General features: G+C 56.6%; 52 protein-coding genes and 1 tRNA gene (1 of these 53 running past the window's edge). 29 read left to right on the forward strand and 24 right to left on the reverse strand.

The annotated features are described in order from the left end of the window. Window positions 1-389 carry the 3' portion of a universal stress protein gene (locus tag AC2FLP_RS03680; RefSeq protein WP_299893595.1) on the forward strand. The gene continues 43 nt to the left of window position 1, outside the view, so 389 of the gene's 432 nt are visible here — the last part of the coding sequence; its start codon lies beyond the left edge, outside the window; its stop codon occupies window positions 387-389. A gap of 94 nt (window positions 390-483) precedes the next feature. Here AC2FLP_RS03680 and AC2FLP_RS03685 read toward each other — a convergent pair whose 3' ends face one another. Genes AC2FLP_RS03685 through AC2FLP_RS03695 form a run of 3 tightly spaced genes read right to left on the reverse strand, consistent with a single transcriptional unit; the run spans window position 484 to window position 4572 of the window. Beyond that, on the reverse strand, window positions 484-1524 hold the full coding sequence (locus AC2FLP_RS03685; RefSeq protein ID WP_496680667.1) for a lipocalin-like domain-containing protein: 1041 nt from the start codon (window positions 1522-1524) through the stop codon (window positions 484-486). After that, a complete protein-coding gene (locus AC2FLP_RS03690) occupies window positions 1514-3928 on the reverse strand; it encodes an ABC transporter permease (RefSeq protein ID WP_496680665.1) in 2415 nt (804 codons plus the stop codon). The genes AC2FLP_RS03685 and AC2FLP_RS03690 overlap by 11 nt, the downstream gene beginning before the upstream one ends. Next, a complete protein-coding gene (locus tag AC2FLP_RS03695) occupies window positions 3925-4572 on the reverse strand; it encodes an ABC transporter ATP-binding protein (RefSeq protein ID WP_496680663.1) in 648 nt (215 codons plus the stop codon). The genes AC2FLP_RS03690 and AC2FLP_RS03695 overlap by 4 nt, the downstream gene beginning before the upstream one ends. A gap of 172 nt (window positions 4573-4744) precedes the next feature. Between AC2FLP_RS03695 and AC2FLP_RS03700 the strand changes: the two genes are divergently transcribed. After that, a complete protein-coding gene (locus tag AC2FLP_RS03700) occupies window positions 4745-5179 on the forward strand; it encodes an ion channel (RefSeq protein ID WP_117868877.1) in 435 nt (144 codons plus the stop codon). Here the strand turns inward: AC2FLP_RS03700 and cls are convergent. The 3 genes from cls to AC2FLP_RS03715 form a co-directional block, all read right to left on the reverse strand. Beyond that, window positions 5176-6588, reverse strand: coding sequence for a cardiolipin synthase (gene cls, locus AC2FLP_RS03705; protein ID WP_496680660.1), 1413 nt, complete (start codon window positions 6586-6588; stop codon window positions 5176-5178). The two genes, AC2FLP_RS03700 and cls, sit on opposite strands and share 4 nt — an antisense overlap. A 23-nt stretch (window positions 6589-6611) precedes the next feature. Next, the gene (locus tag AC2FLP_RS03710) at window positions 6612-7601 is read right to left on the reverse strand and encodes an HAD family hydrolase (protein WP_299893585.1); all 990 of its coding nucleotides are present in this window, start codon (window positions 7599-7601) and stop codon (window positions 6612-6614) included. 98 nt (window positions 7602-7699) lie between these two features. Further along, a complete protein-coding gene (locus tag AC2FLP_RS03715; RefSeq protein WP_496680658.1) occupies window positions 7700-9301 on the reverse strand; it encodes an arylsulfatase in 1602 nt (533 codons plus the stop codon). Between the two features lie 199 nt (window positions 9302-9500). Here AC2FLP_RS03715 and AC2FLP_RS03720 point away from each other — a divergent pair, with 199 nt between their 5' ends. Further along, a complete protein-coding gene (locus AC2FLP_RS03720) occupies window positions 9501-10181 on the forward strand; it encodes a Crp/Fnr family transcriptional regulator (RefSeq protein ID WP_496680657.1) in 681 nt (226 codons plus the stop codon). 3 nt (window positions 10182-10184) lie between these two features. Here the strand turns inward: AC2FLP_RS03720 and AC2FLP_RS03725 are convergent, their stop codons facing one another. The 8 genes from AC2FLP_RS03725 to AC2FLP_RS03760 form a co-directional block, all read right to left on the reverse strand. Continuing rightward, a complete protein-coding gene (locus AC2FLP_RS03725; RefSeq protein WP_496680655.1) occupies window positions 10185-11414 on the reverse strand; it encodes a hypothetical protein in 1230 nt (409 codons plus the stop codon). After that, on the reverse strand, window positions 11411-12907 hold the full coding sequence (locus AC2FLP_RS03730; RefSeq protein ID WP_299637738.1) for a VWA domain-containing protein: 1497 nt from the start codon (window positions 12905-12907) through the stop codon (window positions 11411-11413). Before AC2FLP_RS03730 ends, AC2FLP_RS03725 begins: the two co-directional genes overlap by 4 nt. A 2-nt stretch (window positions 12908-12909) precedes the next feature. Continuing rightward, window positions 12910-13893, reverse strand: coding sequence for a VWA domain-containing protein (locus AC2FLP_RS03735; protein ID WP_496680653.1), 984 nt, complete (start codon window positions 13891-13893; stop codon window positions 12910-12912). Continuing rightward, window positions 13893-14366 carry a DUF4381 domain-containing protein gene (locus tag AC2FLP_RS03740; RefSeq protein ID WP_496680651.1) on the reverse strand — a complete coding sequence of 158 codons (474 nt, stop codon included), beginning with the start codon at window positions 14364-14366 and terminating at the stop codon, window positions 13893-13895. Before AC2FLP_RS03740 ends, AC2FLP_RS03735 begins: the two co-directional genes overlap by 1 nt. After that, the gene (locus AC2FLP_RS03745; RefSeq protein ID WP_205511921.1) at window positions 14363-15310 is read right to left on the reverse strand and encodes a DUF58 domain-containing protein; all 948 of its coding nucleotides are present in this window, start codon (window positions 15308-15310) and stop codon (window positions 14363-14365) included. The genes AC2FLP_RS03740 and AC2FLP_RS03745 overlap by 4 nt, the downstream gene beginning before the upstream one ends. A 17-nt stretch (window positions 15311-15327) precedes the next feature. Next, window positions 15328-16305: an AAA family ATPase gene (locus AC2FLP_RS03750; protein ID WP_496680649.1), complete on the reverse strand. Its 978-nt coding sequence runs from the start codon at window positions 16303-16305 to the stop codon at window positions 15328-15330. Between the two features lie 116 nt (window positions 16306-16421). Beyond that, entirely contained in the window at window positions 16422-17534 is a 1113-nt protein-coding gene (locus AC2FLP_RS03755) for an acetoin utilization protein AcuC (RefSeq protein ID WP_496680647.1), read from the reverse strand. A gap of 3 nt (window positions 17535-17537) precedes the next feature. Next, window positions 17538-18623: an AI-2E family transporter gene (locus tag AC2FLP_RS03760; protein ID WP_496680645.1), complete on the reverse strand. Its 1086-nt coding sequence runs from the start codon at window positions 18621-18623 to the stop codon at window positions 17538-17540. Between the two features lie 170 nt (window positions 18624-18793). On the opposite strand from AC2FLP_RS03760, the gene AC2FLP_RS03765 reads away from it, so the two are divergent. From AC2FLP_RS03765 to AC2FLP_RS03775, 3 genes are all read left to right on the forward strand, one after another. Next, a complete protein-coding gene (locus tag AC2FLP_RS03765; protein ID WP_496680643.1) occupies window positions 18794-19660 on the forward strand; it encodes a YihY/virulence factor BrkB family protein in 867 nt (288 codons plus the stop codon). Then, complete coding sequence (locus AC2FLP_RS03770) at window positions 19657-21558, forward strand: cytochrome c3 family protein (RefSeq protein ID WP_496680640.1); 1902 nt, start codon at window positions 19657-19659, stop codon at window positions 21556-21558. The genes AC2FLP_RS03765 and AC2FLP_RS03770 overlap by 4 nt, the downstream gene beginning before the upstream one ends. Before the next feature lie 87 nt (window positions 21559-21645). Next, window positions 21646-21837 carry a hypothetical protein gene (locus tag AC2FLP_RS03775; RefSeq protein WP_162896771.1) on the forward strand — a complete coding sequence of 64 codons (192 nt, stop codon included), beginning with the start codon at window positions 21646-21648 and terminating at the stop codon, window positions 21835-21837. Here AC2FLP_RS03775 and AC2FLP_RS03780 read toward each other — a convergent pair. Both AC2FLP_RS03780 and AC2FLP_RS03785 read right to left on the reverse strand, forming a co-directional pair. Continuing rightward, complete coding sequence (locus tag AC2FLP_RS03780) at window positions 21834-22556, reverse strand: RlmE family RNA methyltransferase (RefSeq protein WP_496680638.1); 723 nt, start codon at window positions 22554-22556, stop codon at window positions 21834-21836. The genes AC2FLP_RS03775 and AC2FLP_RS03780 overlap by 4 nt on opposite strands. Beyond that, a complete protein-coding gene (locus AC2FLP_RS03785; RefSeq protein ID WP_496680636.1) occupies window positions 22556-23668 on the reverse strand; it encodes a Ppx/GppA phosphatase family protein in 1113 nt (370 codons plus the stop codon). Before AC2FLP_RS03785 ends, AC2FLP_RS03780 begins: the two co-directional genes overlap by 1 nt. A gap of 180 nt (window positions 23669-23848) precedes the next feature. Between AC2FLP_RS03785 and AC2FLP_RS03790 the strand changes: the two genes are divergently transcribed. From AC2FLP_RS03790 to AC2FLP_RS03815, 6 genes are all read left to right on the forward strand, one after another. Beyond that, window positions 23849-25735 (forward strand): PhoX family protein, encoded by a 1887-nt coding sequence (locus AC2FLP_RS03790; RefSeq protein WP_496680634.1) that lies wholly within the window; start codon window positions 23849-23851, stop codon window positions 25733-25735. Between the two features lie 248 nt (window positions 25736-25983). After that, window positions 25984-26280: a virulence factor gene (locus AC2FLP_RS03795; protein ID WP_117868895.1), complete on the forward strand. Its 297-nt coding sequence runs from the start codon at window positions 25984-25986 to the stop codon at window positions 26278-26280. A 25-nt stretch (window positions 26281-26305) separates the two neighbouring features. Then, window positions 26306-27232 carry a methylenetetrahydrofolate reductase gene (locus tag AC2FLP_RS03800; protein ID WP_496676027.1) on the forward strand — a complete coding sequence of 309 codons (927 nt, stop codon included), beginning with the start codon at window positions 26306-26308 and terminating at the stop codon, window positions 27230-27232. Between the two features lie 9 nt (window positions 27233-27241). Continuing rightward, window positions 27242-28303, forward strand: a complete 1062-nt coding sequence (locus AC2FLP_RS03805) for a methyltetrahydrofolate cobalamin methyltransferase (protein ID WP_496680630.1) — start codon at window positions 27242-27244, stop codon at window positions 28301-28303. Between the two features lie 126 nt (window positions 28304-28429). After that, window positions 28430-29257 (forward strand): polyphosphate kinase 2 family protein, encoded by an 828-nt coding sequence (locus AC2FLP_RS03810; RefSeq protein WP_496680627.1) that lies wholly within the window; start codon window positions 28430-28432, stop codon window positions 29255-29257. A 71-nt stretch (window positions 29258-29328) separates the two neighbouring features. Beyond that, a tRNA-Gly gene (locus AC2FLP_RS03815) sits at window positions 29329-29402 on the forward strand. Window positions 29403-29538: 136 nt separating this feature from the next. On the opposite strand, the gene AC2FLP_RS03820 is transcribed toward AC2FLP_RS03815, so the two are convergent. After that, window positions 29539-30561, reverse strand: coding sequence for a LacI family DNA-binding transcriptional regulator (locus tag AC2FLP_RS03820; protein WP_299893563.1), 1023 nt, complete (start codon window positions 30559-30561; stop codon window positions 29539-29541). 134 nt (window positions 30562-30695) lie between these two features. Here AC2FLP_RS03820 and AC2FLP_RS03825 point away from each other — a divergent pair, with 134 nt between their 5' ends. The 11 genes from AC2FLP_RS03825 (at window position 30696) to AC2FLP_RS03875 (ending at window position 39712) form a co-directional block, all read left to right on the forward strand. After that, window positions 30696-30881 carry a hypothetical protein gene (locus AC2FLP_RS03825; RefSeq protein ID WP_496680625.1) on the forward strand — a complete coding sequence of 62 codons (186 nt, stop codon included), beginning with the start codon at window positions 30696-30698 and terminating at the stop codon, window positions 30879-30881. Between the two features lie 23 nt (window positions 30882-30904). After that, window positions 30905-32050 (forward strand): TRAP transporter substrate-binding protein, encoded by a 1146-nt coding sequence (locus tag AC2FLP_RS03830; RefSeq protein ID WP_299893561.1) that lies wholly within the window; start codon window positions 30905-30907, stop codon window positions 32048-32050. A 111-nt stretch (window positions 32051-32161) separates the two neighbouring features. Further along, window positions 32162-32674, forward strand: a complete 513-nt coding sequence (locus tag AC2FLP_RS03835) for a TRAP transporter small permease (protein ID WP_117868902.1) — start codon at window positions 32162-32164, stop codon at window positions 32672-32674. 11 nt (window positions 32675-32685) lie between these two features. Continuing rightward, window positions 32686-34014, forward strand: coding sequence for a TRAP transporter large permease (locus AC2FLP_RS03840; RefSeq protein ID WP_299893559.1), 1329 nt, complete (start codon window positions 32686-32688; stop codon window positions 34012-34014). 12 nt (window positions 34015-34026) lie between these two features. Continuing rightward, complete coding sequence (gene hisD / locus AC2FLP_RS03845; protein ID WP_496680621.1) at window positions 34027-35334, forward strand: histidinol dehydrogenase; 1308 nt, start codon at window positions 34027-34029, stop codon at window positions 35332-35334. Continuing rightward, window positions 35327-36088, forward strand: a complete 762-nt coding sequence (locus AC2FLP_RS03850; RefSeq protein ID WP_299893555.1) for an SDR family NAD(P)-dependent oxidoreductase — start codon at window positions 35327-35329, stop codon at window positions 36086-36088. Before hisD ends, AC2FLP_RS03850 begins: the two co-directional genes overlap by 8 nt. Beyond that, window positions 36085-37065, forward strand: coding sequence for a zinc-dependent alcohol dehydrogenase (locus AC2FLP_RS03855; protein WP_299893553.1), 981 nt, complete (start codon window positions 36085-36087; stop codon window positions 37063-37065). The genes AC2FLP_RS03850 and AC2FLP_RS03855 overlap by 4 nt, the downstream gene beginning before the upstream one ends. 23 nt (window positions 37066-37088) lie before the next feature. Then, complete coding sequence (locus AC2FLP_RS03860) at window positions 37089-37499, forward strand: universal stress protein (protein ID WP_299893551.1); 411 nt, start codon at window positions 37089-37091, stop codon at window positions 37497-37499. Window positions 37500-37548: 49 nt separating this feature from the next. Continuing rightward, window positions 37549-38055, forward strand: a complete 507-nt coding sequence (gene comD, locus AC2FLP_RS03865) for a sulfopyruvate decarboxylase subunit alpha (RefSeq protein ID WP_299893549.1) — start codon at window positions 37549-37551, stop codon at window positions 38053-38055. Next, the gene (gene comE, locus AC2FLP_RS03870; RefSeq protein ID WP_496680616.1) at window positions 38052-38606 is read left to right on the forward strand and encodes a sulfopyruvate decarboxylase subunit beta; all 555 of its coding nucleotides are present in this window, start codon (window positions 38052-38054) and stop codon (window positions 38604-38606) included. The genes comD and comE overlap by 4 nt, the downstream gene beginning before the upstream one ends. Continuing rightward, window positions 38606-39712 carry an alpha-hydroxy acid oxidase gene (locus AC2FLP_RS03875; RefSeq protein WP_496680613.1) on the forward strand — a complete coding sequence of 369 codons (1107 nt, stop codon included), beginning with the start codon at window positions 38606-38608 and terminating at the stop codon, window positions 39710-39712. The genes comE and AC2FLP_RS03875 overlap by 1 nt, the downstream gene beginning before the upstream one ends. Before the next feature lie 53 nt (window positions 39713-39765). Here the strand turns inward: AC2FLP_RS03875 and AC2FLP_RS03880 are convergent, their stop codons facing one another. Beyond that, window positions 39766-41811: an ASKHA domain-containing protein gene (locus AC2FLP_RS03880; protein ID WP_496681579.1), complete on the reverse strand. Its 2046-nt coding sequence runs from the start codon at window positions 41809-41811 to the stop codon at window positions 39766-39768. 217 nt (window positions 41812-42028) lie between these two features. Here AC2FLP_RS03880 and guaB point away from each other — a divergent pair, with 217 nt between their 5' ends. The 3 genes from guaB to AC2FLP_RS03895 all read left to right on the forward strand — a co-directional run bounded on the left by guaB (window position 42029) and on the right by AC2FLP_RS03895 (window position 47129). Beyond that, complete coding sequence (gene guaB, locus AC2FLP_RS03885; RefSeq protein ID WP_117868911.1) at window positions 42029-43477, forward strand: IMP dehydrogenase; 1449 nt, start codon at window positions 42029-42031, stop codon at window positions 43475-43477. Window positions 43478-43570: 93 nt separating this feature from the next. Continuing rightward, a complete protein-coding gene (locus tag AC2FLP_RS03890; protein WP_496680611.1) occupies window positions 43571-44728 on the forward strand; it encodes an RsmB/NOP family class I SAM-dependent RNA methyltransferase in 1158 nt (385 codons plus the stop codon). Window positions 44729-44837: 109 nt separating this feature from the next. After that, window positions 44838-47129 carry an ATP-binding protein gene (locus tag AC2FLP_RS03895; protein ID WP_496680609.1) on the forward strand — a complete coding sequence of 764 codons (2292 nt, stop codon included), beginning with the start codon at window positions 44838-44840 and terminating at the stop codon, window positions 47127-47129. Window positions 47130-47134: 5 nt separating this feature from the next. On the opposite strand, the gene AC2FLP_RS03900 is transcribed toward AC2FLP_RS03895, so the two are convergent. Then, on the reverse strand, window positions 47135-47728 hold the full coding sequence (locus tag AC2FLP_RS03900) for a gamma-glutamyl kinase (protein ID WP_496680606.1): 594 nt from the start codon (window positions 47726-47728) through the stop codon (window positions 47135-47137). Window positions 47729-47920: 192 nt separating this feature from the next. Between AC2FLP_RS03900 and recA the strand changes: the two genes are divergently transcribed. Further along, window positions 47921-48988: a recombinase RecA gene (recA, locus tag AC2FLP_RS03905; RefSeq protein ID WP_117868914.1), complete on the forward strand. Its 1068-nt coding sequence runs from the start codon at window positions 47921-47923 to the stop codon at window positions 48986-48988. A gap of 250 nt (window positions 48989-49238) precedes the next feature. On the opposite strand, the gene AC2FLP_RS03910 is transcribed toward recA, so the two are convergent. From AC2FLP_RS03910 to AC2FLP_RS03930, 5 genes are all read right to left on the reverse strand, one after another. Next, the gene (locus tag AC2FLP_RS03910) at window positions 49239-50084 is read right to left on the reverse strand and encodes a hypothetical protein (RefSeq protein WP_299893536.1); all 846 of its coding nucleotides are present in this window, start codon (window positions 50082-50084) and stop codon (window positions 49239-49241) included. 76 nt (window positions 50085-50160) lie between these two features. Then, window positions 50161-51807 carry an arylsulfatase gene (locus AC2FLP_RS03915; protein WP_496680604.1) on the reverse strand — a complete coding sequence of 549 codons (1647 nt, stop codon included), beginning with the start codon at window positions 51805-51807 and terminating at the stop codon, window positions 50161-50163. Between the two features lie 548 nt (window positions 51808-52355). Beyond that, the gene (locus AC2FLP_RS03920; RefSeq protein ID WP_299893532.1) at window positions 52356-52757 is read right to left on the reverse strand and encodes a hypothetical protein; all 402 of its coding nucleotides are present in this window, start codon (window positions 52755-52757) and stop codon (window positions 52356-52358) included. Further along, entirely contained in the window at window positions 52757-53392 is a 636-nt protein-coding gene (locus tag AC2FLP_RS03925; protein WP_299893530.1) for a hypothetical protein, read from the reverse strand. The genes AC2FLP_RS03920 and AC2FLP_RS03925 overlap by 1 nt, the downstream gene beginning before the upstream one ends. Beyond that, entirely contained in the window at window positions 53316-53798 is a 483-nt protein-coding gene (locus AC2FLP_RS03930) for a transposase (protein WP_496680601.1), read from the reverse strand. The genes AC2FLP_RS03925 and AC2FLP_RS03930 overlap by 77 nt, the downstream gene beginning before the upstream one ends. A gap of 559 nt (window positions 53799-54357) precedes the next feature. Between AC2FLP_RS03930 and alaS the strand changes: the two genes are divergently transcribed. After that, a complete protein-coding gene (gene alaS / locus AC2FLP_RS03935; protein ID WP_496680598.1) occupies window positions 54358-57030 on the forward strand; it encodes an alanine--tRNA ligase in 2673 nt (890 codons plus the stop codon). Window position 57031: 1 nt separating this feature from the next. Then, window positions 57032-57319: a DUF1330 domain-containing protein gene (locus AC2FLP_RS03940; protein ID WP_117868918.1), complete on the forward strand. Its 288-nt coding sequence runs from the start codon at window positions 57032-57034 to the stop codon at window positions 57317-57319. Window positions 57320-57360 lie beyond the last annotated feature (41 nt).

The raw sequence follows: 57360 nt of genomic DNA on the forward strand, positions 1-57360 counted from the left end.
AGATTGATGCGCCGGTCCTGAATAAAGCAGCTGCGCTGGCGGATATGGAAGGGGCGCAACTTGACGTCGTGACCGTGTTGCCTGATTTCGGGGAAAGCTGGGTGTCGGGTTTTTTTGAATCCGGTTTTCACGACAAGGCATTGGAGGAAGCGCAAGCCAAGCTGACTGCGTTGTGCGTATCGACCCTGGGTGCTGAGCGAAACAAAAAAATCCGCCATGTCGTAGCGACGGGAACAGCCTATCAGGAGATCCTGAAAACGGCCGAAAGCGCCGGTTCCGACCTGATCGTGATCGGTGCTCACAAACCGGACTTCAAGGATTACCTGCTCGGTCCGAACGCCGCGCGCGTGGTGCGGCATTCCAACGTTTCCGTTTACGTGGTGCGCTGACCGCGAAATCAGATCCAGTACGCAACTGTGTTGAAACGCCGACGGCAGTCCGCTGCCGTCGGATAGTTCAGGAAGCATCTGTGCAGCAGCTATTTCAATAGCCTGTCATTTCCAGATAACCAACGCCTTCGTGGCTGCCTGTGACTGTAACCGGGCCTTCCCAGTATTCGAAACGCGTACCCATCCACGCGTCTGGCGTCAGGGCAGTTACCGCGACGTCTATGCCTCGACTTGAAAGCAGGACGCGCCACTGCGTCGGGACTTCGCGCCCGGCGACCTGTTCGGTCGCAAGCGGCTCAAGCCTGACGGATCCGGTGGGAATCGCCTCGGTACTGCCGTCTGAATTGATCCATGTGGCCGAAGTAAAATCGCCACGACCGCCGCGCAGGCGAAAGGCCATCAGTTTGTCTCCGTCCTCAAAGCTGAGAGAAAACCAATCCCAGCCGGTTTGATCCTCGGCCAGGGGTTGCGAAGACCATTCCCGGTCCAGCCAGCCCTGACCAGTGACGCCCATATCGCCGTCCGGCAGATGCAGAACGCCCTCAACTGAGTAGAAGGGCTGCGAATAATAATAGCTGGCCTGCCCGTCGGCTGATTTGACCGAATGGCCGGCGTTGCCGTGAAACACCAACGGGCCTTGTGCCGTCAGCGCAAGATCATACCCGAACTCTGTGCCGTTTGCTGTCAGGGTCAGGGTGTCAAGATCAGGTCCGGCCATGCGCCATTCGTCGATCCAGGCCTCGAACGGTTGCGCCGTAACCCCTGCCTGCCCGATCCCCCCACGCGACAGGCGTTCAGCAAAGTAATGGGCTTTGGGCGTGGTGGCCGCTGCATGGCCCATCCAGATTTGCGGGCTTTGCCAGCCATCAGCTTCAAACGGTTTCAGGGCGGACCGAAAAAGGGTCCATTGAATGCCATAGTCGCGCCCGTCTTCGCCTTTGAGGTTGGCCGTTAGATACCACCACTCGATCCTATAGGCGGGATGAGGTCCATGGTCTTTGGGAAAGTCGAATTCGAACCCCGCCTGTGGTATCTCGAATCCTTCGGCCGATCCTCCAAGACCAGCATAGCCCTGTGCCCAAAGCGGCGATGGGCAAAGAAGCGCAAGAATGACCAAAAGGGCTTTAACGTTCATTGGCGAACACTCTCAGCAGATCGGCAGGGGGCAGACGCAACATACGCAGCGCGGGCAGGGTGGCGGCAATCAGGGCGGCCAGCAGGGTCAGCAGGAACAGCCAGAGCCAATCCCACGGGAAGACGAACATCGGTAGCCGCCAGCCAAAGGCCTGTACATTGATCACTGCCAAAAGAACCCAGGCAAGGATCAGACCCAGCGGCAGTGCCAGACAAGTGGTCAGAGCGGCAAGCAACACGCTGCGCAGCAGCTCCAGCTGTGCCAATTGGGTCCGGTTCAGCCCCAGTGCCCAAACCGGGGCGATTTGCGGCAAACGTTGTGTCCACAAGGTCAGCAAGCTTGTAAGTATGGCAAAACCTGCAACGCCCAAAGTCAGGATATTCAACGCGGAAGTGACGACAAAGGTTTTCTCGAAGATTGCCAGCGATTGAGCCTTCATGGCGGCCTGCTGAACCACGCCCTGACGCGGCAGGGCGAAACGGTCCCGCAAGGTTTGCGCCATTTCACTCGCCTGCTCGGGGTTCAAACGGATGCCAAACCGTCGGGTCTCTGCCCCCGGCGCGATGCGGTCAAGCTGGGCCATCGAAACAATGGCTTGCCCGGTCGGGTTTCCATAATCCGAATACACCCCGGCTATGGTCAACGCGTGATCCGGGGATAGCGTCAGCGTATCTCCGGGCCAGAGGTTCGCGCGCCGTGCCAGTTGTTCGTTGATCAGAACCGCGTCTCCGGCCATGACGTCTTCCCAAACGGTCGCGGTTGCCGAAATCAAGGGCCAGTGCTGCCGATAGGTCGGATCATCTACGACCCCGTACAAGAACAATGGTCCTGTCTCGAGCGACAGTTCCACGTTGCGAATTGGCAGGATGGCGTCGACCTGTGGTCGCAGCCACTCGGTGATCTCGCGCCCTTGTTCTTCGTCACGGACGGTCAGGTAGAGCTCCGAAGTCAGGCGTTGGTCGAGCCAGCCGACAAAGGTCAGCCGGAAACTTGAAACCATTGTGCCCACACCGATATTTGCTGCAAGCGCAAGCAACAGGGCCATCAGAGCAAGCGACAGCCCGGGCAATTGTGCACGCATGTCGGCCCAGACCCACTGCGCCACGGCACCGCGTGCCCTGTGGGAAAAGACAGAAAGCGCGAAGGTCAGAAGCGATGGTAACAAAAGGGCAGCACCGGTCAGCAACCCGGCCAACAGAATGAAGCCGGCCACCAATCCACCGATGCCGAGATAGGCGATAGTACCTCCGGTGATCAGTGCCACGCCAAGTAAACCTGCCAGATGGCGTGCGCCCGCGTTGTCCTGCCAGGCTTGGACACCAGGCCCTGCCAGCAGAGGCATACGAGATAATCGCCACAGCGCATGGCCACTGGCGATCAGGGTGCCGAAGAGTGCCATGGCGATCCCGGCAAATACCCAATGCGGATGCATCGTCAATTCTCCGGTCACAGGGGCACCGTACAGGCCGCGCAGGGTCGCGGCGACATCGGGCAACAACGCTCCGGCCAGAAAGAAACCAAGCAGCAACCCCATGAATCCACCGATCAGGGCCAGAACCGTCAGCTCAGTCAGGATCAAAAAGACCAGCCGCCGCATGGAAACACCCAGCGCGCGCAATGTGCGGATCATGCCGCGGCGTTGGGCGAAGGCCAGCCCGACAGTACCGTTCACGATGAACAGGCCAACGGCAAAGGATAACAGACCAAAGGCAGACAGGTTCAGGTGAAAACTGTCCGTCAATCGTGCGGTATCGACTTGCGAGGAGGGGCCGGAGCGCTCCAGTTCAGGTGCGATCTCGGTCAGGGGGGGGCGATCACGCGGTTGATTGGGCAGGACAATGAGGCGCGAAATCAAACCGGGTTGGTTCAGCAAGGTTTCCGCTACGCCGATATCTGTCAGAATAACATCAGGGGGCAGCGCCGTGGTGAATGAAACTGGAGGAAGGTTGCTTTGGTCGCGGAACAGAGGCGCGAGTTCTTGCGCGATCAGGAGGCGCCCTGGAGCGGTCAGCATGTCAGCGGGCTCGGGCGGCGCGACGCTTTGCTCTGCCTCGGTCATAGCTGGCAAGGCGGGGTAGGCGACCATGTCCACGCCCATCAGACGCAAAGTGCGGCCTGCGATCCGATAGGGGCCTTCCAGAACGGCCGCTACCTGCCAGCCTGAGCGACGCAGATCAACGTAACGAGTGACCGGGATCAAACCAGATGGATCGTGCAGTTCGTCGAACTGCCCAAGGGCGAGTTGCGCGTTGGCCCGGGCATAGCTGGCACGTGCTTCGGCATTGATGGCCTGAACCGCGGACCAAAGACCCGTGGCCAACGCGATGCCTGTCAAAAGCGTCGCAAGTTGCAACCAGTGGACCCGCCAATGTGACATCAAAGCCTGAATGATGGCAGTTGTCATTGGATGCGACCACCGCATAGCTGGACGTTTCGATCCAAGCAGGCCGCTATCTGTTGGGAATGGGTGACCAACAGAAGTGCTGCGCCGGTATCGGCCACCAGTGCCAGCATCAGATCCAGTACTTTTGCGCTGGCGGTTTCATCCAGATTGCCCGTGGGCTCATCCGCCAGCAGCAGTTTCGGGCGCGCAGCCATCGCACGACCAATCGCCACCCGTTGCTGTTGCCCGCCGGACAGGTTTTCGGGATATCGGTCCAAAAGATCCGACAGGCCCAGACGTTCGATCAGCTGTGCGGTCCACCCAGCATCTTCGGAACCCGCAAGGCGGGCATGAAACGAGAGGTTTTGCGCAACGGTCAGGGATGGGATCAGGTTGAACTGCTGAAACACCAGCGAGACCTGCCTGCGCCTCAACTCGGCCCGACCGGCATCGTCCAAAGGGGACAGAGGCGTACCGTTCAGAGTGACTTCACCGCTGTCGAAACAGTCGAGTGCAGCGGCAAGGTTTAACAGAGTGCTTTTGCCACTGCCGCTTTCTCCGGTCAGGGCCAGAGTTTGCCCGTGATCTAGGGTCAGCGACACGTCACGCAGAACCGGACGCCCGCCGGGATAGGTTTTCTGAACACGGTCGATGGTCAACAGCATGATCTGGCCTTTTTCTTCCAAGGATGTGCAACGGAATTCCAAACTGTCCAGTGCGGACCCGCACCCGGTTCCATTCGCCGCAGGTTGTCATCACGAGCGCCGGGGTTGTGCCCTGCACCTCAAAGGGTCATTCTGCCCGGACGGTCCACTATCGTAAATCAGGATGAAAAACATGACGTTGCTGCATCAGATCGTTTTGGGCAGTACTTTTCTGGCGCTCTGCTTCGTGGTCGAGATTCTCTTGTTAACCTGGTGTACTGTCACGATCATTAAACGAGATGAGAAATGGTCCGCCAAAGGAGTGTTTTTCGCAACGGCAGCACCGATCGCAGTGTCTTTGGCGTTTATCGTTGCCACGCATACGATTCAGGTCTGGATCTGGGCCATCGTATGGGTGTTGCTTGAGGTTCTGCCGGATTGGAACTCGGCCATCTATTTCTCGTTGGTGACGTTTACCACTCTGGGATACGGCGATATCGTTTTGGGCGAAGGTTTGCGTATCTTCGGATCTTTTGCCTCGGTTGCAGGTCTTTTGGCTTTTGGTCTGTCGACCGCTTATCTGGTGGCGATGATGACGCGCGTCTTTCAGGAGAAATTCTTTTCCTAAAGGATTGGCGCAAACAACCGCGCCAAGGGGGCGGCAAACCGGATATACGGTGGTTGCTGGGTCAAACTGCGCGTCAATTCATAGCTTGCCTCGAAATCCGCACGCAGCATGTGATCAACAGCCAGCGCTGCGCGAGAATCGAAAAACAGGGCCATCGCCTCAAAGTTCAGCCGGAAGGACCGGTTGTCCAGATTTGTCGTGCCGACCGCGGCCAGCGTGTCGTCAACCACCAACACCTTCTGATGCATGAAGCCGTCCGTATAACGGAACACACGCACGCCGCAGTCGCGGATTTCGTCGAAATAGGCAAAAGCAGCCAGCCAGGGTAGCCGATGGTCAATCACATCCGGGACAAGGATACGAACGTCCACCCCGCGCATCGCTGCATGTTGCAGGGCGGTCATGACGTCGATGTCTGGCACAAAATAGGGCGATGCGATCCACAATCTTTCTTTCGCCTCGGCGATTGCCGAAAAGAACATCATGGCGCCGGTTTCGGTTTCGTCTCCGGGTCCGGTGGCCACCAATAGGGCATTCATGTCTTGCTCGGCCACGCTACCTGCCCAGTCGAGGTCATCAATCAAGTCTTCATCACGGGCCCAATGCCAGTCTTCGGTGAAGATGAGCTGCAATTGCCGGACGATGTGGCCGGTCATTTTGATATGCGTGTCGCGCCAATGGCCGAAATGCGGGTCTTCTCCCAGGTATTCAACGCCCACGTTGTGACCGCCGATAAAACCTGTTTCACCGTCGATAACGACGGTTTTGCGGTGATTTCGGTAATTCAGCTGAAACCGGAAATTCGGGCCGCGTTGACGGCGAGGGTCGGCCACGTCAATTCCCGCATCGCGCATCGTGTCCAGGTAGGTGCTTGGCAACCCATAGCTGCCGACAGCATCGATCATGAAACGGACATGCACCCCACGTTTCGCGGCCTCGATCAGCTTGGTCTGAAGCTTGCGGCCCAGCGCGTCGTCTCGGACGATGTAGAACTGGATCAGGATATAGTTCTTGGCCTCGTCTATCGCCTCGAAAATGGCGTCAAACGTTGCCTGACCATCGATCAGGAGCTGTGCTCCATTGCCACTGGATACCGGAAGGTGGGCCAGAAACTCGAATGGTCGTGGATTGATCGGCATCGTGGACGGATCAGGTCGGGAATAGTCGGCAAAGGTCTTGATCCCTTCGACGACCCGTTCGCTTTGCTGGCGCGAGATGCGATAGCCGCGAAACCTGTGGTGCCCCAGAAACAGGTACATCGGCACCGCAAAGACTGGCGCCGATACCAAAAAGACCACCCAGCCAACGGCTCCTTGTGGGGTGCGCGCGGTTTGTGCAGCGCGCACCGAAAACACAAATGCAGTTGCATATAGCGAAAAAACAAAGATGGATACAAGCAATGTCCACATGGGCGGTAAGTCTTTCGGGCCGTTCAGTTTCCTCCAGTGTAGACCCGCGACCAGTCTTTCGCCATATCGACAATGACCCAGCCTTTGTCTGGCCCCTGATCCAGACCGTCTACCAACCGCCCAATCGGGCTTTCCCGATCATAGGCCCATTCCCGCTCGGCATCCGTATGGTGGATCAGAACGCCCAGACGTGGTCCATCGCCTGAGGTTGTCCAGTCCAGCATGGCGAAATCTCCATCTGAATTTCCTCCGGCCAGAATGGGGCGTTTGCCGATTGTGCGTTCGATGTTGATGGGTTTGCCTTCCTTGTCGTCGATGAAGGCAATCCCGGGGGCTTTGACGACAGTCGGGACGCCGTCGACATCTTCGAAGGTCGAATTTCCATAGGTGCCCAGAATCTGTTCCGGCGGGATGCCATAGGCCTGTTCCGCAAAGACCCGCATGAAGTGAATGCCGCCGCCCGAGACAATATAGGTCTTGAACCCTTCGTCCCGCAGATAGCGCAACAGCTCGACCATGGGCTGATAGGTCATCTGGTCATAAGGCAATCCGGTGTCCGGGTGACTGGCTTCGGCCAGCCATTGCGCGACTGCTGCCTGAAACGCCTCGACAGTGGTTCCGGAATGCGATGCGTTGACGACTTCGATCAAAGCATCGTGACCGCCTTGAAGAACGGTCGCAAGATCACCTTCGGCAGCGGCTTTCAAAGCAGGTGTGGACAGGATCGAAGGATCCTGTTCCGCCAGCTCAGAAAGCCTGTCCATGGCGAAAATGAACTGGAAATACACCGGCTGTTCAGCCCAGAGTGTTCCGTCATTGTCGAATACTGCGATCCGGGCTGCCGGGGTTACATAGCTTGCGTTTTCAGGGTCCGTCACCGCCTCGACAAATTCAACGATACGGTCCCGCGTTTCCGAGTCCGCCCATGAGGGCAGCGGATCTGCGGATGCCGTGACGCTTGCAAATCCATTCAGTACGACTGCAACAGCCAATGCTAGGGGCGCTCTTGTCATGGCTTGTTTCCTTCGACGCATGTTTTGGTAAAAATACCGTTGTCAAAACAAGAAACCCGCAGCGCCGTTCAGGTGCTGCGGGTTCAGGTGTCGCGAATTTACTTGGAGCCGACCTGACTGAAGATCTTGTCCTTGGCGTCGCCAATCGTAAAGCTGCCCGGCTTCTGACGCGGAGGGAACTCTTCGAATGTTTCCAGGAACTTGCCCACATATTCTGCCGCAGGTAGCAGCAAATAAACACGGTCTATATACCAATCCCAATAGGTGTTGGAAGTGATATTGGCCCGCTCGTACGGATCGCGGCGAAGGTTGAAGAGCAACGGAATACGCAGTTCGGTCCAGGGCTCAGCCCAGGCTTGCAAAGTCTGCGGATAGCGGTGCTCAAGAAACACTGCTTTCCAGTCATCATACCGCAACGCAGTCAGGTCACCATCGTCAGAGAAGTAGAAAATCTCGTGACGCGGGCCTTCATCTGTTTCACCGGTCAAGTAAGGCAGGAAGTTGTATCCATCCAAATGCACTTTGTAGTCTCGTCCGCCGCCAACTTCGGCTACGGTGATCCCTTCAAGCAGCTGTTTCTTGATGTCTGGATTTCCCGCAACCGCCAAATAGGTCGGCAACCAGTCCATGTGATGCATGATCTCGTTGCTGACCGAGCCGGCGTCGATTTTGCCGGGCCAGCGTACCATTGACGGAACACGCCAACCGCCTTCGTAGTTGGTGTTCTTTTCACCACGGAACGGTGTCATTGCCGCATCCGGCCAGGTGTTCATGTGCGGGCCGTTGTCGGTGGAATAGTGTACGATCGTGTTATCCGCGATCCCAAGTTCATCCAGCAGGGCAAGGAACTGGCCGATATGCATGTCATGCTCGATCATACCTGCTTGGTATTCATCCATATGCTTGCCGGCGATTTCGTCGGCTTTCGTGCGCATTTCGTCTTTGACATGAGTACGGAAGTGCATTCTGGTGCCCGACCACCAAACAAACCACGGAACACCTTCTTCCGTTTTGCGCGTAATGAAGTCGAGCGCGGCCGCAACCGTTTCGTCATCCACCGTTTCCATGCGCTTTTTGGTCAACGGGCCGGTGTCTTCGATCATCCCGTCAGCACTGGATTTTATGACCCCGCGCGGACCGAACCGTTCGCGGAATTCCGGGTTTTGGGGGTAGTCTTCGTTTTCAGGCTCTTCCTCAGCGTTCAGGTGGTAGAGATTTCCGAAAAATTCATCAAACCCATGATTGGTCGGCAACATCTCGTCCCGATCGCCCAAGTGGTTCTTACCAAACTGACCGGTTGCATAGCCTTGAGCTTTTAGTAGGCCGGCAATCGTTGGATCTTCAACCTGCATGCCCTCTTTTGCGCCTGGCAAACCAACTTTGGACAATCCGGTACGGAACACAGACTGGCCCATGATGAACGAGGACCGACCAGCCGTGCAGGATTGTTCACCGTAATAATCGGTAAAGATCATGCCTTCTTTGGCAACCCTGTCGATATTGGGTGTCTGATATCCCATCAGACCCATGGTATAAGCCGAGATGTTGGATTGACCGATATCGTCGCCCCATATCACAAGAATATTGGGCTTTTGATCCTGCGCCCAGGCGGGCACGGCAAGGGCAACAGTTACGGTCGCCACTGCGAACCGGCGCAGTGTTCTGCGCCAATTATCTGCAATCATTCGTGGAGATGACATGAAGTGCTCCTGATTAATCGAGTCTTAACGACCCTGAAACGTGAAGTTTACTTGAAGCCGCTAGCTTATACTTTGAAGCTGCAAGCAAGTTGTTGATTGCCCGAATAAAAAACAGATACTTGTTCGAGCAGCGAACACAGCTATTTTATGCGATGAAACGTATCGAAAACTTATCATATGATCATTTTGAAAGATACAAATGTTTGATTCTGATGAGGATATGCGGATTCTGACCCAAACCGACTGGTTTGGCGCGCGCGATTCAAAGTTTCAGAATGATCTTATGACCGTCGCAATTCACAGAGCCTTCGATTCCGGAGAAACCCTTTACCACCACGGCGACCGGGCCAATGGTATTTTCGCGGTGCTTTCAGGCGCGCTTCAGATCACCGCACCTGCCGATGACGGACAGGAATTTGTCTTGCATCAGGATGGATCGGGTTTCTGGATCGGGGATCTTGCGCTTTTCGCCGAGGCGAAACGACTGGTGAGCGTCGTGACAACGCAAAAGACCCGCACGTTGTTTTTTCCCAGTTTCCGCGTGGAAAGAATGGTTCAGAAAAATCCGGAATACATTCGTGATTTCTATGCGTTGACCCATGATAACATGAAGACGGCACTGCGTATCATGGCCAACCTTGCGGTTACGGGGTCTGAAAAGCGTCTGGTGCTGCGTCTGTTGCATCTTGACGAAGGCACTTTGAAATCAGATGGGTGGATTGTCGTGTCTCAGGAAGAACTTGCTGAAATGGTTGCGGTATCTCAGCCGACGTTGCACCGACATCTGCATCACCTGGCGGATCTGGGCCTCGTGGAATTGGGCTATGGCCGACTGAGGTTGATCGACAGGCGCAAACTGATCAGCAGCTGTCAAAGTTGAAATCTAAGGGTTGAGTGGCGGCAAGGATTCGCTCTTTCGTTCTTTTGAGCTGTTCAACGCACTTAGGTTTTGCATGGCAGCGTCCCAGTCTTCCGGGCCGTTTGTGGTGGTCGATGAATACCGCACTGCACCGATCTGCATCAGATTGCGTTCAAGATCCAGGGAACGCTCAGGGTGAGCGCTACGTGACTTCCAAAGATCCAATGCCTGATAAACCGCTGGCAAGTTCCGCGATTGCAAAGCTGCCCGCAGTGAATCGACGGCATATTTTTCCGAGGCAAGGTACTTGCGCTGCCGTTCAATTTTCCAGGTTTTATAGCGAGGGCGCAGAAATCGCCCAAAAGCCCAAAGCGCACATACAACAACGGTTAGATAAAGAGCGGACTTGAGGACGGTCCGCGCGTCAGGCGGCTGTCGTTTGGGGGGAGCCAGTGTAAGCTGGGTCGGGGTAAGTGATGCCGTTTCGATCTGACCGGTGTCCAGATTGAACCAGTCGATCGAAACCGCCGACAATTGTATGTCGCCGCCATCTTGGGCGATGTACACGGTTTCTTCGACACGTTGCCCGGACAGGACGCCTCGGTCTTCTGTTTCTGAAAACCGGGGCTCTTTGGGATAGGCACGAAGCAGTGGGCTTTGATCTTGTGGCGTCAACGCTGGGATTGTCAGAGCTGTGGTGCCAGAGATCTGCGCGCTTATCACGCGCGTGATGGAATCGCCTGCCTGCATATCGGTCGGGCCGTCCAGCTTCTGATCAAGAGAGAAACCGGTTGCGATGATCAGCGGGTCAAGCCCTTGAGCGCCATCTGGGATTTCTGCATTGAGCTGTATGGGAGGAAGCGTCACCGAAACCTGGACCGGTTCATTGGACGGCGGATCGGCAAATGTCACGACAACCTCATGCGCTTCGAACGCGACCGGTCCTGGTGCCAACGGATACAGGCGATAACTGCGCTGCACCCCCGACCACGTCTCTCCGTCCACCGTTTCGCTTACCGGACCAGAAGCCCTTTCAGGCAGGCGAACCAGGATGTTTTGCTGCTCCAATGATGGAAAGGTGGGCGGTTGCGGCATGAAGGTCGGAACCAGAACCTTGATGCGAACAATTGCGGGTTGGCCTACGATGACGGCTTCGTTCGGGACGTCTACTGAAACCCGAGGTTGATAAGTTGAGCTGTCCTGAGCAGACACGGAAAGCGGCAGAAACAGAATGAAGACAACAAGGTATCTCATTCTGTTTGATCCTGGTTTTCCAAAAGGAAGCGGTTTTTCAGAAAGTCCTGCATATCCGTGTCGATCATACTGATCCATTGGTCGGCTGACAGTGACTGCGGCCCGTCTTTGGCGGCTTGAACCGTGGTGTCACTGCCGCGTGCTGCGTCGTTGTCAAACACCGTATCATCTGCACCGATGCCAGCCTCTTCCCCCGTATCGGACTGTTCGCGCGTCGTTTCGACATAGTCCAGGATGGCTTTGGATACATCGAGATTATGCTGGGCTTCAGGCCAGTTGGGACGACGTTCCAAAGCTGCCTCGAACGCCGATATGGCTGGGCGATATTCGCGGTTTCTTATTCGGGCCATACCTTCGGCAAACGCAGCTTCCGGCGTGTCCAGCTTGGAAAAAACGGACGATGCCTCGGCGTATTGACCGTCCCTGAGATAGGCATACCCCCTGTGATATGGGTCTTCGAACACCTCAGCCGCTTCACCAAACCGTTTTTGGTTCATCGCAATCTGGCCTTGTTGGTCGGGGGTGAAAAACCAGTCTCTCCATCCTTCTGCGCGCGCTCCGGATGTGGGCAACACAATCAAAGCCAGAATTGCCCATCGGACCACCCAGCCTTTTCGGAACCACAGCAGAGACAGCAGTGCAGCAGGCCAGGCCAGAATCCAGCCCTTATCCTGCCAGTCCAGGCGATCATCGTCATCCAGGGCGGCAGTATAGGCTGATTGAATACGGCGCGTCAGCTGAGTGACGTCCCGGTCGTCGTTCGAAAACGCCACCACCGATGCATTTTGGATGCTGTCCAACTGAGCAATTCGACCACCGACAGGCAGCATAGTGAGGAAGAAAATTTCAGTATTCGAGGAGCTTAACCCAGATACCTGAGATGGATCGAGGTCGTCGAGCACGAACAACACAGCGCCCGGGCTATCGCTGTCATTCAGAATGGACTGAGCCAACTCAAGCGCATCGGCTGCGGCATCGCCATCCTTCGGCATTACCGCGGGCGTCAACCCCTCAAGCAACGGACGGAGTATATTCGCGTCTTCTGTCAACGGGGCAACTCGGTGCGGCGTTCCTGCATATGCGATCAGGGCGGTTCGAGCACCGGCGCGTTCGTTGATCAGATCGGAAATCTTGAACCGTGCCCGATCCAGCCGGGATGGCGCAAGGTCCGAGCTTTCCATACTATCGGTGACTTTGAGAGCGATCACCAACGGGGCAGTGTCCGCGATCAGCGGGTTGGGTGCGCGTGACCACGTTGGACCTGAGGCCGCAAATATGACAAGCGTTGCAATGATCATCGCAGCATCAATGGGCTGCGTGCGCCGGGTGTCTTCTTTGCCCAGCAACAAGGCTTCTGCAAGATGCGGGGCGATCCCTGTCGGCAGTTTGGTTTCTGCCAGCGGTTTGGATCTGATCCTCCACCACAGCGCAAGGATGGGGATGAGAAGCAGCAGGTAATAGCCTCGGATAAAATGGAAATCAGCCAGATCCATTGTCAGACGACCCCGCGGTGCCGCTGGGTGAAATGGAACCCGGCCATGCTGACCATAATGACGATCGACGCAAATAGTAACGGAATATGGGCAAGGCTACGTTTGGGCCGATAGCTTTGTGTTTCCACAATTCTGGGGTTCAGTTCATCAATGCGTTCATAGGTCTGTTCGAGGGCCGAGGCATCGTCGGCAAAGAAATACTCTCCGCCCGTACGCGCGGCTATGTCCTTCAAAGCCTGCAAATCCACACGATCTTCACCCGTTGCATTCGGGTCTCCGACACCAATCGTATAGACAACTACGTTCTTTTCCGCAGCAATTGCCGAGGCATTGACCGGTGTCATGCGACTGGATGTATCGGCGCCATCGCTGAGTACGATCATCAGGCGTTGCTCAACCTCGCTGGACTCAAAGGTTCGAATGCCAAGTCCGATGGCATCGCCCAAAGCTGTGTTCGGACCCGCCATGCCAACTTGAGTTTGGTCCAGGAACCCATTCAAACTGTTCAGATCTTCCGTGAAGGGCGCTTGAATGAACGCGCGTGTTCCGAAGATGATCAACGCCATCCTGTCGCCATCTCTTTCAGAGATGAACTGTTTCAGAACTTCTTTGACCGCCTCCAGCCTTTGCATCGGTGTACCGGACCCGGACTCGAAGTCCCGCTGATCCATCGAGCCAGAGATATCCAGCGCCAAAACCACATCTCGGGCAGATTTCTCTATAACGATGGGGTCGCCCAATCGTTCCGGACGGGCCAGCGCCAGAACCAGCAGAAGCCAAATCAATACCACGTTGGCGGTTTGAAGCCAGGCACGGCTGCGGATAATTGACCCGGATTTCGGCTCGGCGCCTGCTGCTTGCGCAACGCGGCGGAAAAACGGAATGCGAATAGACGCGGTTGTTTCCCGCCGGGGTGGAGCAATGGCGTAGACCAGCACCGGCAGCGGCAGCAGCAAAAACACCCACGGTGCAGAAAAGGAAACCATCACGTTCCCCGATGCAGTTTATGGGACTTGACCCAATGCCGAGCAAGTTGTGTCAAGGCGCGGTTTGGCGGAAGGTCCTTGTACGGCGCTACGAGCAGTGATTGCCCAATGTCAGATAAAAAGATTGTATCATCAGATGTTTGCGAAAGAAAATTCAGCCAATCATCCCCATGAATTCCTGCGACTTGCCTGCGCGGATATGCGACCAACGCGGTGCGGCGAAGGATTTCGGCAACTTTTGCCGACGTGATATCCGGGTTTGCCAGCTCTGCCAGCGCATGGTGTCGATACGCGTTTGCCTGTCTTCGTCGGACGAAAACAACACTGACTAGTACAACAAAGCCAAGCAGAATAACAGCCAGCGCCAACCACCCCCATGTCTGCGGAAGCATCGAAACAGTCGCAGGTTCTGGTGTCGGCTCGAGCATATTCAGCAGATCAACCAGAGATTTCCCTGTCGTGTCGATGCTCATTTCTGCCCCCCGCGATGCCCGAACAGATACAGCAACTGATCCAGAGCAGGTTCCGCCGTTGTCAAAGGAACAACCGGAAAACCGTATCGCCGGGACCAAGTATGCAGTTGGTTCAACCTGTCTTCCATGGATTTGCGAATTTTCCCGGACAATTCGGGGTCGGCGCTGTCGATTTCGATCTGGTCTTTCCCGTCCGAGACCGTGAGTTTCAGATTGGGCGCCAGTACCTTGGCTGTTCTGTCAGAAATATTGAACACGATCAGATCGTTTGAGAACGCAATACGGCGCAGCAAGGACTCCGATCTTTCGTCAAGCCCGTCACAGTCGGAAAACAGGCAAACCAGCCCGTTGGTTTGGGACATACGCGCGGCTTCGGACAACATGTTATTCAAAGCCACGGTTGGTTGCGGGTTCAAGGCAGCGTGCAAGGCCGAATTGGCAGCCCCGATTGATGACAAAAACCGCATAAGCGCCGCAGCGCGGCGCTGTGGCCTGTGTTCTGCAACGCTCGTGTCGCTGAAGACCAGGCCTCCAACACGATCGCCCTGATCGAGAACGCGATGCGCAGTGATTGCGGCAGCTTCGGCAGCGATGACCGACTTCATGTACACTTCTGTTCCAAAAAACATCGAAACGCGCTGGTCGACCAGCAGCAGGGCAGGGCGGTCTCGTTCCTCGGTATAGACCCTAACATGGGGCTCCCCGGTTCGCGCCGTGACTTTCCAGTCAATTGTGCGGATATCGTCGCCCGGTTGGTAGTTTCGCAATTCTTCGAAGTTTAGGCCGCGTCCGCGCAGGCGTGATGCGTGTGTTCCATTCAGGATCGACCGGGCGGGCTGACGTGGCAAAAAGCTCAGAGCACGAGAATGCGGTTCCAGACGCAAGAGGTGATCCGCACTGACGTGAATGCGGGGATCATCGGGATATGTTGTGGATTGATGCACTCGGCCAACCCGAACCGTCAGGGCAGCGCGACGAGACGCAGGATTTCCGCGATCACGTCATCTGCCGTTTTGGCGTTCCCCTGCGCCTCAAAACTCAGCGTGATGCGGTGACGGAACACGTCATGTGCTATGGCTCGAATATCCGCAGGGTCCACATAATCGCGCTGGTTCATCCACGCATGCGCTCGACCGCATTTGTCCAATGCCAATGAGGCACGCGGGCTGGCGCCGATTTCGATCCAGCTGGCCAGTTCTTCGCTGAGCGCCGCAGGCGTCCGGGTCGCCTGAACCAGATCGGCCATATAGCGGTCCATTGCATCCGAAACATGGATCTGCCCAATTTCCGAACGCGCTGCAAAAACGGCGTCCTGCGGGATCGTCGGTGGTGGCTCGCTTGACGCGCCTTTCCCGGCCGCGATCTCCTCGCCCCGTACCATTCGGATCACTTCAACCTCATCCTCGACCGGCGGATAGGTGATCTGAACATGCATCAGGAACCGGTCCATCTGCGCTTCGGGCAGGGGATAGGTGCCTTCTTGTTCAATGGGGTTCTGGGTTGCCATCACGATGAACAATGGTTCCATTTTGTGGGTGGTTCCAGATACCGTGACCTGCCGTTCTTCCATCGCTTCCAGCAAAGCGGCCTGCACCTTTGCCGGTGCCCTGTTGATCTCGTCAGCGAGGACGATGTTGGCAAAGATCGGACCGGGTTCAAAGCGAAAGGTGCCGCCCTCATCACTCTGTTGAAACACCTCGGTTCCCGTCACGTCTGAAGGCAGCAGATCAGGCGTGAACTGGATCCTGCTGAAATCCGCATCCAGATTGCGTGCCATCGCCTTGACTGCACGTGTTTTGGCCAATCCGGGCAGACCTTCGATCAGAAGGTTTCCGTTGGCCAGCATCCCGATCAGCAGTCGGTCGATGACCTCGGTTTGCCCGATGATGGACTGGCCCATGCGGGCCTTGAGATCAAGTATCTGATTAAGTGCATTCATGGGTGGTGGTCCAATCGGTGCCAAACTGGAAGAATTGAAGTGATAACGGAACAGGGGTTAAGCCGGTCAGGAATATCCCGAAATGTCGGAATGTTAGCAGGCTTTGACGGACCGATCTACTGTGAATGCCTGGCGGTGAGGTGGCGCAAATCGTTCCTCAGTTCCTGTCGTATGGGCCCGATGTTTGGCGCGTCTCGCAAACTGTCCAGCCAGTGGGGTTGAGGCGCCTGTCCTGCGGCCCTGCTCCAGGTCAGATCCCGCAGGATTTTCTGTGCACCGACGTCAAGTGTGTCAGGAACTTCGAAATCATTCAGGGTGGCCCAAACGCCGCTCCACAAGCGTCCCACGGACCAGGGATTGTATCCACCGCCACCCAGAACCAGAAAACGAGGCGAAAGAGACTTCAGCGCCGCGACCGTTCGCCAATGCGCGTTGTTGGACAGGGTCAAACGCGAAAGCGGGTCTTCGGCCACGGCGTCGGCTCCGCATTGCAGGACAATCGCTTGCGGTTTGAACGCTTCGGTCGCTGGCAGGATCAATTGATCCAGAATGGCGGCAAATTCGTCGTCGTTCAGATGTCTTGGAACGGGCAGGTTGAAGGCCGCGCCACCGGCGTCTTCCTCAAGTTGGCCCGTGAACGGCCATCGCCGCGCCTCATGGACCGAGATCATCCGGACTCTGTCCGACCCGTGAAACGCAAGTTCAACCCCGTCGCAATGATGGGCGTCGATGTCGACATAGACCACGCGCTCTATGCCAGTGTTCAAAAGGGACTGTATCGCCAGAACCGGATCATTCAGATAGCAAAACCCGTTCGCCCGGTCCGCAAGGCCGTGGTGTGTACCGCCCGCAGGGTTGAAAACGATCCCGCCGTCCCGGATCAGTTCGGCGGCCAACATGGAACCACCGGCAGCGGTTGCAGGTCGGCGGTACATCTCGGCGAAGACCGGGTTCGACAGAGTCCCCAAACCGTATCTTTTCCGTGTTTCGTCCGTGACATGCTGGTACGCTTCCGCCTTTTGCAGGGCGGCGATATAGTCCGGCGTATGAAACGTTTCCAATACACCGGGTTTTGCGCAGGGGCTGACGCGGTAGTTCTCGGACGTCAACCAACCCAGTTCGCGACACAGATCGATGACGGTTGAAACCCGCGGGATGGCCAGCGGGTGCTTTGAACCGTAGGTCGAGTTGCGGTAGATATCCGATCCGATGAAAAGGGGGCGCTTCATGACCTAGCTTGTTGTGGCCTGACTGTTATCCTCGCCCAACCTGCCATCCAGAGACATCAGTATGGCGACCGGCCGAAGTGCCGGGATGTGGCTGAAAACGATCAGGATGCATACTGTCAGAGGCACACTCAGAAACGCACCGATCAGGCCCCAGACCGTTGTCCAGAAGGTCAGGGCCAGAATGACAAGAAAGGTCGACATGTTCAGGGATCGACCAAGCATGGCCGGATCAAGGAAATTGCCGATCAGGAATTGGATCGTTCCACATCCCAGCACGATGACCAGAAAGGGGATGATCGTTTCGAATTGAACAAGTGCGATCATAGCCGGAAAAAACACGGCTATGATCGAACCGATCGAGGGGATGAAGTTCAGGGCAAAGGTCAGTACGGCCCAGGTTTCCGCGTATTCCAGACCAAGCGAGCGGAAAACCGTGTAGCTGATGGTTGCCGTTATCAGGCTGATCAGGGTTTTGACGCCGACATAACGCTGCAAGCTGACCGAAATCGCATCGAGCATGGTGGAAAACTCGGCTGCGGCGACGGGATCTCCGGCCGCCAGTTGGATCTTTTTCCGAAACGCCAGTCGTTCGGCCATCAGAAAGGCGACATACAGGCTGATCAGGAAAAACTGGTTCAACAATGAGGTGGCGCTGCCCAGCAATACGCGTGCGACATAGGACATGTCGATACTGACCAGATTGTCACGAATGAAGGTGGTCACGTCGTTGCCGACCAGTCCCGTTACACGCTCGACCGCACCATCGAACTGGTTTTCATAGGTGCTGACGGAGCGTGCAAATTGCGTCGCCTGACTGCCCAGCACGTACATGATCATGAACAAACCCGCCAGAACGACGGTCACACCGGCGACATTGGCCAGCCAGACCGAAGCGCGGGTCACGGCTACGACGCGATCGCTCAGCGCTATGATCAGAACATTGACCAGTAGCGCCATGGCAAGCGGGATCAGGAAGTTCGCACCGGCATAGAGGCCCAGCACGATCAGTGTCGCGATGATGCATGTATCCCGGACAACGGACAGTCGAAGCCTGGGTCTAACCGTGATGTCTTCTTGATCCGGGGTCATTCGGAATCCTGTTTCTTGCAAAAGCAGCGCCCATTTTCCATCCTGCGTGACCCAATCCTGCACGCGAGGCCAGGTTTATGCAATGCGTTCAGGCGTTTGTTGGCCCTCATTCGCCAAATAGATATTGATGACGGGTTCTGTGTTCCATTTCGGCAGGTTAGGGTTGCAGCATGACCACTGCCGCGAATCCCCTGTTTAGCCGACCTGTTCGGGCGCTTTGGCTGTCGATCCGCCGGTTCAGCAGAAAGAACGGCTTTGTCATGAGCAGCCATGTCGCCATGTCGCTGATGATGGCGCTGTTTCCTTTTGTGCTGTTCACCGTGGCGCTGGCAGGGGCGTTGTCGCAAGGCTATGTCACGGATGAGTTGATTGACCTGATTTTCGGAGCGTGGCCCAAGGATGTCGCCGATCCCATCGTGGCCGAACTGCGGGCCGTTCTGGCCGGATCCGGCTCGGGTGTTATCACCTTGGGTGGTCTGCTGGCGATTTATTTTGCCTCCAACGGCGTGGCCGCCGTACGTGCAGCCATGAACCAGGCCTACCACGACGAGGACAGTTGGCCATTCTGGAAAACCCGGCTGCTCTGCCTGGTGCTGGTCATTCTGGGCGGGGCGGCCATTTTGATCATCGCCGCGGTCGAGGTGGTTTTGCCAGTCTATACGAAACTGGTGGCCGAACACACAGAAGGTGCCGTGGCCAACTGGTTTTCAGTGGATCGCCTGCGCTGGACGTTTACCGTAGCGGTTCCAGCGGGCACGGTTCTTCTGGCACATCTTGTGCTGCCAACCCGCAGGCACAGCCTGATGCAAATTCTGCCCGGCGTCCTGCTGACTTTGGCCTTGTGGGCGGCCGGTGGATGGGCTTTTTCAATTTATATCAGCCAGTTCGCCACCTACAGCGCCACCTATGCTGGATTGGCGGGGGCTATGGCGGCATTGATTTTCCTGTATCTCTATTCCGCGATCCTGATTTTGGGGGCCGAATACAATGGTGCATTGATTGATCTGCAAAAAGCCTCTGAAGGAGATATGGCATGAGATTTGCCCTGATACTGGCCTACCTTGCAATCGCTGGCGAAATTCAGGCGCAGACGCCAGAGTATGTAGGTTCAGATCAGTGTACCGGCTGTCATCAGCAAGAAGCCGAAGCCTGGGCTGGGTCACACCATGCGCTGGCGTGGACAGGTACCACTGACGGCACTCTTGCGGCCGATTTTGACGGAACCCGGTTCGATCATGACGGTATGGCCGTCCAGTTCAAACGTGAGGCAGGCAGGTTCTCGGCCAGTGTAACGGAAAAGGACGGTGTAACGAAGGAGTATGACGTTCATTCCGTCGTTGGAATCGAACCCTTGCAGCAATACCTTTTTGAGACTGAACCGGGCCGGTTGCAAAGTTTTGACGTGGTTTGGGATACCGAGCAAAAGCGCTGGTATCACCTGTATCCTGATCAGGACCTGCCGCCTGATGACGGGTTGCATTGGACGGGCCCCTACAAGAGCTGGAACGCGCGCTGCGCCGAGTGTCACGCCACGGGATTTGAAAAAAACTACGATCCTCAAACCAGAACCTACACCTCTCAACAGGTCGAGATCGGGGTTGGGTGCGAGGCCTGCCATGGGCCGGGGTCTGCACATATCGATTGGGTCCAAGAACAGGGGTCTTCAGATGGCCTGGGCGACGCCGGCTTTCTGATGAGTTGGGGCAAAGGGCGGGCCGAAGAAGAAATACAGCAATGCGCCGGATGCCATTCCCGGCGCGAGGCGCATGGCAATGGAAACCCGGTTCCGGGAACCCCGTATCATGATGCGTATAATCTGGCTGTGCTGCGCCCCGGTTCGTATCATCCTGACGGGCAGATACTGGATGAGGTTTACGTCTATGGATCGTTCCTGCAATCCAAGATGTACGCGCAGGGCGTGGGATGCATGAACTGTCACGAACCGCACAGCGCAGAGTTGAAGGCCGAAGGAAATGGAGTTTGCACGCAGTGCCATTCATCCGCCGGAAACCCGGAGTTCCCGACCCTTGACCTCAAGGAGTACGACACCCCCGAGCATCACAAACATCCGGCAGACAGCGAAGGGGCGCAGTGCAAAAGCTGCCATATGATCGAGCGGACCTACATGGGTGTCGACGGTCGACGCGATCACAGCTTTCGCATACCGCGACCGGATCTGGGGCTGGGTGTTGATGCCTGCACAGACTGCCATCAGGGCGAAGATCAAGCTTGGGCTGCCGACCAGATAAAGGATTGGTTCCCAGGCTCGCCAAATCGGAGCGCGCATTTCGGGACGGTTTTCAAGGCTGCGACCGAAGGGCAGCTCGACACGCCCGAGGGTTTGCTTTCCGTTGCAATGGATGCGTCGCAGCCGGGGATTGTGAGAGCGACCGCCGCATATCTTATGCAGCCGTTTGGCTCGCCAGAGATGGCCGCTGTCACGGCGCCGCTTTTGCAAGAAGATGACCCGCTGATACGAGCGAATGCAGTGGCGCTACAGCGTCAGGCCAGCGCGACAGATCAGGTGCAAAGACTTGAGCCCTTATTGTCTGATCCTTTGCGAAACGTGCGCATCGCTGCCGCCAAAGAGTTCCTGAGTATTCCTCCGCAGGCTTTGACACCTCAGCAACGGGCTTTAACCGGGAAGGGCATGTCAGAATGGCAGGAGTCGATTTCGAATAGGCTGGATGCCCCGGAAACCCACCTTGTACTGGGGGGCATGGCGTTGACGCTTCGCAACGCTCCTGCGGCGGAACAGGCCTTTCGCGAAGTTGTGACGCTGGACCCGCAGCGGGCCGAGGCGTGGCCTATGCTCGTGCAATTGGTGCAGATCAATCGCGGTCCGGAAGCTGCGCGAGCCGCCTTGCAAGAGGCATTGGACAAGTTGCCCGATGATCCGGCACTGCGGCAATTGTCGCAACAACTCAGCCCTTGAACCGGCATATACGTGCCCGATTTGCTCCATCTTCACGGCAAGATTCCCCGCTAACAACATTTCAGGTGTGCTGTTCAGAGGTGATGGATGTCTATTGAAGTGTCAAAGCAGAGAGCAACGGATGTACGATCTATTTCGTTGGCGCAACGTATTGAAGAGTTGCGCAGCCGCGAACCTGTATACCTGACCCATGGTGACACATTGATGTTGCAGGGCATGGCGGCCACGTCGTTGCGCGAACAACGCCTGAGCGGAAATCGCATTCGGTTGGATGATTAAGAATCGCCGCGAAACCCTGTTGCAACAACGAATTTTTCCGAACTGTCCGAGCGTGACGCAGGCGGTTTGACGTTGGTAACTTTCTGAAACTTCTGCTTTAGCAGTTTTTGCAGATCGCCTTCGGCACCACCGGCGAGAACCTTGGCTACGAAGGTTCCGCCTTCTTCCAGAACGTCAAACGCGAAATAAGCTGCCGCTTCACACAGCGCCATGATTCGCAGGTGATCGGTCTGTTTGTGACCAGATGATGCCGCAGCCATATCCGACATCACTACGTCTGCCTTGCCGTCCAGCCAGTCTTTAACCTTCTGGTCGGCGTCATCTTCCATGAAGTCCAGAACATGGATTTCGGCGCCAGCGACCGGTTCGACCTCTTGCAGGTCAATGCCCAGCACCGATCCGACCCGTTTGCCTGATTTCTCGCCCAGCGCGTTCACCCGCTTGACGGCGACCTGACACCAGCCACCAGGCGCGCAACCCAAATCCACCACGCGCGCGCCGGGCACCAGAAAGCGGAATTTGTCGTCCAGTTCCAGAATTTTATATGCCGCTCGCCCACGATATCCATCGGCCTGAGCGCGTTTTACATAAGGATCGTTCAACTGCCGTTCGAGCCAACGGGTCGAGCTGAGCTTTCGCCCACGTGCTGTTTTGACCTTCACCTTCAGGTCGCGCTGCCCGCGGCCCGAGTTGTTTTTTCCACTTGGTGTTTTCGCCATCAGAACGGTCCGTCTTCCAATACACCGTCCGCGCTCATCTGCGCATACAGCAAACCCTCGCGCAGCCCCCGGTCCGCCACCGAAAGGCGGTCAGTGGGCCAGCAACGGAGCAAAGCCTGCAATATGGCCGAACCGGACATGATCAGGGCTTGCCGGTCTTCACCAATTCGAGGGTCCCGGCGCCGCCCATGAGGGCCGAGTTCTAAATACCCGCGTATGACTTTGTCAATCTGATCGCTGGTCATGCGCAGCCCGTCCACTTTGGTCCGGTCATATCGCTTGAGGCCCAGATGAGAGGCCGCAACAGTAGTGACTGTGCCGCTGGTGCCGACGATCTGAAACCCTACGCGCGCCTGTTCGTCCTTATAGGGTGCAAAATCGGCAAGGTTTTCCTCGAAAAACCAACTCATCAACGCAAAACGGGCGGCGTCATTCTCGACATCATTGAACTGGTCCCGCAGCGTGGCAACTCCCAGCGGCACACTGATCCAATCAACGACCTTTGCTGCCGGAAAGGGGCTGTCGGCAGGGTGAAACCCGTGGTGCAGCCGCATGATTGCTGCTGGCCGGTCGCGACGCGGAACGGACGAGATGTCTATCCAGACCAATTCGGTCGAGCCACCTCCTATATCGACGACCAGCAACTGCTCGGTCTTGGTTGAAACCAGCGGGGCACAGGAAATCACTGCCAGACGGGCTTCTTCCTCGGGCTGAATTATCTCAAGCGTAAGGCCGGTTTCGCGCTTCACCTGCCGGATGAATTCGCGCGAGTTCTTGGCGCGGCGGCACGCCTCGGTCGCGATCAGACGCATCCGTCTGACCTTGTTGCGTTTCAGCTTTTGCTGGCAGATTCGCAAAGCCTGAACGGTACGAGCCATGGACGCCCGCGACAGCCGTCCGGTGCGTTCCAGACCCGCGCCCAATTGCACGGATTTGGAGAAGCTGTCTACCACATGGAACCCACTGCCCTTGGGCTGGGCGATCAACATGCGGCAACTATTTGTACCCAAATCCAGTGCCGCGTAAAGAGCATCCGGATCGGGTCTTGCCGGCGCGGGGCTTTCGACCGCTTTCGGGAACGCGCCCGCACCTTTGGGACGCTTGGGCGCCATCGTTACGCCCTCCGATTTTCGAGTTACCCCGACCCTAGGCGGGGGATTGCCGACGTGCAAGTGATTTCAATTTTGAAATTAACGTGCGTGTCACATGCCGTTCATACTCAGGTGCGATGGGCATTCATGGAACCCTCAGCAGGATTCTTTTCGAGCTTACAGCCAGATATGGAGATTAACATGAAAGACGATCACACCCTTTCCTTTGATGAATACGATGAAATCATAAGCCCGCGACCTGAAGAATGTGACTTTGACCGCGTTGTCGAGCGCGCGTTGTCGCGTCGCGGATTCATGGGTGGCGTCCTGGCGATGGGCAGTTTCGCTGCCGTTGGCGGCTCGATTCTGCCGACTACTGCGCGCGCTGCGGCAGATCGTTTCTCGTTCGAGGCGATTCCGGTTTCGACGGCTGACGAAGTGATTGTGCCTTCGGGTTACAAAGCCGAGGTCATAGTGCGCTGGGGTGATCCGCTGTGGTCGGATGTGCCTGAATTCAATCATGCCACCCGAGGCACGGCAGCCAGTCAGGAACGCGCATTTGGTGACAACACGGATGGCCAGGATGTGTTTTACCACGACGGTCATGTTCTGCTGGTGGTGAACAACGAGTATACCAACCGCGACATTCTTTGGGGCAACAATCCGGACGCCAAGGCAGCATCCGATGACGACGTTGCCAAAGGCATGATGGCCCATGGCGTTACCATTGTGGAAATTGCCAACAGAGATGGAAAATGGGGTATCGTAAAGGACAGCCCGTATAACCGCCGTGTTACACCGCAGACCGAGATGACCATCACCGGTCCGGCCGCGGGTCACGACCTTATGAAGACCGCCGCCGATCCGTCCGGCATGACGTGCAAGGGAACATGGAACAATTGCGGAAATGGCATGACACCGTGGGGCACGTATCTGGCCTGTGAAGAGAACTTCAATGGTTACTTCTCGGCTGAGGATGAAAACCACGAAACCAGCCCTGAACTGAAACGCTATGGAGTATCGGCAAGCGATTGGGGCTATGGCTGGGCCAAGATCGACGACCGTTTCGACGTGTCCAAAAACCCCAACGAACCAAACCGTGCCGGATATGTCGTCGAGATTGACCCGACCGACCCGACATCGACACCGCGCAAGCTGACAGCGCTTGGGCGCTTCAAGCACGAGAACGCGGAAACCGTAGTCAACAACGATGGTCGCGTCGTGGTTTACATGGGCGATGATGAACGCGGAGAATTCCTGTACCGCTTCGTTTCCGATGGCGTTTACGCAGCCGGGGTGGACACGAATGCGCTGCTTGAGAATGGAACGCTTTCGGTCGCCAAGTTCAACGATGACGGCACCGGTGAGTGGATCGATCTGACACCTGAAACCAGCGGGCTTGCATCGCAGGCCGAGGTTTGCATCCACACGCGTCAAGCCGCTTCGGCCGTTGGTGGCACGACAATGGACCGCCCGGAATGGGTGGCATCAAACCCGAATGCACCCGAAGTCTATTGCTGTCTGACCAACAACAAGAACCGTGGTGTCAAACCGAATGCAGGGGGCGACGATACCTCGGCCAACGGCCCGAACCCGCGGGACAAGAACAATTACGGTCAGATCGTGCGTTGGCGACCGGACGGTGGTGATCATACCGCTGCCGGCTTCGGCTGGGATCTGTACGTGCTGGCAGGCAATCCCACCGTGCATGAAAATGCCTATGCCGGATCCGAGAACGTGAACGCCGACAACATGTTCAATTCACCCGACGGATTGAAATTCGACACCAATGGTTTGCTCTGGATTCAAACCGACGGAAACTATGGAAACGAAGGGGACTTCGCCGGTCAGGGCAATAACCAGATGCTGGCAGGTGACCCTGTCACGGGCGAAATTCGCCGCTTTCTGGTTGGCCCGAATGAGTGCGAGGTCACCGGTCTCAGCTGGTCTCCAGATCGCCGCACAATGTTTGTCGGCATTCAGCACCCGGGCGAAGACGGCAACAGCCACTGGCCTGAAGGCGCTGACTCGGTGCCGCGTTCGGCCATTATCGCCATTACTCGCGAGGATGGCGGTCTAGTCGGTTAAAGCCATTTGGCCCATCAATTCATGCCTCGGACGGTTTCTTCCGTCCGGGGTTTTTCTTTTTTATGCAGCGCTTTCATAGTGACGATGAGAATTATGATATGCGCGTTTTCCGGAAAACTGGGTAAAAGCCACGTACCCTACAGTAGGCGCAAAACGTCGTTTGGAAAGCGCCGTGTGTCGAAAATCGACCGACCCAAGCCTACATTGAAGTTTAGAACCGGCCCATCGGGTTAGGAGGAATCACAGCAATGCCTGACGTCACCATCGTGTATTGGCGCGACATTCCCGCTCAGGTCATCGTCGGCAAAGGCCGTCGTGGCGCAAAGCGGCAGTTGGAAGAACGGTTTGAACAAGCCATCGACCGTGCCGCGATGAAGGTGAACGCCAAGGACAGTGATGCCTATCTGGCCGAATGGCGCAAAGCCGAACCTTTCGCGGTCGAAGGCGATCCTGCCGAGATTGCCGAAGCCGAAGCTGTGCGTCTGGAAACGGAATACGATCAGGACCGCGTCAAAGCGCTGATCGCCAATGACGGTTGGGCATGAGCCCCAGACTTTATGGGAGGCCGAAATGGCTTTGCTGAACTTCAAGAAACGTGATGTGGTCGAAAACGGCCCAGTAAATCCGACCGTCGAAGCCTTTTTGCAGGGCTATTCGATCGAGGTGATGCCGCGCACCGCCGAAAAGGTCGAGGATTTCCGCCCGCTGCTGCCCGAGGGAACACGCGTGTACATCGCCCATATCGAGGGCACTCCGATCGAGGATATGGTCAAGACCGCCAAGCGGATCGCGGCCGAGGGGTATCCGGTGATGCCGCACTTTCCGGCGCGGATAATCAAAGACGCGGCCACCCTGGAAAACTGGATCGCCATGTACCAGGGCGAAGCAGGTGTCGAACAGGCGTTGTTGCTGGCCGGTGGTGTTGCCAATCCGCACGGCGATTTCGACAGTTCGATGCAGTTGCTGGAAACCGGTCTGTTCGACAAGGCGGGATTCAAGCGCCTGCACGTGGCCGGTCACCCCGAAGGTAACAAGGACATTGACCCGGACGGCTCGACCAGAAACGTCGATGACGCGTTGCGCTGGAAACAGAAGTTCAACGAGACCACGGACGCCGAAATGGCGCTGGCCACCCAGTTCGCCTTTGACGCCAAGCCGATCATCGCCTGGGCCGACAGCCTGAAAGAATCCGGAATTGATCTGCCGATCCATATCGGTATCGCCGGTCCGGCCAAGCTGCAGACTCTGATCAAGTTCGCCATCGCGTGCGGTGTTGGCCCGTCTCTGAAGGTGCTGCAAAAGCGTGCCATGGACGTCTCCAAGCTGTTGTTGCCCTACGAGCCGACCGATGTTGTGACCGAACTGGCCAACCACAAAGCGGCCAACCCGGATTTCAACATCACCAACGTACACTTCTTCCCACTTGGCGGCATCAAGACCAACGCCAACTGGGCCATCAATAACGGCGGTGCCTCTGCACAGCCTGTAAACTCCTAAGGAACGGACATGACGCGTACAGTCGTAGAATCAAAAACAAAAACAGCCGTCCTGGGCTTTGACGAACCGTTCTGCGTGATCGGTGAGCGGATCAATCCGACTGGCCGCAAGAAACTGGCCGCCGAGCTGGAAGCGGGCGATTTCTCGACCGTCGAGAAAGACGCGCTGGCGCAGGTAGCTGCGGGAGCAACCGTTCTGGATATCAATGCGGGCGTTGTCTATAACTCGAACCCCAATCCGAACGAGACCGAGCCGCCGCTGATGCGCAAGATTGTCGAACTGGTTCAGGGGCTGGTCGAAGTACCGCTGTGCATCGACTCGTCGGTTCCAGGTGCGCTGGAAGCGGGTCTGGCGGCGGCCGAGGGCCGTCCGCTGCTGAACTCGGTCACCGGCGAAGAAGAGCGTCTGGAGCTGGTTCTGCCGCTGGTCAAGAAATACAACGTCCCGGTTGTTGCGATCTCGAACGATGACACCGGTATCTCGGAAGATCCCGATGTGCGTTTCGAAGTGGCCAAGAAGATTGTCGAGCGCGCGGCTGATTTCGGGATTCCCGCGCATGACATCGTGGTCGACCCGCTGGTCATGCCCATCGGTGCGATGGCAACTGCTGGTCTGCAGGTGTTCGCGCTGGTCCGTCGCTTGCGCGAAGAGCTGGGCGTAAACACCACCTGTGGTGCGTCCAACGTGTCGTTCGGCCTGCCGAACCGCCACGGCATCAATAACGCTTTCCTTCCAATGGCGATGGGCGCTGGTATGACCTCGGCAATCATGAACCCTGTTGCCTTGCCTGTAGGGCCCAAGAAGATCGCTGAGAAAAAGGCCGAGATTGAAGCCAAGGGTGTCATTCTGCCTGCGGACATGGATGATGAAACCTTCTGCCAGCTGTTCGGTCTTGGCTCGACCAAGCCGCGCGCCGGCAAGGAAATGGAGGCCATTCGCGCCGCCAACCTGCTGACCAATAATGACCCCCATGGCGGTGAGTGGATCAAGTTCAACAAAGCGCCGGACGAGGCGGGTACCGCGGGCCCCGCAGGTGGTCGTCGCGGCGGTGGCCGTCGCCGCCGCGCCTGATTGGGGCGGAACAGACTGCAAAGGCCGGGCCCTGTGCCCGGCCTTTTGCATTTGACCCTGATCAATGCCGATTTGCCACAAGGTTTCAGAATACCCTGATCCAGGATGCAACGATCAGGTGCCAGCATGAGGAAACATCATCCCCCAAAGCTCTCAGATGCAGATCTGAACAAAAGGCTGAATAAAAGGAACTATTTCGATCAGCGGATCGAATTGCAGACAAGGTTGGCCAGAATTCAGCAAGCCTTTCTGTTTCACGGGATCAAGGGCGTGTTGGTGTTCGAAGGCTGGGACGCTGCCGGAAAAGGGGGAACCATTCGCCGGATCAGTCAGGCTTTGGACCCGCGCAGCTTCAAGGTCTGGCCCATCGGCGCGCCCCGAAACTACTACCTCAACCGGCATTATCTGCTGCGGTTCTGGGAACGCCTGCCGCCGTCCGGTGCGATTTCCGCTTTCGACCGCAGCTGGTATGGTCGGGTTCTGGTGGAGCGAATTGAAAAACTGACCCCGGAAACGCGCTGGCGGGCCGCGTATCAGGAAATCAATGACTTCGAACGAATGCTGGTTGATGACGGGACCAGGATTGTAAAACTGTTCTTCCACATTTCACAAGAAGAGCAGATGCGCCGTTTTACCGAGCGTCTGACAAACCCGATGAAACGTTGGAAGCTGACTTACGAAGATTTCAGAAACCGTGAAAAATGGGATGTCGCGGAAGTGGCCGTTGACGAAATGCTGGCACGGACGTCGACAGAAATAGCCCCTTGGCACGTGATCCCATCCAACAACAAGAAATATGCGCGGATCACAGCCATGAAGGCCATTGTTGAAGCGTTTTCACAAGGGATTGATCTGAACCCCCAGCATCTCGATCGCCGAACTTTGGAGGCGGCGGGCGCCGCCTTGGATGTCGACCAGTCCCTGATCGACAGCCTGCGGGCGCGAACCGAGTAAAACCCTTGATGAAGGTGGACGACGATCTGACTTGATCGTTCGGATGCTCTGATGTTATTTCAGTTGGCGCGGCGGGTATGATGTAATGGTAGCCTGTCAGCTTCCCAAGCTGAACGCGCGGGTTCGATTCCCGCTACCCGCTCCAGCAACAATCTGTAAAACGTTGTTAATTAGTCAAAAAGCAGACGCTTTGCGTCCTCATCGCCGCCTTCGCGGATCTCAGTATCTTTAAGATAGCGCGTATTTCGATGGTCCTGTTCAAAGGAATGACAAAGCCGGCGTTACCTGTTGAGGCCAAGCAGAGACTCTCTGCCTACGATGTGGGTTGGCAGTTCGACGGATGTGCCGGGTGAGTTGGATTCGATCATCTGTATCAACGCCAAAGCAGCCTTGCGTCCCATTTCACGATGAGGGACATGAACAGTTGTCAGTGCAGGGGCGACGATGCGCGCAAGCTCGATATCATCAAATCCAGTGATGGAGACATCTTCGGGCACCCGAAGTCCCATCTGCTGAGCTTGCCGTACCGCGCCGACTGCCAGAACGTCGTTGCCGCACAAAACCGCGGATGGCGGGCGGTCGCTCGACATGAGGTGCTTGAATGCCTCGGCACCACTTTCAATCTCGTAGGAGGTTTCGGTCACGACCAGATCGTCTTGCGACAGGCCATGTTGGGACATCGCGTCTTTTATACCTTGGATCCGCAGGCGCGCACGATCATTTCCCTTACTGATGCCGGAAATCGTCGCCAGACGCGTGTGGCCCAATTCGATGATCCTGCTCGCCAAAGCCTCCATTGCCCGTCTGTTGTCAAATCCAATCGAAGGTATGGGTTTGTCCGGCAGGAAGGACCACGCAACCAGGGCCGGCACTTTCTGCCGTTCGAGATAGTCGTAGATTTGCTGGTCACGGTCGTGCCCGATCAGCAGAAGCCCGTCGGCACCCCGGGCAACCAGTGTTCGGATCTGATCTTCTTCTGCGGCCGGCTGGTAGGCTGAGCTGGAGACCAGCAAGGTGTAGCCCTGTTTGTGGATTTCCTCTTGAAATGCCTGCAAACCCCTTGCGAAGATTGCGTTTTCCATTGTCGGGATGATAGCGCCAATAGTGAAAGAACGCCGAGCGGCCATCACACGCGCTGCAAAGTTCGGCGTGTAGCCCAGGGAATCTACGGCAGATAAAACACGCTTTCGCGTTGCCTCGACAACCTGTTGCGGGGTGTTCAGGCACCGCGACACGGTGGCAGTTGAAACGCCTGCTGCCTTGGCAACGTCATCCAGCGTCGGTGCGGACCGATGTTTTGACATTCTCGAACTCTCAATTTCGGTTCGCCTAAGTTAGTCGCATTTTTCCAAGGATGAAAGCGTTTATGTAAGCGCTTGCATTTTTGATGTAAGCGCTTACAAAGACAATTGAGCCGATTCTGAAGGGGGTCCCGGAAATGTATCTCGCTGCATCAGTCATCGTTTTTGCGATCTATTTCGCAAATGTCGCTTTGGGTGCTTTTGCGAACAATGCGTTTCTTGGTGACGTTGGAGAGATGTTGGTTCTGTTCGCGGCCTCGATCTTGTTCGTTGTCGCAATTCTGAAAAAGGAAGCTGACCGGAACGCAAAAGACGGCAGCTGAACTTTTGCTTGGGAGGGCAATTGATGAAAACCGACAAGACCGAACTTGCATCGGCCGAGCGCCGCAATTTTCTAAAACTGAGCGCCAGTGGCGCATTCACGGCCGCATTAGTCGCCGGGGCAGGGGGCGTTTTGTGGTCTTCCGAGGCTGCCGCGCAGACCGCGAAGGAAGAGAGCGAGCGAGAGAAGGCCGCAGACCACGTGATGACGGTGGCCACGGCCTATGTGCTTGGCGCGTCGCGCAGCTACCCGATCATGCAGCTGGATCTGAAGGAGAACATTCAGAACGCCACAAACGGAAAGGTCTATGTCAAACTGGCCCCCGGCGGTCAGCTTGGTGCGGGTGGCGCACTGGTCCAGAAGGTGCAGGGCGGCACCATTCAAGCAGCGCAGCATTCGCTGTCAAACTTTGCGCCATTCGCGTCGACAGTCGACCTGATCAACATGCCGTACCTGTGCGGCTCGAACCAGCGTTTTACCAACCTTGTCCATTCTGACACGTGGAAAAATGAGGTTCACCCCAAGGTCGAGGCCGCAGGATTCAAGGCTCTGTTCTATGTAAACATCGACCCGCGCGTCGTTGCGGTTCGTCAGGGCGGCAATGCAGTGCTCACCCCCGGTGATATGAGCGGGATCAAGTTCCGCGTGCCGGGATCGAAGATGCTGCAACAGTACTATCGCATGGTCGGTGCCAACCCGACGCCCGTAGCCTGGGGCGAGACCCCGTCGGCCATCAAGCAGGGCGTTGCGGACGCGCTCGATCCATCGGTTGGCGCGCTCTATGTCTTTGGTTTCAAGGATATCCTCAGCCACGTGACCTTCACGCAGGCGGTCCCGGATAGCCAAGTTTATTCCTGTAACCTGGAATGGTTCAACTCGATGCCCGCCGATGTACAGGAAGGCATCATGTGGGGGTCAGAAATGACCAGCCATCAGAACCTGTCCAAGGTTCCGTCGGCTCGGGCTTATGCGATGGCCGAGCTGAACAAGGCAGGGGTGCAGTTCCACTCGCTGAGTGACGATCAACTGGCGGAATGGCAGGATGCAGGCGGGTATCAGAACGCCGACTGGGACCCGTTCAAGACGGAATTGGCCGGATCGATGGACAACTTCGAGAAACTTGTCGAAGCGGCCGGCACTCAGGGCAAATACTACGTCCACGACGCCTAAAGCCAAACCGGTGGACGCCTGACGGGCGTCCACGACCTTTTCTTGCAGTCAGCCCGACAACAACCCGCCACGGCAGGCGCGGGCGTGGCTGTCCTTTCGCCGGAGGATCAGATGACCATTCTTCAAAACATAGACCGGAACGCAGAGCGCTGGTTGCTGTTGGTGTTCTACGTGATGCTGGTTATCACCATGGCCATCGAGGTGTTGCGGCGCGAGATTTTTGCCTATTCGTCGATCTGGGGCGAGGAAATTGTTCGGTATTCCTTCATCTACCTCGCCTGGATTGGTGCCGCGGCTGCGGTGAAAGAACGGGCCCATATCCGGATCGATGTGATCATGCACTACATCGGGCCGCGCCCCAAAGCGCTGCTCTATATATTCGGCGATCTCGTGATGTTCGGCGTGGCCATCATCGCGCTGTACTGGTCGTATGAGGCGGTTCACGTTTCGGCCAAATTCGGTTCGGTCACGGATGGGCTTCGGGTATCGAAAGTCTGGTTCCTTATGGCCGTGCCCACTGGGTTTGCCCTGATGATATGGCGGCTGATCCAATCCTTCCTGCGTGACCTGAAATCTCTTCGTGACGGCACCCCCGTCTTCGAAGGCGACAAGCTGTTTGACTGAGGAGAACACGGATGCTTTGGAACTCCCTCAATCAAACCGTTGAACTGGGCTGGGATTTTTACCTGCCAGTCATCCTGTTCGTTGGTCTGATCGCCTTGGCCGTGCCGGTTTGGGCCGCCATTGGAACAGCCGCGATCGTGATGCTGGTCATGTCCGGGGACCTGCCGCTCAGCCTGGTCGGAGAAAGCCTGTTCACAGGTATCGACGCATTTGCCCTTACGGCTGTGCCATTGTTCATCCTGACCGGGGACGTTTTGGTGCGGACCGGTCTGTCGCGCAAATTCCTTGATGTTGCCGAGGCGCTGACGTGCTTCGCCAAAGGCGGGTTCGGTTCGGCAACGGTTCTGGTCTGCGGTATGTTTGCCGCGATTTCAGGGTCGGATGCTGCCGGGGCGGCGGCGGTTGGTCGGATGACAATCAACCGATTGGTGGAAAGCGGGTATCCGCGCCCCTACGCCTGTGCTCTGGTCGCGGCGGGGGCCTGTACCGGCATCCTGATCCCACCATCGATCGCCTATATCATCATCGGGCTTGTGCTGGGTATATCTGCCTCGACCCTCTTTCTGGCGGCATTGATCCCGGGTCTGGCCATCTTGGTGTCTATCTTGATCACCAACATCATCATGAACCGCCTTTATGCCTACGAGGGCGGCGGCGTGATGACGATGGGTGAATGGCTGTCCAATCTGGGCAAGGCGCTAAAGTCGGGCTGGTACGCATTCATCGTGCCGGGGATCATCTTCTACGGCATTTTTTCGGGTCGCCTGACGCCGACCGAGGCGGGCGCAACGGCCGTTGTTGTCACCATAGTCATGGGCTTCATCCTGCGCACTCTGTCACTGGCAGACTTTCCTTCGATGCTGGTCAGTTCGGCCAAGGTGAACGGGGTAATCCTGCCCATCATCGCCTTTTCGGCCCCACTGGCCGAGGCTCTGGCGATTATGGGTGTTCCTCAAGGGTTCGTGGCATCTGTGACATCAATGACTGACGATCCGTATCTTCTGATCCTGTTGATGATCGGTATCCTGATCGCAGCGGGCTGTGTGATGGAGACAACGCCAAACATCGTGATCCTGGCACCGATCCTGAAACCGCTGGCCGACAATATCGGCATGAATGAAATCCAGTTCTGCATCATGATGATCACCGCGCTGGGAGTGGGCTTTATCACGCCGCCATTGGGTCTGAACCTGTTCGTCGTATCTGGCATTACCGGTGAGTCCATTCTGAAGATTGCCGTGCGGGCCGTTCCTTTCGTATTGACCATGCTCATCGTGGTGATCCTGATCGCCTACGTGCCTGCTGTGTCGACTACCTTGCTTCCTGAAATCTACCAATAGGACCTGCTGAACATGCCTCGTGAATATTTGAAAAAGGCGACTTTAACCGCTCAATCACATGCCTCGGAGGTGCATGATACGGTCAAGACCATCCTTGCCGATATCGAGGCCGGTGGCGATGCCAAGGCGCTGGAATATGCCGTCAAGTTCGACAAGTTCGAAGGAAATGTCCTGATGACGCAGGACGAGATTGATGCAGCCATCGCGCTGGTGCCCGAAAAGCTGAAGGCCGATATCCGGTTTGCCCATGACAACGTTCGGCGCTTTGCGGAAACGCAGAAGGCAACCGTGTCGGACGTACAGATGGAGATCGTTCCCGGTTTCGTTGCGGGGCAAAAGGCGATCCCGGTGGATGCGGCAGGATGCTACGTTCCCGGTGGGCGATACAGCCATATCGCCAGCGCTATTATGACAGTGACAACGGCCAAGGTCGCTGGGTGCCGTCATATCACCGCCTGTTCTCCTCCGCGACCGGGCGAGGGTGTTGCGCCTGCTATTGTCTATGCCGCGCATATTTGCGGAGCCGACAGCATTCTGGCCATGGGCGGTGTACAGGGCGTGGCCGCCATGACCTATGGCCTTTTCGGACTGCCGCGCGCCAATATCCTCGTGGGGCCGGGCAACCAGTTCGTGGCCGAGGCCAAACGCATTCTCTACGGCAAGGTTGGTATCGACATGATCGCGGGTCCGACCGACAGCCTGATCCTAGCCGACAGTTCCGCGGACGCCCATGTGGTGGCAACCGATCTGGTCAGTCAGGCCGAACACGGGTACAACTCGCCCGTCTGGCTGGTGACGGACGATCGCGACCTTGCACAGAAAGTGATGGGGTTGGTTCCGGTTTTGATCAACGATCTGCCAGAACTGAACCGGGAAAATGCCTCGGCCGCGTGGCGCGACTATGCCGAAGTCATTGTCTGTTCCGACCGTGAAGAGATGGCCGCCTGTTCCGATGAATATGCACCAGAGCACCTGACGGTTCAGGCCGAGGATCTGGATTGGTGGCTGGATCGCTTGACGTGTTATGGCTCGCTGTTTTTGGGCGAAGAGACAACAGTTTCATACGGAGACAAGGCAACCGGGACGAACCATGTTCTGCCAACGTCAGGTGCGGCCAGCTATACCGGTGGTTTGAGCGTTCACAAATACATGAAGATCGTCACCTGGCAGCGGGCCACGCGTGAAGGATCGAAATCCATCGCCGAAGCCACCGCACGGATTTCCCGACTGGAAGGTATGGAAGGTCATGCCCGTGCGGCGGATGTGCGTCTGGCCAAGTATTTCCCTGATGAACAGTTCGATTTGACCGCTGATGGATGACCCGCGCGTTTTGTTTGACCTGACGGGCCGGGTGGCTTGTATTACCGGCGCCAGTTCGGGGCTGGGGCGGCAGGTGGCGCGGACGCTTGCCGCAGCCGGCGCGAATGTTGTCGGCGTGGCCCGGCGCGGCGACGCCCTGGCGCAGATGCAGGCCGAGATCGGCGACAGCGCAGAAGCGGTGATCGCCGATGTTTCGGATCGTGACGGAATGGGCGAGCTGGTGCAGACGATCAACTCGAAGTTTGGAGCACCGGACATCATTGTACATGCGGCTGGGGTCAACACACGCGAGGCTGCCGACGATGTTACTCCTGAAGGATGGGATACCACGCTTTCCCTGAACCTCAGCGCGCCGTTTTTCCTCAGTCAGGCCATGGTGCCCGAGATGAAAAAGAAGGGGTGGGGGCGTATCGTCAATTTTGCCTCGCTGCAAACAACGCGCGCGTTTCCGGGCGGAATTGCATATGGGGCCGCCAAGGCCGGGATCGGACAACTGACCCGGGCGATGGCCGAGGCATGGTCGCCCTTCGGCATTACCGCCAATGCGATTGGTCCGGGTTTCTTTCCCACCGAACTGACGCAGGCCGTATTCGACGACCCCGAACGCGCAGAGCGGAACGCCGCACAAACCTGCATTGGGCGCAATGGACAGATGCAGGACATCAATGGGCCGATTCTGTTTTTGTGCTCAAAAGCGTCCGACTACGTCACTGGGCAGGTTCTTATGGTTGATGGAGGGTTCACGGCCAAATGAAGGCGCTGGTTTATCAAGGTGTGGAACAGATGGTGTTCGGTGATGTGCCGGATGCCCAACCGGGGGCTTCGGAACACCTTATCCGGGTCGAGGCGGTCGGCATCTGCGGGTCGGACATGCACGCCTATCTGGGCCATGATGCGCGTCGTCCGGCGCCCCTGATCCTTGGGCACGAGGCAGCTGGTGTGATTGTTGACGGGAAACGCGCCGGTGATCGTGTGACAATCAACCCGCTGGTCAGCTGCGGTCAATGCGCGGCCTGCCTTGCTGGTCGTGAAAACCTGTGCCCGGATCGCCAGATCATCTCGATGCCGCCGCGTGAAGGGGCGTTTGCTCAATATGTCACCATGCCTGCCAGCAATCTTGTCGAAGTACCGCAAGGTATTTCGTTTGCGAAAGCTGCGCTGGCTGAACCTTTGGCGGTAAGCTGGCATACTGCCCGGCTAGGGATCGCGGCTCTGCATCCAGCGATGGACCGTCGCGCATTGGTGATCGGCGGTGGGGCCATCGGCCTTGCGGCGGCCTTGGCCTTGCGAGCAATGGGCGTCGACGATGTTACCATCGCGGAACCAAATGAGCTGCGTCGGAACTACTTGGCGAAAATCGAAAGTTTTGCGTTGGAGGGTTCAGCCAAAGGGACTTACCCGTTGGTCATAGACGCTGTGGGATATGCCGTGACGCGGTCAGTTGCCTCGGCCCTGGCCGTGCCGGGGGGCGTGATCGCGCATGTTGGTTTGGGTGAAGATACCGGTGGTCTGGACATTCGTCGGATGACCTTACAGGAAATCACATTCATCGGGACTTACACATACACCGCCAAAGACTTTCGCCAGACGGCTCAGGCTATCTTTGACGGGCGGCTGGGGGCTCTGGATTGGATTGAAGAACGAGCCCTGGCCGACGGCGCGCAAGCGTTTTGCGATATCCGATCTGGCGCTGTGGCCGCACCCAAGATTATCCTTAGGCCCTGGGTATAGAACTGACAGAACTGGAGACCTTCATGTACACAAAAATACTGGTCCCGTTAGCTTTGGATCACGGCATATCGCAACACACGCTGGAAATCGCGCGGGCCTTGTCAGGTAAGGGCGCGGAAATAATTGCGCTGCACGTCTACGAGATGCCTCAGGGATCGGTCAGCGCCTATCTGGACAAATCCGTTGTCGCTGAAGGCTTCGAACGGGCCCGTTTGCAATTGCTGCAAAAAGTCGAAGGGCTTGATGGGGTGACGTCCGAGATTGTCAAAGGCCATACCGCGCGCTCTATCATCGACTACGCCAGAAGCAACAATGTCGACTGTATCGTAATCGGCTCGCACAAGCCGGACCTGAGCGACTACTTCCTGGGATCGACCGCCTCGCGCGTCGTCCGCCACGCCCCCTGTGCCGTGCACGTGCACCGAAGGGCCTGAATTCATCAATCGCGCGTCTAGCGCCCCAAACAGGACCAAAAGCTGGATCATGAACATAGACAAAAAGATCACCGACGATCTGGTGGCGAACGATATCTCGTTTGTCACCACTGTCCCGTGCAAGCAATTGGCAGGTGTCATCGCGGAAATCGATGAGCGTGATGGCATCTATCACATCCCGTCCAACAAGGAAGACGAAGGGATGGGCCTGTGCGCCGGGGCGTGGATGGGCGGCAAGCGTCCCGCGATCATCATGCAGAACACCGCGATCGGGGTCACGATCAACACGCTGGCGACGCTGATCCAGTATTACCGGATGCCGCTGCCGATGCTGATCTCGTACCGGGGCGAGCTGCGCGAACCCATTGCCTGCCAGGTCGAGATGGCCGTTCACACCAAGGCGCTGTTGTCTCAGTTGAACATCCCGACCTACCACTTCCACCATCAGGCGGATGTCGAGGAGCTCGACGCGATCCTGAAATACACATTCATGTGCAACAAGCCGGTCGCCATCCTGACCGACGCCAATTTCTGGGGAGGCTATGGCGACCAATGATCCGTTCTGAAATTCTGAAGGAAATCGCTCCGATCCTGCGGTCTCAACTGGTGGTCTGCAATATCGGCATCCCCAGCCAGGAACTGCATGCCATCGACGACCAGCCAACCAACTTCTACATGCTTGGCACCATGGGGCTGGCGTCTTCGATCGGTCTTGGGCTGGCGCTGTCGCAGCCGAAACCGGTGATCGTGATCGACGGGGATGGCTCGATCCTGACCAATTTGGGCACCCTGCCGACCATCGCAAACAACGTGGCTGACAACTATATCCTGCTGATTGTTGACAATGGCTCTTACGGCTCCACCGGGGATCAACCGACCTATGCGGGGCAGAAGACCTCGCTGGCCAAGATGGCCGAGGCCGCCGGGTGTGAGCGCGTGATCGAATGCGCCGCCGAAGACACCGGACGTGTGCTGCAAGAGGCGCTGGATGCCAAACAGATGACCATCATCGTCAGCAAGTGCGAAAGCGGCAATGCCAAGATGCCGCCGATCACGATGGATCCGGTCGTCATCCGCGACCGATTCATGAAGGCCGTTCAGGCCTGATGGGCGCAAGCGCCATCCATTGCGCCGAGGACGCCCGCCGCCTGGCGCGGCGGCGTCTTCCGTGGATGGTGTTCGACTATATTGATGGTGCGGCCGGGGTCGAGGTGGGTGCCGGTCGCAATCGGTCCGCTTTGGATGCAATGACCTTGCACCCGCGTATCTTGCGAGACGTTAGCGAAAGATCTCTTGCAAGTTCCTTGTTCGACCGGCCCGCGAGACGCCCGTTCGGTATCGCTCCGATGGGCATGTGCAATTTGTCCGCGCCGGGTGCCGACTTGATGCTGGCCCGCATCGCCGCACGCCATGAAGTGCCGCTCGGGGTTTCGACTGTCGCCTCGACCGCGATGGAGGATCTGATCGTCGAAGCTGAAGGCCATGCCTGGTTCCAGCTGTACTTCAGCGGCGATGGCAGCGGCACGTTCAAGCTTGTCGATCGCGCCAAGGCAGCGGGGTACGAGACACTGGTTTTGACCGTGGATGTGCCCGAGGTTGGCCGACGCCCGCGCGAACTGCGCCATGGGTTCAAGATGCCCTTCAAAATGGGTCCCAAGCAGGTGATGGATTTTGCCTTGCACCCTCGGTGGTCCTTGCCGGTCCTGCTGAAAGGCAAGCCGGAAATGGCGAATTTCCACATGGATGGCTACGATTTCGACCGGACCGAAAGTCGCGCCAAGGCCACGTGGGAGACATTGGCCCGCCTGCGCGATCAGTGGGCCGGGAAGCTGGTGGTCAAAGGCGTATTGGATGCAGGCGACGCGCAAAGGCTCAAGTCAGCAGGCGTGGACGCCATTCAGGTCTCAAGCCATGGTGCACGCCAGTTGGAAAGTGCGCCCGCGCCGATCACGGTTCTGCCCGAGATCCGCAAGGCCGTGGGTCCGGATTACCCGCTTTTCTACGACAGTGGACTACGTTCTGGTGAAGACGCTCTCAAGGCACTTTCGAATGGGGCGGACTTCACCTTTTTCGGCCGCATCCTTCAGTTTGCAATTGCGGCCGAAGGCGAAGAGGGCCTCGAGCAGCTATGGTCGATACTCAGCGAAGAAATGAGCATCGCCATGGCCCAGCTTGGCGTCACGTCGCTGGACGAGGTGCAAACATCGATCTGACATATGTGGGGCGAACGACCCAAGGAGTGCCCACAGGTCGTTCTGCTACTGGTTCATCCGCGCCGCCTGCGACGCCGTCCGCCACCTGCTTCGGTCTCGCCGCCGGTGTTGAAGCTTGGGTTGGGCAGTGTGACAACTTGGGCCAGTTCCGGGAACGGATCCGTCTTGTGCGGGATCGCATTGGCGGCCACGAAGTGATCCTGAAACTTCGGCTCAATGGCGGTTTCGATCTTGGTGATCTCGCGCACGACGCGTTCGATCTCGGCGCGCGATCCGATATTGCACAGTGCAATCCGCGCGCCGGTACCTGCGGCGTTGCCCGCGCTCGAGACTTTCTCCAGCGGCGCATCTGGTATCATTCCCAGCACCATGGCGTGTTTGGTCGAGATATGCGCGCCGAACGCACCGGCCAGAACCACGCGATCCACCTTTTCGACATTCATTTCGTCCATCAGCAGGCGTGCACCTGCGTACAAGGCAGATTTCGCAAGCTGGATAGCACGGATGTCACCCTGCGTGACCGTGATGCGGGGGCCACCATCGGCGCTGGCATCGTGGATCAGGTAGGCGTGTGTGCGACCTTCAGGCACGCAACGGGCAGTGCCGGTCTGTTCCGCTGATCCGATCAGGCCGCCTTCGTCCAGCAGGCCTGCGATACGCATCTCGGCCACTGCCTCGATGATTCCGGATCCGCAGATGCCCGTGATCCCGGTTGTGGCGATCTCCTGATCAAAGCCTTTTTCGTCCGACCACTTCTCGGACCCGATGACGCGGAACCTGGGTTCCTTGGTGACAGGGTCGATCTCGATTCTCTCGATTGCGCCGGGCGCAGCGCGCTGGCCAGAACTGATCTGAGCACCTTCGAAGGCAGGCCCGGTGGGCGAGGAACAGGCGAGCACGCGGCTGGTATTGCCCAGCAGGATTTCGGCGTTGGTGCCGACGTCGACGATCAGAACCAGATCTTCGGACTTGCCGGGTTCTTCGGACAGGGCAACCGCCGCGCAATCTGCGCCCACATGGCCCGCGATACAGGGCAGGATGTAGACCTGCGCGCGTGGATTCATGGTTTTCAGATCCATCTCGCGCGCGGGCAGCGACATGCTTTCCGACGTTGCCAGCGCAAACGGCGCCTGACCCAGTTCCACCGGGTCCAGCCCCAGCAGCAAGTGATGCATGACCGGGTTGCAGACGAACACCGTTTCCACGATCAGAGAGGTGTCAATGCCTGCCTCTTCGGCAATCGATGTGGCCAGGTCGTTGATCGCCTCGCGCACTGCCTTGGTCATTTCCCGATCGCCGCCGGGGTTCATCATGGAATACGAAACGCGGCTCATCAGGTCTTCACCAAAGCGGATCTGTGGATTCATGAGGCCAGAGGAAGCCTTGACCTCGCCGGTTTCCAGATCGGTCAGATGTGCGGCGATTGTGGTCGAGCCAAGGTCGATGGCCAGACCATACAGCCCGCCTTCATGCAGGCCGGGCCAGATTTCGACGATACGCGCCACGCTGTCCTTGTGACCTTTGTGAACCGCCACGGTGACTTCCCATTTACCCTTGCGCAGCACCGGTTGAAGTTTGGACATCAACGTCAGGTCCGCCGTGACGGCTTCGATGTCCCACTGCTCGCGCAACGCCCGCTCCAGCCGTTCCAGATCGCCGGTGGGCGAGTGCATGTCGGGCTCTTCCACCACAACGAAATAAAGGCGTGTGGCCGGGTCCATCGTGATGGCGCGTGCGGCGGCCGCCTTGCGAACGACCTGACGATGTACCTGGCTTTCCGGCGGTACGTCGATCACCACGTCGCCCTGAACAGAGGCCTGGCAGCCCAGACGGCGGCCCGGTTTCAAACCGCGCTTGTCGTCATAACGCTGTTCAACCGCGTTCCATGCGCTCAGCGCGCCCTCGGACACCGTGACGCCGTGCTTGGGAAATTCGCCATAGCTGGGTGTGATCTGGCACTTTGAACAGATGCCGCGGCCCCCACAGACCGAATCCAGATCCACCCCCAATTGACGGGCTGCCGTCAGAATAGGGGTGCCGACGGGGAAGTGCCCACGTTTTCCGGACGGGGTGAAGACGACAAGAGGGTCGGTGGTCATCAGTGACATACCTTTTCATATTCGCGCGTGTTCCGGGCAAGATATGGGTTTGAGCGCAAAGGGAAAGGGCTATCAGCGGCACGATCTGAACAACGAGCGTCGTTTTCTTCGACTGCTTCGGCAACCAGAGCCACAGAGTTGCCCCCAAGGGCTTTCCCTTTGGTTCAATCCATGTAATAGGGTCACCGCCAAACGGGCTTTTGCATGGGGTATTCAAATGCAGATTCGTGAGGCACTCACCTTTGACGACGTTCTCCTGGTTCCGGGCGCATCTTCTGTGCTTCCGGCAACGGCAGATACCACTACGCGTGTGACGCGCGAGATCACCATGAACATCCCATTGCTGAGTTCGGCCATGGACACCGTGACCGAGGCGCGCATGGCCATTGCCATGGCACAGGCGGGGGGTATCGGTGTCGTTCACAAGAACCTTTCGGTGGATGAACAGGCGCGCGAAGTCCGCCGGGTCAAACGGTTTGAATCCGGTATTGTCTATAATCCCGTGACGTTGCGGGTGGACCAGACATTGGCCGACGCCAACGCGCTGGTGCAGCGCTATAACTTCACCGGTTTTCCGGTCGTGGACGAGCAGGGCCGCGTGGTGGGTATTCTGACCAACCGCGACATGCGCTTTGCAAATTCGGACGATACGCCGGTGCACGCGATGATGACTTCGGAAAATCTGGCGATGCTGCAGGAACCTGCCGATCTGGAAGAAGCCAAAAGCCTGATGCGGGCTCGTCGGATCGAAAAGCTGCTGGTTGTGGATGGTGGCGGTAAGCTGACTGGTCTTCTGACGCTGAAAGATACAGAGCAGGCTGTTTTGAACCCAACCGCGTGCAAGGACCGTCTGGGTCGCTTGCGGGTTGCTGCCGCGACGTCGGTCGGCGATGCCGGTTTCGAACGGTCCGAGCAATTGGTGGATTCGGGTGTCGACATCATCGTCGTTGATACCGCTCATGGTCATTCTCAGGGCGTGCTGGACGCTGTGAGGCGGGTTAAAACCCTGTCGAACGAGGTTCAGATCATTGCCGGAAACGTGGCGACCGGCGAGGCAACCAAAGCGTTGATCGATGCGGGCGCCGACGCGATCAAGGTGGGTATTGGTCCGGGCTCGATCTGTACCACTCGGATGGTGGCAGGCGTTGGTGTTCCTCAGCTGACGGCGATTGGCGATTGTGCGGCAGCAGCGGGCGATGTTCCGGTCATTGCTGATGGTGGCATCAAGTTCTCGGGTGACTTTGCAAAAGCGATTGCAGCCGGTGCATCCTGTGCCATGGTCGGGTCGATGATTGCAGGCACCGACGAAAGCCCGGGTGAGGTGATCCTGTATCAGGGTCGTTCGTTCAAATCCTATCGCGGGATGGGCAGTCTGGGCGCAATGGCGCGCGGATCCGCGGATCGCTATTTCCAGAAGGACGCGGCCAATGACAAACTGGTGCCCGAAGGCATCGAAGGGCAGGTGCCCTACAAAGGCTCTGCCAGTGCCGTGATCCACCAGCTTGTTGGCGGCTTGCGTGCTGCGATGGGTTACACGGGCTGCGCAACTGTTGAAGAGATGCGCAAGAACTGCAACTTCGTGAAGATCACGGGCGCGGGTCTAAAAGAAAGCCACGTGCATGATGTACAGATTACACGTGAGAGCCCGAACTACCGGGTAATGTAAGTCATTGAACAAGATACACGGCACCCACGACCGGGTGTCGTGCTGTCAATTGGATCGGCCCATCGAGGCCTGTTTCTGCCGAGGTATTTCGCGATGACGCCCGCTGCCCGAGTTCAGGCCTCGATTGAAATTCTAGATGACATCCTGTCTGGCGCACCGGTGGAAAAAGCTCTGACAGGCTGGGCGCGGCGCAGTCGCTTTGCCGGATCCAAGGATCGAGCGGCCATTCGCGATCACGTATTCGACGCGTTGCGACGCCAGCGCTCGTACGCGGCGTTGGGAGGGTCCGATACCGGACGCGGTTTGATGATCGGTGCGACGCGTGCGTCAGGCGGTGATCTGGCCGAGTTGTTCACCGGCAATCGTCACGCTCCGATGCCGGTTCAGGAAACGGAAACGGCGCGGGATTTCGCGTCCGAAGCCGAGAAATATGACATTCCGGAGTGGCTTTGGCCTCGGTTTGCTGCCTCTCTGAACGACGCTTTGGTTCCTTGTGCAATGTCTTTGCAGAACCGGGCACCCGTTCATTTACGGGTCAACTTCCATAAAACCGATCCGAACGATGCCATCGAAGCCTTGAAGTCCGAGGGTATTGTCGCCCATCCGGTTCAGATTTGCCGCACTGCCCTTAAAGTGACAGAAGGGGCCCGGCGCATTGCCCAAAGCCAGGCTTATGCCCGGGGCCTGATCGAGCTTCAGGACGCCGCAAGCCAGGCTGTTGTGGCCTCGCTGGATCTGCGGCCGGGAATGCGTGTTCTAGATTATTGCGCGGGTGGCGGTGGCAAGGCGCTGGCTCTGGCAGCATACGAGGGCGTTGAGGTGTTCGCGCATGATGTGAATCCTGGCCGAATGAAAGACATCCCGACCCGGGCAGAGCGAGCAGGAGCAAAGATAACCACCCTGAACACCGCTGCACTTTCGGGTCTTGATCCGTTTGATGTGGTTTTGGTGGATGCTCCGTGCTCTGGCAGTGGATCCTGGCGACGGGCACCAGCCGGGAAATGGGCGTTGACCGAGGAACGGCTGCGGGAACTCACGATCATTCAGGCTCGTGTTTTATCTGACATAGCGCCTTTGGTGCGACCGGGCGGCCTGTTGGCTTACGCAACTTGTTCGGTTCTGATGGACGAAAACGGTTCGATCATAGCCGATTTTCTGGAACGCCATTTCGGGTGGAGAGAAACCTACCGGAAGGCGTGGCGCGTAACACACGAATCTGATGGGTTCTTCACGTCGCACTTGACGCGCTAAGTTTTCGGGAAATAACAACCTAGGGTAGACGGTCGCATTTCGAACACCGTTAAGCGGGTATTAACCAATTTTGGCCGTTATAGCCGATAACTTTGCGCCCGAGCCGTTTATGTCTGACACAGCAGAATTTTTCAGTGACCCTTCCCTTGTCCAAACGCCCTCTGCCTCTCGTCTTTGGTCGTTGGTGGGGTTGGCATTATTGATCAGTTTCGCACCTGTGGTCGGGCTGCTGCCACCGGATTGGACCATGGGCATGATGGTCGCGGGAATGTCCGTTCTGTTCGTAACGTTGTGCGTCGTGATCAAGGGTCAGGTTGCTGCCAGGCAAGCGCAACAAGCCACTGCCGTAATGGCCGCCTTTGTGGAACAGGAAGAATCACCTTTCCTGATCGCCAATGCCTATGGCGACATTCTGGCGTCCAACACACCAGCACGAAACCAGTTTGGGGCGGCAAAAGGAGCCAGCCTTGCATGCTGCCTCGGATCAACTTTCCCAAACCCTCAGGTGGTTTTGTTGAGGTTGCAATCTCAGGCCCGATCACTCGGGCGGGCTAAGGAAGACTACTGGATCAGGGGAAACACGAACAGTGTAACTGTGCTTCAATTGGCCCCCGACATTTTTTGCTGGCGGTTTCACCAGTCAGACCATGGAAGCTGGCAGTCGATCAATTTGCCGGTTCTGACAATAGGATGCGCGAATGATGTGGTGTGTCCAAATCCGGCGGCAAAAAGGTTGCTTGGGTCCCGTCCCGGTGGTGTTCGCGACATCTTCTGTGATGCTGACCCACAGATCGGAGCTTCGAACATAATCAAGTCACTGGACGGGATGATTCAGGTTGCTGTGACTGAACTTTCCCGTACCAGCAAAGAGCGAAGCCTTGGTTTGGTGCCGCTCATCCAGACTCCGGCACCCGGGGCCAGTTCGTCTTTTGCAGACCTTCCGGTTCCGGTTCTTACTCTTTCTCCCGAGGGGGCCATTCTGAATGCCAACAGGTTGGCGAATAAGCTGCTGGGAAACGAAAACCTCGAAGGCACCAATATCACTTATATCATGCGGGGCCTGGGGCGCCCCATTCTGGACTGGCTTGCGCGCACAGCCTCGGAAGAAGAAGCCCAACGTTCTGAGTTTCTTCAGTTGACCAGAAAAGACAAAGAGATCTTTGTGCAGGTCACGTTGAGCCGTGTTGTTGTTGATGGCAAGATTTCTCTGATTGCGGTTCTGAATGATGCGACCGAGTTGAAAACTCTGGAAGCTCAATTCGTTCAAGGGCAGAAAATGCAAGCTGTGGGCCAGCTGGCTGGCGGGGTTGCACATGATTTCAACAACCTGCTGACAGCCATTTCCGGGCACTGCGATCTGCTATTGTTGCGCCACGATCAGAATGACCCGGACTACGGGGATCTGGTGCAGATCAATCAGAACGCCAACCGGGCCGCTGCGTTGGTCAGCCAGCTTCTCGCATTCTCGCGCAAACAGACCCTCAGGCCCGAAGTTCTGGATTTGCGGGACACGATCTCGGACCTAATTCACTTGTTGAACCGGTTGGTTGGCGAGAAAGTTCAACTGACTCTCAGCCATGATCCAGTATTAAAGCCGGTTCGGGCGGACAAACGGCAGTTGGAACAGGTGCTGATGAACCTGGTCGTCAACGCGCGCGACGCCATGCCGGACGGGGGCGAAATACGTATCGAGACCGAGGTGTTGAACCTGACGCAACCGCTCAGTCGCGACAGGGCAACCGTAAAGCCTGGGGAGTACGTTACGGTCAGGGTCGTGGACAGCGGTGTAGGGATACCTTGCGACAAACTGCAAAAGGTTTTCGAACCCTTCTACACGACAAAGCGCACGGGTGAGGGCACGGGACTCGGGCTTTCGACGGCCTACGGCATCGTCAAGCAGACAGGCGGTTTCATCTTTGTAGACAGCGCTGTGGATCGAGGCACCGAATTCACGGTATTCCTGCCGGTTTGTGCCACGGTGGCAGAAGCTGAGCAGAACTCTCCGGCTCAACCCGAAGCACAAAGTGCGCGCCAAGGAGAAGGCGTGGTACTTCTGGTTGAAGACGAAGCTCCGGTCCGCGCCTTCGCGACCCGGGCCTTGCGGCTTAAAGGCTATACCGTGCTGGAGGCGGATTCGGCCGAGGAAGCATTGCGCCTTCTGGAGGATTCGACTTTGAACGTTGATGTATTTGTAACGGATGTGGTCATGCCCGGCATGGATGGGCCGACCTGGGTGCGGAAAGCTCGGGAAACACGCCCGGATGCCCGTGTGGTCTTCGTATCGGGTTATACCGAAGGCGCGTTTGGGGATTCAGGGCCCGAAATCGCCAATTCGACCTTCCTGCCCAAGCCGTTTTCACTCAACCAGTTGACCGAAGCGGTTTTTCAGCAGCTGAATTGATCTTCTTACAAGGCTGCGTCGTGGAGCGCGAATTCCTCTGCGTGCCTTCTTCGAAATCTCTGCAGAGTCTCAGGCGTCAGTGTCAGGTCACCCGATGGTGATACATTCTCATGTGGCAGGTCGATTTGTACATTCAGACGCGCTTGCAAGAAGTCGAGAATTTTGCCCTGATGCTCGTATTTGAAGATATGAGTGGCGCCTCGACCATTGCTGCGGGTACGGAAAAACTGGCTTTGGCTGCCAACATCGGCAAAATCTGGGCGCGGATTTGTCATATAGGCCTGCACGAACGCGTCAAAATTCATGTCTCCGGTTGAATGGGCGTGGCCGGCCAGGTCTGCGCGACTGCGAAATCGATACCAGCTACCCAGCCAGTCTACGGGTTCGCGAACTACAGCCATGATTTCCATCTCGGTATCGTACATCTTCAGAAAAATATTCTGGAAAAACCGATCATATCTGCGCACCGGAGCGTGCTTTAGCTCTGGCGGGTGCGTGACGACAAGGTCAGCGCGATCCCTCAACGCCTTGTGATACGCCGTGCTGCCGGTTTTAGGAACAGCAAGGAAGGCAAGGCGTTCCTCAAAGAAAACAAGCATTTAATTGCTCCAACTGTCACACGGCTATGCGCGCAGATTGTCGTAAACGACTCCTTAACACAATTGCAGAAGACTAAATCCTGTAAGTTTTTATTGAAATGTTCACTTTTTGGTCCCATAAAGAACAAGAGGCGAACAAAGCAGCGATTGCCGCCCGATCAAGGGTGTGACAAAAGGGAAGGCGACAGGATAATGGCGGATCTTCTGACAATGAGCGACAAGAAAAACGCAGACAAGCAAAAGGCGCTCGACAGTGCGCTGGCCCAGATCGAACGGCAGTTCGGCAAAGGCTCGATCATGAAGCTGGGCGAAGGTGCCACGCAGGATATCGAAGCGAGCTCGACCGGCTCGCTCGGGTTGGATATTGCGTTGGGAATTGGCGGCCTGCCGATGGGGCGGATTGTCGAGATTTACGGCCCGGAGAGCTCGGGCAAGACGACTCTGACGCTGCATTGTATCGCGGAACAACAAAAACGCGGCGGCGTCTGTGCCTTTGTTGATGCCGAACACGCGCTGGATCCGCAATATGCCCGCAAGCTGGGCGTTGATCTGGACGAACTTCTGATCTCGCAGCCCGATACCGGTGAGCAGGCGCTGGAAATCACCGATACGCTTGTGCGTTCTGGTGCGGTCAACATGGTCGTGGTCGATTCGGTTGCGGCGCTGACACCGAAATCCGAACTGGAAGGCGACATGGGGGACAGCAGTGTTGGCGTACAGGCCCGTCTGATGAGTCAGGCGATGCGGAAGCTGACGGGTTCGATCAGCCGCTCAAACTGCATGGTCATTTTCATCAACCAGATCAGGATGAAAATCGGCGTGATGTTTGGCAGCCCCGAGACAACGACTGGCGGTAATGCACTGAAATTCTACAGTTCGGTCCGTCTGGACATCCGCCGCATCGGCGCGATCAAGGACCGGGATGAAGTCGTCGGCAACCAGACCCGCGTCAAGGTTGTGAAGAACAAGGTTGCGCCACCCTTCAAGCAGGTGGAATTCGACATCATGTATGGTGAAGGCATCAGCAAGATGGGCGAACTTCTGGATCTGGGTGTCAAAGCCGGTGTGGTCGAAAAGTCTGGATCGTGGTTCAGTTACGGTGACGAGAGGATCGGGCAGGGTCGTGAGAACGCTAAACAATACCTGCGTGACAACAGCCGCATAGCGTTGGACATCGAAGACAAGATTCGTGCGGCTCATGGGCTGGACTTTGACATGCCGCCGAGTGCCGCCGAGGATGATGACATCCTCGAAGCCTAACAGCCGCTGACCGGAGGCTGGGTTGTTTCCGGTTTTGCATTGAGAAGACGATAAAAGAGGCGGCCCGTCGGGCCAAGGCCCTATAGGTAAATCTTGAAAGAGGCTGAGAGTTCAGCCTCTTTTTCTTTTTTGCTCCGATTGAGACGATGGAAAACTGACACTAACTAACAGGCATTGGATTTTGGTGCAGTGAAAGACCTCACAACGCGAGAGCGACCGACATGGAGGTAGTTGGAAAAAGGCATTACCTTCAAAATTGAGTATTGAAGCCAGCAAAGATCTGCCATTTTGCCTGCCCTGGCCCTTTGCTCGCAACTGAGTACTGCGGTTCGACAAAGACGTTGTAGGTGATGTCCTTCTTTTTGAAAACTTGCCCTATACCCAATCCGATTGGCACATTATAGCTGTCCGATTCAAAATCGTAGGTCATTATTGGCGCGGACCTTAGGTATGTCCCTCCACCGAGTTGGTAGAACAGAAAAGGTTGAAAAGCTCCGATATTTACATCCTTTGCATCATTGTCTCCGGCAAAACTGGCTTGCCAAGTCAGAAGGTAACCGTATTGGAATATCGGTGACGACGCGTTGAACAATACGTTCGCGATACCGGCTGACCATTTTTTAGATCCGGACCCATCCGTCGAACCTGTTGGCGCGGTTAATTGAGGACCAACACCAAAGCTAACAGCCGGATTTCCAATATCTATAAGGTAAGCGGCAAAAACGTTGAGGTCACCAACGCCCGTCGTTTTCCCACTTTGTGCCGGGAATGAATTTAAAGGCAAAGAGGCCCTCAGAACCCAATTTGTGTTCCCCAAGCTCAAAGGTTGCGCATACCTGAGCCAAAACTGATTGCCAGTTTGGTCCGTTCCGGAAATATCGCCAATATAATAGTTCTGAACGTTGACCGCTTTGAAATTTGCAAGCGGATTATTCGCCTGAGCTGCTGTTGAGGCCGCGTCGTTCTCCTGTGCAACCACAGGATTACCTGTTGCAGTAGATACTCCCAGAAAAACGAAAAGGCTAAAGAAGAACCTGGCAAGGAAATTCCGGGTCGAAGTTACATTTGTACCTGAAGCCTTCAGATTGGTCTGCACCTTGCTACTCCTTGACCCACTCGACTGTGTCATCGAAGTGTCGAGGCGTCGCATGGCGACGCCCCAACCATTTGCATCAATTCCCGGTTGGAAGGCTCAGCGAGAACCCGTCTTTTTCCAGCTGGTCCCGGACGTTCTGGAAACGCTGGTAACCAGTGAGCGTGATCGGACCTGCATAGGATTCGCTCTGTACAGGGCGCGGCGGGAATTCGATGTAGGTTTTTACCAGTCGATCAAGCTCACCGGCCAGTGTCGGCAACGTCCAGGTGTTCTCACGCCCGGTGGTCATGAAGATGTCATAGCGCTCCATCGGATCCTCCCACGGGTTGAACACCTGCGGCACAGTTGCGATGTATTTCTCTGCACCACGCCATCCTAGTTCGGCCGCCGGGGATTCGGAGCCGGCCCGCGCGCCGTTGTAGCCACGCATGTTGAAGACAGCCTTCCATTCGTTAACACGTATGGCACCTGGTGTGAGCTCGTTTTCGGTGAAGTACGCCCAAGAGTATCGCTGCGGATCAGCCTCTCCGAACAGAACCGGCGCCATGTCGATGCTGTCAAAGATTGTGGGCTGACCTTCCCGGTCTTCGGTTGGCAGTGGCACTCCAGCAAGGCTGGCAAAAGTGGCCATCAAGTCAGTGCCACCGGTAATGTCGCTCGACTTCGAATCCGGCGCAATTTTTCCTGTCCATTTGGCGAAGAACGGTACGCGGTACGCTCCTTCCCGGTCGGTTCCCTTAGTGCCGCGAAACGGTGTCATGCCGGCATCAGGATGCACGTCCTGCCACGCGCCATTATCGACAGTGTAAATGATCAGGGTGTTTTCCCCAATTCCGAGATCTTCCACCTTGTCGAGGATTTGACCAGTGTGAAAGTCAAGCTCGACCACCTTGTCGCCATACTTGTTCTTTACTGCCGACTTGCCCACAAAATCAGGCGACGGCAGGTTGGGCTGGTGGTTCGCAGCCCAGTTGATAGACATGAAGAACGGCTGGTCCAGGCCAGCAAGACGCTCCAGTTCCGCCACCGCCTTTTCTGCACCGATCTTGTCCAGCGCAGCCAGATCAGCGGTTGTCATGTCTTCAATGGTCAGCACTTCTTTGGCGGGTTCTCCAGCTACACCTTCGAAGACACCAGTGGTGTTCTCTTTGTAAAATGCCCGCTGATCATCGGACATCTGCACATTCCAGTCGTCCAGAGCATATGTGTACGCGTTCAGGTGATACAGGAATGTGTTCTCCATCTTGTCGTAGCCATGGGCAATTGGCATGGCGTATTCTGCTTCACCGAGATGCCACTTACCCATGAAGTAAGTGTTGTAGTCAGCCTGCTTCAAAACAGACGCAATCGTCCATTCTGCCGCCGGCAAACCACCACCTTGCCCCTGAAAAGCGACCGTCGTCATGCCCGAGCGGTTCGGGTAACGCCCAGTCTGCATTGCTGCACGCCCCGGCGTGCAAGAGGATTGAGCGTAGAAGTCCGTGAACATCATCCCCTGCTTGGCCATTTGATCAAGGTTGGGGGTGTCCATGCCACGCGCTGCGCCACCATGATATGCGCCAAGATCCCAATACCCGGTATCATCTGATACGATCAGAATGATGTTCGGCTTGCTGCCGTAGGTCGATAGCGATGTCGGATCGAAATCCTGAGCCGTTGCGGAGATCGCAAAGGTACAAAAGAAAGCAGCCAAAGGCGTGGCAACTTGGCGACGTTTAATCATGTTTGTCTCCTCTTCGGGAAAAGAATCAAAGTTAAGAAATTGCGCCCTTTTAACGGTCTATATACCGTGCAGGACACAACGCTCCTTGGGCTATTCCGAATAGCTTCCTATTCTTTTGGGTAGATCAGACTTTCGAAGCGCCGTTTAATCACCCAAAAAAACTAGACGATGCTTCGACTGCCTTTAGATGATCCTGGAGACCGTTATCAGGAACTTCTTGCGTCGTTTTAAAGTCCAAACCAACGATCCACTTATTTGATCGATCTAGCCCACGAATAGAGCTTGTTTTTCCCGCAAATGAGTTTGACCGCCTCATATTCACCGAACGTTGTCAGTGGAAAGCGGCAGAGAACCAACAACTCAAGTTATGATATTTCGATTCTAGAATTTATCAAAATTTCCTCTTGTACGAACCCAGAAATAGACTTCGTCAAACGTGGAGGAGAAAGAACTGGGCCGACTACTACAGAAAGCGGAGAGAGATATTGGTACGAATATTTTCGACCGCTCAAATGCTAAAGTAAACAACGGCTTTGCGCTTGACTAGATTAGAAACTGAAGAGATCCCGATCATAGACAAAGCCCTTTGCAATACCGAGCTTCATAGCGGGGCTCTTGTGTTCTTTTACCATGAGGTCGGGGTAGTTATGCGCAAACCTCAAGATGTCCACCAGCTTCATAACCATGACCGGATTGTAGTACTGCTTGTAGTACCACAGACTTCTGCGGCCCGAGGTTGCCAAGCCACGCTCAAATCCCATGACCTTAGTTCGTGCCCGAGCGTGATACATGTCTACCGGATGCGTTCCCGCCCGAACTGCGAACTGGGCCATCTGGGCAAAGTCTAATTGTGTCGGGTCAGTGCGGAAAATCACCCTCTTATGCGGCTCATTGATGAAGTGGAATGGATAGTGAATGCCGGCCGTTTCAGACTGACCGGTATGATCCATTAGCAGATCCCTGATATCGTAGAGCGCCATATTTCCAAAGAAGGTTTCCAAAAGTACTCTATAGCGCCGTCCTTTGGCCTGGTGACAGCCTGATCACCGTCTCCAGGCAAGAACCCTGCCTGACGCATCAAATGCTCCGCGCGCTCAAACTCCCTGTTACCATCAGTCACAAACCCCAGGCGCCGCGGATGGCTTTCATTCTTTGCTATGGTGACGTCTGCAATCCGCACCAAGCTCTTCTGCACTTCATTTTTAAACACAGCCAAAAAGGCTGAAGAGACACCCGTATCGCGGTCAACTGAAAAGTTCAGCAGTCGATACTTCTTACCGATCTTCTTCTTGAGCAGCATGATATGCGCAAACTCGGCCGCGTCTTGTCGAACCCTCGCGGCCTTCTCAAGGAGCCTGATATCGTCATCAAGCTCTCTAGGCTTTTTGTTACGGTGCCACCTACTTGATTTTGGGTTGGTCGTCTCGTGTCGTTTGCAAATGAACTCGATGTACTCACTGGCAAACCAAATCCGAGCTTTCTCTCGCATAGAACGAGGCTTGTCTTTGTCACCGACAATGTCCATCGCACTCGACGGCAAGCGGGTGAATGTCGGGATCAACATCTGTTGTAGACGCGATGACATACTTGCTATCATTGTGGACGGTGCACATTTGGCGCACTTCTACAAGTTTACGAATACCTTTGTCGGGCCAGTTCACCTGAAGGATTTGTGTGTCCGTGGCGAAGTGAGGACTATTTCCTTCAAATACTTCGGGCAGTCGCTTCTCCCGCTCTGCTGCAAAGGCTTGGCATTGCTCGTGGATGAAGTCGATCTTCGAATAGACTTCCGGAAGTGATGTATCGAGGTATCGTGAGATAGCTGAAAGCGTCACGCCATTAACCAGCAATCTAAAGACTTTTCCATTTAGATCTCTACGCTTTTGTCGCCTCGTCGAGCGGCCAATCGAAAAGGTCTTCTTGCACGCTCTGCACTGATATCTTGGATCTCCTTTGGCCGTTTTGCCGAACTTTCGATACCGGCTGGGCATCAGCTCAACGGTCGCTCCGTGATTGACACAAACAACACTCGGACAACTTTCACGTTGTGTTCTTCTGTTCAGGCGGGAGAGCCTTGCGTGTTTTCCGCCAGAGCTTTGTTGGATTTGAGGATGCTAGACCGTCCGCAACTTGGGCAAACATAGGTGCGCTCACCTCCAAACCCGGAGACCTTGCCCCGCGCCAAGTTTGAACCCGGAGTAGCTGGTCGGCCGCGCCCATCTCTTGGGTCAGGAAATACGCCGTAAAGGTCACAAAGTGGGTTGCGGCAAAAATTGACTGAGAAACCTCCAGGCAGGCGAGGAAACCGAGTTCTTATTTTGTTCGAAGATTTTCGCGAAGCCTTCTTGCGTTCCGGCACGTCACAAGCTCATATTTCTTAACGAAAACGACCAGCAGCCTAGCTGCTGGTCGAAAGCTCGTAAATATTTATCTATAGCGGCTTGTCGTCGGGCCGCCTTGTTTCGTTCGGGCACACCTCTGCTGTGGACACTCCTCTGACGGGGGGATAAACCTGCGGAGACCAAGATTTATGTGCGCCGAGAGAGCCCTATGCCAACCCTGAACGACATCCGATCGACCTTTCTGAACTACTTTGAAAAACAGGGGCATGAGGTCGTGGCGTCCAGCCCGCTGGTGCCGCGCAACGACCCTACGCTTATGTTCGTCAATTCGGGCATGGTACAGTTCAAGAACCTGTTCACCGGCCTGGAAACACGTGACTACAAGCGCGCCACCACAGCGCAGAAATGTGTGCGTGCTGGCGGCAAGCATAACGACCTCGACAATGTGGGCTACACTGCGCGCCACCATACATTCTTCGAGATGTTGGGGAACTTTTCGTTCGGTGATTACTTCAAACACGAAGCGATCCCGTTCGCGTGGGAACTGATCACCAAGGAATTCGGAATCGACAAGAACCGCCTGCTTGCTACGGTCTATCATACTGATGACGAGGCGTTTGAAATTTGGAAAAAGGTCGGTGTTCCCGAAGACCGGATCATCCGCATCGCCACCAGTGACAATTTCTGGCAGATGGGTCCGACCGGCCCCTGCGGCCCGTGTACCGAAATCTTCTACGATCATGGCGACCACATCTGGGGTGGCCCTCCGGGATCGGCCGAAGAGGATGGCGATCGATTCATTGAAATCTGGAACGTCGTTTTCATGCAGAACGAGCAGTTTGAAGACGGCTCGATGGTCGAACTCGACATGCAATCGATCGATACGGGCATGGGGCTCGAGCGCATCGGTGCGTTGTTGCAGGGCAGCCATGACAATTATGACACCGATCTGTTCAAGGCACTGATTGAAGCGTCGGCCGATGCGACTGACGTGGATCCTTACGGGGATCAGAACGTGCACCACCGTGTGATTGCGGACCACTTGCGTTCGACCTCGTTCCTGATTGCGGATGGCGTGATGCCGAGCAATGACGGCCGCGGTTATGTTCTGCGTCGCATCATGCGTCGTGCCATGCGCCATGCTCACCTGTTGGGTGCCAAGGATCCGGTCATGTACCGACTCGTACCGTCACTCGTACAACAAATGGGTGGGCACTATTCAGAGTTGACCCAGGCACAGCCATTGATTGAAGAGACTTTGTTGCTTGAAGAAACCCGCTTCAAGCAGACGCTGGATCGGGGGCTGAAGCTGCTTGACGACGAAGTATCTGGCCTTTCCGAGAGTGCGCCATTATCCGGTGAAGCGGCCTTTAAGCTGTACGATACTTATGGCTTCCCGCTGGACCTGACGCAGGATGCGCTGCGTGAGAAGGGCCGGACGGTTGATACAGACGGTTTTGACGCGGCGATGGCGAAACAGAAGGCCAAGGCACGAGCTGCCTGGGCGGGGTCGGGTGAAGCTGCTGATCAGGCAGTCTGGTTCGATGTTCTGGATACCGCCGGGGCGACCGACTTCCTTGGCTATGACACCGAGAAGGCTGAAGCTCAGGTTGCTGCTTTGGTTGTTGACGGCGCTTTGGTTGAAAAGATCGATGCAGGCGACAGCGGCTGGGTCGTGGTGAACCAGACCCCATTCTACGGCGAGGCAGGTGGCCAGGTCGGTGACACTGGCGAGTTGCGGCGCCTAGAAGATCGCGATCACCTCAGCCGGGTGGAGGACACCAGGAAATTCGCCGATGGGAAAGTCTATGCACATAAGGTGACGGTCGTCAGCGGTGCTGTGTCAAAAGGTGATGCTGTCGAGCTGGAAGTCGATCATGCGCGCCGCACTGCAATCCGGGCCAACCACTCGGCCACGCACCTGCTGCATGAAGCACTACGGGAAACGCTGGGCGACCACGTGGCGCAGCGCGGCTCGCTGAATGCGGCCGATCGTTTGCGGTTCGACTTCAGCCATTCCAAAGCGCTGAGTCTTGAGGAAATCCAGAAAGTCGAACGTGAGGTGAACGACTTCATCCGCCAGAACTCGGCTGTCGAGACACGGGTCATGACACCAGATGATGCGCGCAAACTGGGCGCGCAGGCATTGTTCGGTGAAAAATACGGTGACGAGGTTCGTGTTGTTTCGATGGGCAAGGCGTCTACGGGCAAGGGCCATGATGGCGAGACATGGTCGATTGAACTGTGTGGCGGTACCCATGTGCGCCAGACGGGTGACATTGGCACGTTTGTCGTGATGGGGGACAGTGCAAGCAGTGCCGGCGTGCGTCGCATCGAAGCGCTGACCGGGGATGAAGCTTTTCGGTACCTTTCGGCGCAGGATCAACGTCTTGCAAAGGTGGCGTTGGAACTGAAGGCGCAGCCGGACGATGTTGTGGCACGCGTGAAGGGCCTGTTGGAGGAACGCAAGTCACTGCAGAATGAAGTGGCTCAGTTGCGTCGTGATCTTGCGATGTCCGGCGGGGCCGGGAAGGGTGGTGGCGCCGAGGCACGTGATGTGAACGGAGTGAAGTTCATGGCACAGGCCCTCAGCGGTGTATCCGGGAAAGATCTTCCGGCATTGATCGACGAACACAAGGCTCGACTTGGGTCAGGTGCGGTGCTGCTTATCGCGGATACAGGCGGCAAGGCTGCGGTTGCGGCCGGCGTTACCGAAGACCTGACAGGGACCATTTCGGCGGTCGACCTGGTCAAGGCCGCCGTGGTGGAATTGGGCGGCAAAGGCGGTGGCGGTCGTCCGGATATGGCTCAGGGCGGCGGCAAGGACGCGTCGAATGCGGATGCGGCGATCAAGGCCGCAGAACAGGTTTTGGGAGGATAAGATGGCGGCACTTTGGATTGCGCATGTAACGGTGACTGATGCCGAGGCGTACGGAAAATACGCTGAATTGGCAGGACCAGCCATTGCCAAGCACGGGGGAGCCTTCATCGCCCGTGCCGCGCGTTATGTTCAGTTGGAAGGCAAGGAGCGACCACGTAATGTCGTCGCCCGGTTCCCATCGCTTGAAGCAGCGGTCGAGTGTTACAATTCGGATGATTATCAGCAGGCACTGAGTCACGCACGCGAGGCAAGTGAACGTGAATTGGTTGTGGTTGAAATCACAGAGTGATCGCCAGGTTTCACGACTTGAAACGTCGTTTGCCGTAGAGT

The sequence above is a fragment of the Ruegeria sp. CDSA141 genome, assembly GCF_059612005.1.

Excerpts from the sequence above, each read along its gene's own strand:
- AC2FLP_RS03685 (WP_496680667.1), bottom strand. The coding sequence starts at position 1,524 with ATGAACGTTAAAGCCCTTTTGGTCATTCTTGCGCTTCTTTGCCCATCG.
- AC2FLP_RS03690 (WP_496680665.1), bottom strand. The coding sequence starts at position 3,928 with ATGACAACTGCCATCATTCAGGCTTTGATGTCACATTGGCGGGTCCAC.
- AC2FLP_RS03695 (WP_496680663.1), bottom strand. The coding sequence starts at position 4,572 with ATGCTGTTGACCATCGACCGTGTTCAGAAAACCTATCCCGGCGGGCGT.
- AC2FLP_RS03700 (WP_117868877.1), top strand. The coding sequence starts at position 4,745 with ATGACGTTGCTGCATCAGATCGTTTTGGGCAGTACTTTTCTGGCGCTC.
- cls (WP_496680660.1), bottom strand. The coding sequence starts at position 6,588 with ATGTGGACATTGCTTGTATCCATCTTTGTTTTTTCGCTATATGCAACT.
- AC2FLP_RS03710 (WP_299893585.1), bottom strand. The coding sequence starts at position 7,601 with ATGACAAGAGCGCCCCTAGCATTGGCTGTTGCAGTCGTACTGAATGGA.
- AC2FLP_RS03715 (WP_496680658.1), bottom strand. The coding sequence starts at position 9,301 with ATGTCATCTCCACGAATGATTGCAGATAATTGGCGCAGAACACTGCGC.
- AC2FLP_RS03720 (WP_496680657.1), top strand. The coding sequence starts at position 9,501 with ATGTTTGATTCTGATGAGGATATGCGGATTCTGACCCAAACCGACTGG.
- AC2FLP_RS03725 (WP_496680655.1), bottom strand. The coding sequence starts at position 11,414 with ATGAGATACCTTGTTGTCTTCATTCTGTTTCTGCCGCTTTCCGTGTCT.
- AC2FLP_RS03730 (WP_299637738.1), bottom strand. The coding sequence starts at position 12,907 with ATGGATCTGGCTGATTTCCATTTTATCCGAGGCTATTACCTGCTGCTT.
- AC2FLP_RS03735 (WP_496680653.1), bottom strand. The coding sequence starts at position 13,893 with ATGGTTTCCTTTTCTGCACCGTGGGTGTTTTTGCTGCTGCCGCTGCCG.
- AC2FLP_RS03740 (WP_496680651.1), bottom strand. The coding sequence starts at position 14,366 with ATGAGCATCGACACGACAGGGAAATCTCTGGTTGATCTGCTGAATATG.
- AC2FLP_RS03750 (WP_496680649.1), bottom strand. The coding sequence starts at position 16,305 with ATGAATGCACTTAATCAGATACTTGATCTCAAGGCCCGCATGGGCCAG.
- AC2FLP_RS03755 (WP_496680647.1), bottom strand. The coding sequence starts at position 17,534 with ATGAAGCGCCCCCTTTTCATCGGATCGGATATCTACCGCAACTCGACC.
- AC2FLP_RS03760 (WP_496680645.1), bottom strand. The coding sequence starts at position 18,623 with ATGACCCCGGATCAAGAAGACATCACGGTTAGACCCAGGCTTCGACTG.
- AC2FLP_RS03765 (WP_496680643.1), top strand. The coding sequence starts at position 18,794 with ATGACCACTGCCGCGAATCCCCTGTTTAGCCGACCTGTTCGGGCGCTT.
- AC2FLP_RS03770 (WP_496680640.1), top strand. The coding sequence starts at position 19,657 with ATGAGATTTGCCCTGATACTGGCCTACCTTGCAATCGCTGGCGAAATT.
- AC2FLP_RS03775 (WP_162896771.1), top strand. The coding sequence starts at position 21,646 with ATGTCTATTGAAGTGTCAAAGCAGAGAGCAACGGATGTACGATCTATT.
- AC2FLP_RS03780 (WP_496680638.1), bottom strand. The coding sequence starts at position 22,556 with ATGGCGAAAACACCAAGTGGAAAAAACAACTCGGGCCGCGGGCAGCGC.
- AC2FLP_RS03785 (WP_496680636.1), bottom strand. The coding sequence starts at position 23,668 with ATGGCGCCCAAGCGTCCCAAAGGTGCGGGCGCGTTCCCGAAAGCGGTC.
- AC2FLP_RS03790 (WP_496680634.1), top strand. The coding sequence starts at position 23,849 with ATGAAAGACGATCACACCCTTTCCTTTGATGAATACGATGAAATCATA.
- AC2FLP_RS03795 (WP_117868895.1), top strand. The coding sequence starts at position 25,984 with ATGCCTGACGTCACCATCGTGTATTGGCGCGACATTCCCGCTCAGGTC.
- AC2FLP_RS03800 (WP_496676027.1), top strand. The coding sequence starts at position 26,306 with ATGGCTTTGCTGAACTTCAAGAAACGTGATGTGGTCGAAAACGGCCCA.
- AC2FLP_RS03805 (WP_496680630.1), top strand. The coding sequence starts at position 27,242 with ATGACGCGTACAGTCGTAGAATCAAAAACAAAAACAGCCGTCCTGGGC.
- AC2FLP_RS03810 (WP_496680627.1), top strand. The coding sequence starts at position 28,430 with ATGAGGAAACATCATCCCCCAAAGCTCTCAGATGCAGATCTGAACAAA.
- AC2FLP_RS03820 (WP_299893563.1), bottom strand. The coding sequence starts at position 30,561 with ATGTCAAAACATCGGTCCGCACCGACGCTGGATGACGTTGCCAAGGCA.
- AC2FLP_RS03825 (WP_496680625.1), top strand. The coding sequence starts at position 30,696 with ATGTATCTCGCTGCATCAGTCATCGTTTTTGCGATCTATTTCGCAAAT.
- AC2FLP_RS03830 (WP_299893561.1), top strand. The coding sequence starts at position 30,905 with ATGAAAACCGACAAGACCGAACTTGCATCGGCCGAGCGCCGCAATTTT.
- AC2FLP_RS03835 (WP_117868902.1), top strand. The coding sequence starts at position 32,162 with ATGACCATTCTTCAAAACATAGACCGGAACGCAGAGCGCTGGTTGCTG.
- AC2FLP_RS03840 (WP_299893559.1), top strand. The coding sequence starts at position 32,686 with ATGCTTTGGAACTCCCTCAATCAAACCGTTGAACTGGGCTGGGATTTT.
- hisD (WP_496680621.1), top strand. The coding sequence starts at position 34,027 with ATGCCTCGTGAATATTTGAAAAAGGCGACTTTAACCGCTCAATCACAT.
- AC2FLP_RS03850 (WP_299893555.1), top strand. The coding sequence starts at position 35,327 with ATGGATGACCCGCGCGTTTTGTTTGACCTGACGGGCCGGGTGGCTTGT.
- AC2FLP_RS03855 (WP_299893553.1), top strand. The coding sequence starts at position 36,085 with ATGAAGGCGCTGGTTTATCAAGGTGTGGAACAGATGGTGTTCGGTGAT.
- AC2FLP_RS03860 (WP_299893551.1), top strand. The coding sequence starts at position 37,089 with ATGTACACAAAAATACTGGTCCCGTTAGCTTTGGATCACGGCATATCG.
- comD (WP_299893549.1), top strand. The coding sequence starts at position 37,549 with ATGAACATAGACAAAAAGATCACCGACGATCTGGTGGCGAACGATATC.
- comE (WP_496680616.1), top strand. The coding sequence starts at position 38,052 with ATGATCCGTTCTGAAATTCTGAAGGAAATCGCTCCGATCCTGCGGTCT.
- AC2FLP_RS03875 (WP_496680613.1), top strand. The coding sequence starts at position 38,606 with ATGGGCGCAAGCGCCATCCATTGCGCCGAGGACGCCCGCCGCCTGGCG.
- AC2FLP_RS03880 (WP_496681579.1), bottom strand. The coding sequence starts at position 41,811 with ATGACCACCGACCCTCTTGTCGTCTTCACCCCGTCCGGAAAACGTGGG.
- guaB (WP_117868911.1), top strand. The coding sequence starts at position 42,029 with ATGCAGATTCGTGAGGCACTCACCTTTGACGACGTTCTCCTGGTTCCG.
- AC2FLP_RS03890 (WP_496680611.1), top strand. The coding sequence starts at position 43,571 with ATGACGCCCGCTGCCCGAGTTCAGGCCTCGATTGAAATTCTAGATGAC.
- AC2FLP_RS03895 (WP_496680609.1), top strand. The coding sequence starts at position 44,838 with ATGTCTGACACAGCAGAATTTTTCAGTGACCCTTCCCTTGTCCAAACG.
- AC2FLP_RS03900 (WP_496680606.1), bottom strand. The coding sequence starts at position 47,728 with ATGCTTGTTTTCTTTGAGGAACGCCTTGCCTTCCTTGCTGTTCCTAAA.
- recA (WP_117868914.1), top strand. The coding sequence starts at position 47,921 with ATGGCGGATCTTCTGACAATGAGCGACAAGAAAAACGCAGACAAGCAA.
- AC2FLP_RS03915 (WP_496680604.1), bottom strand. The coding sequence starts at position 51,807 with ATGATTAAACGTCGCCAAGTTGCCACGCCTTTGGCTGCTTTCTTTTGT.
- AC2FLP_RS03920 (WP_299893532.1), bottom strand. The coding sequence starts at position 52,757 with ATGGATCATACCGGTCAGTCTGAAACGGCCGGCATTCACTATCCATTC.
- AC2FLP_RS03925 (WP_299893530.1), bottom strand. The coding sequence starts at position 53,392 with ATGTCATCGCGTCTACAACAGATGTTGATCCCGACATTCACCCGCTTG.
- AC2FLP_RS03930 (WP_496680601.1), bottom strand. The coding sequence starts at position 53,798 with ATGCCCAGCCGGTATCGAAAGTTCGGCAAAACGGCCAAAGGAGATCCA.
- alaS (WP_496680598.1), top strand. The coding sequence starts at position 54,358 with ATGCCAACCCTGAACGACATCCGATCGACCTTTCTGAACTACTTTGAA.
- AC2FLP_RS03940 (WP_117868918.1), top strand. The coding sequence starts at position 57,032 with ATGGCGGCACTTTGGATTGCGCATGTAACGGTGACTGATGCCGAGGCG.